General features: G+C 74.0%; 56 protein-coding genes and 1 tRNA gene (1 of these 57 running past the window's edge). 29 read left to right on the top strand and 28 right to left on the bottom strand.

Features of this window, described 5'->3' with window-relative positions:
* A protein-coding gene (locus ACH4SL_RS34245) for an IS5 family transposase (protein WP_398453346.1) occupies positions 1–706 on the bottom strand; the annotation gives its coding sequence in 2 pieces (ribosomal slippage) (positions 1–380 and positions 383–706; 810 coding nt in all) (it extends 106 nt beyond the left edge of the window).
* 379 nt (positions 707–1085) lie between these two features.
* On the opposite strand from ACH4SL_RS34245, the gene ACH4SL_RS34240 reads away from it, so the two are divergent.
* Both ACH4SL_RS34240 and ACH4SL_RS34235 read left to right on the top strand, forming a co-directional pair.
* Positions 1086–1514, top strand: a complete 429-nt coding sequence (locus tag ACH4SL_RS34240; RefSeq protein WP_398453343.1) for a hypothetical protein — start codon at positions 1086–1088, stop codon at positions 1512–1514.
* Positions 1445–1978 carry a CPCC family cysteine-rich protein gene (locus ACH4SL_RS34235; protein WP_398453340.1) on the top strand — a complete coding sequence of 178 codons (534 nt, stop codon included), beginning with the start codon at positions 1445–1447 and terminating at the stop codon, positions 1976–1978. Before ACH4SL_RS34240 ends, ACH4SL_RS34235 begins: the two co-directional genes overlap by 70 nt.
* Before the next feature lie 529 nt (positions 1979–2507).
* Here ACH4SL_RS34235 and ACH4SL_RS34230 read toward each other — a convergent pair.
* On the bottom strand, positions 2508–3473 hold the full coding sequence (locus ACH4SL_RS34230; protein ID WP_398453337.1) for a helix-turn-helix domain-containing protein: 966 nt from the start codon (positions 3471–3473) through the stop codon (positions 2508–2510).
* A gap of 114 nt (positions 3474–3587) precedes the next feature.
* Between ACH4SL_RS34230 and ACH4SL_RS34225 the strand changes: the two genes are divergently transcribed.
* Positions 3588–4616: a saccharopine dehydrogenase family protein gene (locus ACH4SL_RS34225; protein ID WP_398453334.1), complete on the top strand. Its 1029-nt coding sequence runs from the start codon at positions 3588–3590 to the stop codon at positions 4614–4616.
* A 130-nt stretch (positions 4617–4746) separates the two neighbouring features.
* Here ACH4SL_RS34225 and ACH4SL_RS34220 read toward each other — a convergent pair whose 3' ends face one another.
* From ACH4SL_RS34220 to ACH4SL_RS34210, 3 genes are all read right to left on the bottom strand, one after another.
* Positions 4747–5199: an ATP-binding protein gene (locus ACH4SL_RS34220; protein ID WP_398453331.1), complete on the bottom strand. Its 453-nt coding sequence runs from the start codon at positions 5197–5199 to the stop codon at positions 4747–4749.
* 5 nt (positions 5200–5204) lie between these two features.
* Positions 5205–5450, bottom strand: coding sequence for a hypothetical protein (locus tag ACH4SL_RS34215; protein WP_398453328.1), 246 nt, complete (start codon positions 5448–5450; stop codon positions 5205–5207).
* Between the two features lie 112 nt (positions 5451–5562).
* Positions 5563–6303, bottom strand: coding sequence for a GntR family transcriptional regulator (locus tag ACH4SL_RS34210; RefSeq protein ID WP_398453325.1), 741 nt, complete (start codon positions 6301–6303; stop codon positions 5563–5565).
* 81 nt (positions 6304–6384) lie between these two features.
* Between ACH4SL_RS34210 and ACH4SL_RS34205 the strand changes: the two genes are divergently transcribed.
* On the top strand, positions 6385–7494 hold the full coding sequence (locus ACH4SL_RS34205) for a DUF1152 domain-containing protein (RefSeq protein WP_398453322.1): 1110 nt from the start codon (positions 6385–6387) through the stop codon (positions 7492–7494).
* Here the strand turns inward: ACH4SL_RS34205 and ACH4SL_RS34200 are convergent.
* The gene (locus ACH4SL_RS34200) at positions 7463–7882 is read right to left on the bottom strand and encodes a VOC family protein (RefSeq protein ID WP_398453651.1); all 420 of its coding nucleotides are present in this window, start codon (positions 7880–7882) and stop codon (positions 7463–7465) included. The two genes, ACH4SL_RS34205 and ACH4SL_RS34200, sit on opposite strands and share 32 nt — an antisense overlap.
* 131 nt (positions 7883–8013) lie before the next feature.
* Positions 8014–8661, bottom strand: a complete 648-nt coding sequence (locus tag ACH4SL_RS34195) for a tetratricopeptide repeat protein (protein ID WP_398453319.1) — start codon at positions 8659–8661, stop codon at positions 8014–8016.
* Between the two features lie 187 nt (positions 8662–8848).
* On the opposite strand from ACH4SL_RS34195, the gene ACH4SL_RS34190 reads away from it, so the two are divergent.
* Both ACH4SL_RS34190 and ACH4SL_RS34185 read left to right on the top strand, forming a co-directional pair.
* Positions 8849–10132, top strand: coding sequence for a glycosyltransferase (locus ACH4SL_RS34190; RefSeq protein ID WP_398453316.1), 1284 nt, complete (start codon positions 8849–8851; stop codon positions 10130–10132).
* A 61-nt stretch (positions 10133–10193) separates the two neighbouring features.
* Positions 10194–10628 (top strand): hypothetical protein, encoded by a 435-nt coding sequence (locus ACH4SL_RS34185; RefSeq protein WP_398453313.1) that lies wholly within the window; start codon positions 10194–10196, stop codon positions 10626–10628.
* A gap of 84 nt (positions 10629–10712) precedes the next feature.
* Here the strand turns inward: ACH4SL_RS34185 and ACH4SL_RS34180 are convergent, their stop codons facing one another.
* Both ACH4SL_RS34180 and phoU read right to left on the bottom strand, forming a co-directional pair.
* Positions 10713–10883 (bottom strand): hypothetical protein, encoded by a 171-nt coding sequence (locus tag ACH4SL_RS34180; RefSeq protein WP_398453310.1) that lies wholly within the window; start codon positions 10881–10883, stop codon positions 10713–10715.
* Positions 10884–11038: 155 nt separating this feature from the next.
* Positions 11039–11719: a phosphate signaling complex protein PhoU gene (gene phoU, locus ACH4SL_RS34175; protein ID WP_398453307.1), complete on the bottom strand. Its 681-nt coding sequence runs from the start codon at positions 11717–11719 to the stop codon at positions 11039–11041.
* 240 nt (positions 11720–11959) lie between these two features.
* Here phoU and ACH4SL_RS34170 point away from each other — a divergent pair, with 240 nt between their 5' ends.
* Both ACH4SL_RS34170 and ACH4SL_RS34165 read left to right on the top strand, forming a co-directional pair.
* Positions 11960–13243, top strand: coding sequence for a sensor histidine kinase (locus ACH4SL_RS34170; protein WP_398453304.1), 1284 nt, complete (start codon positions 11960–11962; stop codon positions 13241–13243).
* Positions 13240–13920: a response regulator transcription factor gene (locus ACH4SL_RS34165; RefSeq protein WP_031525271.1), complete on the top strand. Its 681-nt coding sequence runs from the start codon at positions 13240–13242 to the stop codon at positions 13918–13920. Before ACH4SL_RS34170 ends, ACH4SL_RS34165 begins: the two co-directional genes overlap by 4 nt.
* Before the next feature lie 78 nt (positions 13921–13998).
* Here the strand turns inward: ACH4SL_RS34165 and ACH4SL_RS34160 are convergent, their stop codons facing one another.
* Positions 13999–14616 (bottom strand): DUF461 domain-containing protein, encoded by a 618-nt coding sequence (locus ACH4SL_RS34160; RefSeq protein WP_398453300.1) that lies wholly within the window; start codon positions 14614–14616, stop codon positions 13999–14001.
* Positions 14617–15243: 627 nt separating this feature from the next.
* Here ACH4SL_RS34160 and ACH4SL_RS34155 point away from each other — a divergent pair.
* The 7 genes from ACH4SL_RS34155 to ACH4SL_RS34125 all read left to right on the top strand — a co-directional run bounded on the left by ACH4SL_RS34155 (position 15244) and on the right by ACH4SL_RS34125 (position 22237).
* Positions 15244–15726, top strand: coding sequence for a CarD family transcriptional regulator (locus ACH4SL_RS34155; RefSeq protein ID WP_031525269.1), 483 nt, complete (start codon positions 15244–15246; stop codon positions 15724–15726).
* Positions 15727–16062: 336 nt separating this feature from the next.
* On the top strand, positions 16063–16791 hold the full coding sequence (gene ispD, locus ACH4SL_RS34150; protein WP_398453649.1) for a 2-C-methyl-D-erythritol 4-phosphate cytidylyltransferase: 729 nt from the start codon (positions 16063–16065) through the stop codon (positions 16789–16791).
* A complete protein-coding gene (gene ispF / locus ACH4SL_RS34145) occupies positions 16781–17308 on the top strand; it encodes a 2-C-methyl-D-erythritol 2,4-cyclodiphosphate synthase (RefSeq protein ID WP_398453297.1) in 528 nt (175 codons plus the stop codon). Before ispD ends, ispF begins: the two co-directional genes overlap by 11 nt.
* A gap of 267 nt (positions 17309–17575) precedes the next feature.
* On the top strand, positions 17576–17965 hold the full coding sequence (locus ACH4SL_RS34140) for a PPOX class F420-dependent oxidoreductase (protein ID WP_398453294.1): 390 nt from the start codon (positions 17576–17578) through the stop codon (positions 17963–17965).
* 60 nt (positions 17966–18025) lie between these two features.
* The gene (cysS, locus tag ACH4SL_RS34135; protein ID WP_398453291.1) at positions 18026–19417 is read left to right on the top strand and encodes a cysteine--tRNA ligase; all 1392 of its coding nucleotides are present in this window, start codon (positions 18026–18028) and stop codon (positions 19415–19417) included.
* A 103-nt stretch (positions 19418–19520) separates the two neighbouring features.
* Positions 19521–20477, top strand: a complete 957-nt coding sequence (rlmB, locus tag ACH4SL_RS34130) for a 23S rRNA (guanosine(2251)-2'-O)-methyltransferase RlmB (RefSeq protein WP_398453288.1) — start codon at positions 19521–19523, stop codon at positions 20475–20477.
* A 110-nt stretch (positions 20478–20587) separates the two neighbouring features.
* Positions 20588–22237 carry a DoxX family protein gene (locus ACH4SL_RS34125; protein ID WP_398453286.1) on the top strand — a complete coding sequence of 550 codons (1650 nt, stop codon included), beginning with the start codon at positions 20588–20590 and terminating at the stop codon, positions 22235–22237.
* Positions 22238–22324: 87 nt separating this feature from the next.
* Here ACH4SL_RS34125 and ACH4SL_RS34120 read toward each other — a convergent pair whose 3' ends face one another.
* The 6 genes from ACH4SL_RS34120 to ACH4SL_RS34095 form a co-directional block, all read right to left on the bottom strand.
* The gene (locus ACH4SL_RS34120) at positions 22325–23068 is read right to left on the bottom strand and encodes an NDP-sugar synthase (protein WP_398453283.1); all 744 of its coding nucleotides are present in this window, start codon (positions 23066–23068) and stop codon (positions 22325–22327) included.
* Between the two features lie 117 nt (positions 23069–23185).
* Positions 23186–23602: a hypothetical protein gene (locus ACH4SL_RS34115; protein ID WP_398453280.1), complete on the bottom strand. Its 417-nt coding sequence runs from the start codon at positions 23600–23602 to the stop codon at positions 23186–23188.
* A gap of 225 nt (positions 23603–23827) precedes the next feature.
* Complete coding sequence (locus ACH4SL_RS34110) at positions 23828–24952, bottom strand: ABC transporter ATP-binding protein (RefSeq protein ID WP_031525260.1); 1125 nt, start codon at positions 24950–24952, stop codon at positions 23828–23830.
* A gap of 232 nt (positions 24953–25184) precedes the next feature.
* Positions 25185–25258: transfer RNA gene (locus tag ACH4SL_RS34105), tRNA-Thr, on the bottom strand.
* An 81-nt stretch (positions 25259–25339) separates the two neighbouring features.
* Positions 25340–26512, bottom strand: a complete 1173-nt coding sequence (locus tag ACH4SL_RS34100) for an erythromycin esterase family protein (RefSeq protein ID WP_398453277.1) — start codon at positions 26510–26512, stop codon at positions 25340–25342.
* Positions 26509–27099 carry an NADPH-dependent FMN reductase gene (locus ACH4SL_RS34095; protein ID WP_398453274.1) on the bottom strand — a complete coding sequence of 197 codons (591 nt, stop codon included), beginning with the start codon at positions 27097–27099 and terminating at the stop codon, positions 26509–26511. Before ACH4SL_RS34095 ends, ACH4SL_RS34100 begins: the two co-directional genes overlap by 4 nt.
* Before the next feature lie 97 nt (positions 27100–27196).
* On the opposite strand from ACH4SL_RS34095, the gene ACH4SL_RS34090 reads away from it, so the two are divergent.
* Positions 27197–27868 carry a TetR/AcrR family transcriptional regulator gene (locus ACH4SL_RS34090; RefSeq protein ID WP_398453270.1) on the top strand — a complete coding sequence of 224 codons (672 nt, stop codon included), beginning with the start codon at positions 27197–27199 and terminating at the stop codon, positions 27866–27868.
* Positions 27869–28143: 275 nt separating this feature from the next.
* Positions 28144–28794 carry a YdcF family protein gene (locus ACH4SL_RS34085; protein WP_398453647.1) on the top strand — a complete coding sequence of 217 codons (651 nt, stop codon included), beginning with the start codon at positions 28144–28146 and terminating at the stop codon, positions 28792–28794.
* Between the two features lie 20 nt (positions 28795–28814).
* Here the strand turns inward: ACH4SL_RS34085 and ACH4SL_RS34080 are convergent, their stop codons facing one another.
* Together ACH4SL_RS34080 and ACH4SL_RS34075 are read right to left on the bottom strand one after the other, a co-directional pair.
* Entirely contained in the window at positions 28815–29918 is a 1104-nt protein-coding gene (locus ACH4SL_RS34080) for a YbhN family protein (RefSeq protein WP_398453267.1), read from the bottom strand.
* A gap of 29 nt (positions 29919–29947) precedes the next feature.
* Entirely contained in the window at positions 29948–31828 is a 1881-nt protein-coding gene (locus tag ACH4SL_RS34075; RefSeq protein ID WP_398453644.1) for an APC family permease, read from the bottom strand.
* 501 nt (positions 31829–32329) lie between these two features.
* On the opposite strand from ACH4SL_RS34075, the gene ACH4SL_RS34070 reads away from it, so the two are divergent.
* Positions 32330–32941: a hypothetical protein gene (locus tag ACH4SL_RS34070; RefSeq protein WP_398453264.1), complete on the top strand. Its 612-nt coding sequence runs from the start codon at positions 32330–32332 to the stop codon at positions 32939–32941.
* Positions 32942–32966: 25 nt separating this feature from the next.
* Entirely contained in the window at positions 32967–33323 is a 357-nt protein-coding gene (locus tag ACH4SL_RS34065; RefSeq protein ID WP_398453261.1) for a MerR family transcriptional regulator, read from the top strand.
* Positions 33324–33388: 65 nt separating this feature from the next.
* Here ACH4SL_RS34065 and ACH4SL_RS34060 read toward each other — a convergent pair whose 3' ends face one another.
* Positions 33389–35203 (bottom strand): FG-GAP repeat domain-containing protein, encoded by a 1815-nt coding sequence (locus tag ACH4SL_RS34060; protein ID WP_398453259.1) that lies wholly within the window; start codon positions 35201–35203, stop codon positions 33389–33391.
* A gap of 332 nt (positions 35204–35535) precedes the next feature.
* Here ACH4SL_RS34060 and ACH4SL_RS34055 point away from each other — a divergent pair, with 332 nt between their 5' ends.
* Positions 35536–38430, top strand: coding sequence for an AfsR/SARP family transcriptional regulator (locus ACH4SL_RS34055; protein WP_398453256.1), 2895 nt, complete (start codon positions 35536–35538; stop codon positions 38428–38430).
* Between the two features lie 258 nt (positions 38431–38688).
* Here ACH4SL_RS34055 and ACH4SL_RS34050 read toward each other — a convergent pair whose 3' ends face one another.
* The 3 genes from ACH4SL_RS34050 to ACH4SL_RS34040 form a co-directional block, all read right to left on the bottom strand.
* Positions 38689–39102 (bottom strand): PIN domain-containing protein, encoded by a 414-nt coding sequence (locus tag ACH4SL_RS34050; RefSeq protein WP_398453253.1) that lies wholly within the window; start codon positions 39100–39102, stop codon positions 38689–38691.
* A complete protein-coding gene (locus ACH4SL_RS34045) occupies positions 39099–39362 on the bottom strand; it encodes a CopG family transcriptional regulator (protein WP_398453250.1) in 264 nt (87 codons plus the stop codon). Before ACH4SL_RS34045 ends, ACH4SL_RS34050 begins: the two co-directional genes overlap by 4 nt.
* A 78-nt stretch (positions 39363–39440) precedes the next feature.
* On the bottom strand, positions 39441–40055 hold the full coding sequence (locus ACH4SL_RS34040; RefSeq protein WP_398453247.1) for a glyoxalase: 615 nt from the start codon (positions 40053–40055) through the stop codon (positions 39441–39443).
* Between the two features lie 193 nt (positions 40056–40248).
* Here ACH4SL_RS34040 and ACH4SL_RS34035 point away from each other — a divergent pair, with 193 nt between their 5' ends.
* Together ACH4SL_RS34035 and ACH4SL_RS34030 are read left to right on the top strand one after the other, a co-directional pair.
* On the top strand, positions 40249–40446 hold the full coding sequence (locus ACH4SL_RS34035; protein ID WP_398453245.1) for a hypothetical protein: 198 nt from the start codon (positions 40249–40251) through the stop codon (positions 40444–40446).
* 65 nt (positions 40447–40511) lie between these two features.
* The gene (locus ACH4SL_RS34030) at positions 40512–40922 is read left to right on the top strand and encodes a hypothetical protein (RefSeq protein WP_398453242.1); all 411 of its coding nucleotides are present in this window, start codon (positions 40512–40514) and stop codon (positions 40920–40922) included.
* 34 nt (positions 40923–40956) lie between these two features.
* Here ACH4SL_RS34030 and ACH4SL_RS34025 read toward each other — a convergent pair whose 3' ends face one another.
* Positions 40957–42543: a TROVE domain-containing protein gene (locus tag ACH4SL_RS34025; RefSeq protein WP_398453239.1), complete on the bottom strand. Its 1587-nt coding sequence runs from the start codon at positions 42541–42543 to the stop codon at positions 40957–40959.
* Between the two features lie 662 nt (positions 42544–43205).
* Here ACH4SL_RS34025 and ACH4SL_RS34020 point away from each other — a divergent pair.
* The 7 genes from ACH4SL_RS34020 to ACH4SL_RS33990 all read left to right on the top strand — a co-directional run bounded on the left by ACH4SL_RS34020 (position 43206) and on the right by ACH4SL_RS33990 (position 49822).
* Positions 43206–43658: a hypothetical protein gene (locus ACH4SL_RS34020; protein ID WP_398453236.1), complete on the top strand. Its 453-nt coding sequence runs from the start codon at positions 43206–43208 to the stop codon at positions 43656–43658.
* A gap of 72 nt (positions 43659–43730) precedes the next feature.
* On the top strand, positions 43731–44231 hold the full coding sequence (locus ACH4SL_RS34015; RefSeq protein WP_398453234.1) for a hypothetical protein: 501 nt from the start codon (positions 43731–43733) through the stop codon (positions 44229–44231).
* Between the two features lie 486 nt (positions 44232–44717).
* Entirely contained in the window at positions 44718–45140 is a 423-nt protein-coding gene (locus tag ACH4SL_RS34010) for a hypothetical protein (protein WP_398453231.1), read from the top strand.
* Between the two features lie 37 nt (positions 45141–45177).
* Positions 45178–45798 (top strand): twin-arginine translocation signal domain-containing protein, encoded by a 621-nt coding sequence (locus ACH4SL_RS34005; RefSeq protein WP_398453229.1) that lies wholly within the window; start codon positions 45178–45180, stop codon positions 45796–45798.
* Positions 45799–45811: 13 nt separating this feature from the next.
* The gene (locus ACH4SL_RS34000) at positions 45812–46717 is read left to right on the top strand and encodes a MauE/DoxX family redox-associated membrane protein (RefSeq protein WP_398453226.1); all 906 of its coding nucleotides are present in this window, start codon (positions 45812–45814) and stop codon (positions 46715–46717) included.
* Positions 46718–47239: 522 nt separating this feature from the next.
* Positions 47240–48478, top strand: coding sequence for a histidine decarboxylase (locus tag ACH4SL_RS33995; RefSeq protein ID WP_398453223.1), 1239 nt, complete (start codon positions 47240–47242; stop codon positions 48476–48478).
* 189 nt (positions 48479–48667) lie between these two features.
* Positions 48668–49822, top strand: a complete 1155-nt coding sequence (locus ACH4SL_RS33990; RefSeq protein ID WP_398453220.1) for a hypothetical protein — start codon at positions 48668–48670, stop codon at positions 49820–49822.
* Between the two features lie 6 nt (positions 49823–49828).
* Here the strand turns inward: ACH4SL_RS33990 and ACH4SL_RS33985 are convergent, their stop codons facing one another.
* The 5 genes from ACH4SL_RS33985 to ACH4SL_RS33965 all read right to left on the bottom strand — a co-directional run bounded on the left by ACH4SL_RS33985 (position 49829) and on the right by ACH4SL_RS33965 (position 54099).
* Complete coding sequence (locus tag ACH4SL_RS33985) at positions 49829–50926, bottom strand: LuxR C-terminal-related transcriptional regulator (RefSeq protein WP_398453218.1); 1098 nt, start codon at positions 50924–50926, stop codon at positions 49829–49831.
* A gap of 219 nt (positions 50927–51145) precedes the next feature.
* Positions 51146–51601: a tellurite resistance TerB family protein gene (locus ACH4SL_RS33980; RefSeq protein WP_398453215.1), complete on the bottom strand. Its 456-nt coding sequence runs from the start codon at positions 51599–51601 to the stop codon at positions 51146–51148.
* Between the two features lie 300 nt (positions 51602–51901).
* Positions 51902–52873, bottom strand: a complete 972-nt coding sequence (locus ACH4SL_RS33975) for an alcohol dehydrogenase catalytic domain-containing protein (RefSeq protein ID WP_398453213.1) — start codon at positions 52871–52873, stop codon at positions 51902–51904.
* A 110-nt stretch (positions 52874–52983) separates the two neighbouring features.
* Positions 52984–53160, bottom strand: a complete 177-nt coding sequence (locus ACH4SL_RS33970; protein WP_398453211.1) for a hypothetical protein — start codon at positions 53158–53160, stop codon at positions 52984–52986.
* A 69-nt stretch (positions 53161–53229) separates the two neighbouring features.
* Positions 53230–54099 carry a hypothetical protein gene (locus ACH4SL_RS33965; protein ID WP_398453209.1) on the bottom strand — a complete coding sequence of 290 codons (870 nt, stop codon included), beginning with the start codon at positions 54097–54099 and terminating at the stop codon, positions 53230–53232.
* Positions 54100–54311 lie beyond the last annotated feature (212 nt).

The raw sequence follows: 54311 nt of genomic DNA, 5'->3' as shown, positions 1-54311 counted from the left end.
AAGCCGTGGAGCCAGGCGAAGGTGCGCTCGACCACCCACCGGTAGACGCCCAGGCCGCTGCCGTGGGGTGTGCCGCGTCGGGCGATGACAGGCAGGATCCGGCGGGCCCGGACCTGATCGCGGTAGACGTCGTGGTCGTAGCCTCGGTCGGCGAAGACCGACTGGGGCTTTCGGCGGGGCCGTCCCGGCCGGCCGCGGACAGGCGGGACGGCCTCGAGCAGCGGCATGAGCTGGGTGACGTCGTTGCGGTTGCCGCCGGTGAGGATGACCGCGAGCGGGGTGCCGTGGCCGTCGGTGATCAGGTGATGCTTGGAGCCGGCCCGTCCTCGGTCGACTGGCGACGGTCCGGTCTGGAGCCCCCTTTTAGGGCCCTGACGTGGCTGGAGTCGACGACCGCTCTTGACCAGTCGAGGCGGGCGGCGGCATTCAGCTCGGCCAGTAGCACCTCGTGTAGCCGTTGCCAGACGCCGGCCTTGTTCCAGTCCCGCAGTCGTCGCCAGCACGTCATACCGGACCCGAAGCCGAGCTCCTGAGGCAGGTGTTCCCACTGAATGCCGGTTTGCAGCACGAACAGGATCCCGCACAGCGCCTGTCGGTCCGGGACCGGCTTGCGGCCCGGGTACCTGAACCGCCTCTCCCGCTTCGGCAGCAGCGGCTCGATCCGCTCCCACAGGTCATCCGACACGATCCACGGCGAAGCCCCCATGGCCCGGACAACGCCGAACCCACCGACCGGACACGGCCACCAGGACCGATCCACCTCATTGTGTTAGGCGTACTTAGACCTACTCATCTTGATATTGCATGACATCGGCGACGACTGCTGCGCTCTCGCCGGTGGGGCGCGGTCGGACCCATCGGTCACATGAGAGGCTCCGTTCGCTCATCGGGAGCAAGCCAGCACAAGTTGGGCTTGATTTCGCCCTACTACTCTCCGCACACGGATACTCACACTCGAACCTATGGGGAGAGAGCGCACCAACCAGGACCTTGTGTGCGATGAGTGCCGCGACCCAGGCCAACCGGCGTACGGGCGGGGGACCTTGCCGCTGGATGTCGTGCTGTGCGACCGGTGTTGGAACCGGTTGGCCAACGACCTGGCCGAGATCAACGAAGCCACCGCCCCGCCAAGGCCCGAGCCAGACCCGGACGATGTCAAGTGGATCGAGCCCGAGGGGTGCCCCAAGTGCGGCATGGAGGTACGCACGGTGCCCACCAACTACGACCGGTGGGTGAGCCTCTCCACGGCGCCCGCGCGGGCCAAGGAAGTACCGCGGCGCTACCGGTGGCGCATCGTGACGAAGCCCGCGCGGCACTCGACCTACCCCGTCGCCAGGATCGCGGTGCGGGTGAGCGGGCTCGAACCGATGCCGGACGACATGGTGATACCCGCGCACACCGTCGAGTGCCAGCACCCCGCAGCACGGGCCAAGGTCGAGGAGGCATGGCGGGCGGACCGGGCCCGGCAGACGTGGTTGCCGCCCTCGGTCGAGGAGTACGAGGACGACGAGTAGCCGGCGTGCCCCGCGTGCCCGCTGCGTGCCCGTCTGAGGGGCGAACAAGGGGGAACCACGGGGAAATCAGTGGGCCGGACACCCCGAAGGCCCTACACGGGGCCGTACGAGGCCACGGTGAGGGCACCACACTGGTCTTCCAAACTAGGTTGCTCGCTGGCCACAAGATGGGTCCGATCAGGCACCATGTGCAGGTGACCGTGCCATTCATCAACAATCATGGGGTTCCAGAGGACGGCTCGGAACGCTGCCCGTGCTGTCGTCACGTGACACTCACGCACCGTGGCGGATTCGAGATGTGCCGAATCTGCGGCTGGGAGGACGACGGACAGGACGACCATGATGCGGATGCCGTCGCTGGTGGCCCCAACGGATCGATGAGCCTCGCTGAGGCGCGCCGGCGCTTCCGAAGCCGCGAGGCCTGCGATGGCCGGTGCTCGTCGTTCGCGAAGGACGTGGCGTAGCCGTATAGCACTGAAGTACAGCAACCACCCGAACCATCGCCGACCGTCTGTGCCTACTCGCAACCGCGAAAGAGCCGGTCTGACCGCCGCCGACCGTTCCGGCTAGAGCTACGGATCAGTGTCCGCAGCCTCTATAGCGGTTCCGCCGTCATGGGCTGGCCTGGCCGATCGCTTCGACCGGGTGGCGGTGGCCGGTGAGGGTGCGGCGAGACACACGCGCGCCTGGTCAGTTGTCTGTCCCGCCGTCGTGGCGGGCTGTCCTCGGCTGAGGCCCAGGCCAGGCCGCGTTGGTGTGACGCTCCGCTGATCAACTCTGGGCCGTCTCTGGGCCGTCCGAGGGTGCTCGGGGGCGGCCGATGACGACCGACAACGACTGCCGGGGAACGGCTCGTAGGCGTCCTGATCAGGGACGACGCAGGTGGCCGCGTCAGCCGGCGAGAGCCAGGGCAAGAAGTAGCCCGTCCCCGCTGTACGCGTGCCCCCTCCCTCCGTGGGAGGGGGCGTTCGCGTGTCCGGCGCCCCGCGAGGATCACGTACGGGACGGTCGCGCGCCCTGCGCGCCCGCGTGGAAGGTGCGGCGGTAGGTGTCGGGGGGGACGCCCACCACGCGGTGGAAGTGGCGGCGCAGAGTGGCGGCCGAGCCTAGGCCGGTCGCGGCGGCGATCGTGTCGATGCCGCGGTCGGTGGTCTCCAGGAGCTCCTGCGCGCGGCGGATGCGCTGGATGAGGAGCCATTGCAGTGGCGTCGTGCCCGTCACGGAGCGGAAGTGGCGGCCGAGGTTGCGGGAGCTCATGCGGGCCTGGCGGGCGAGGTCTTCCACCGTCAGGGGGCGGTCGAGGCGCTGCACCGCCCAGGGCAGCAGCTCGGCGAGGGGGTGGCGGCCCGGGGCGGTGACCGGGGTGCTGACGAACTGGGCCTGGCCGCCCTCCCGGTGCGGGGGCACGACCAGCCGCCGGGCGACGGCGTTGGCGACGGACGAGCCGCGGTCGAGGCGGACGAGGTGGAGGCACAGGTCCATGGCGGCGGCCTTGCCGGCCGAGGTCAGCACCCGGCCGTTGTCGACGTAGAGCACGTCGGGGTCGACCTCCACCCGCGGGTACAGCGCGGCCAGTTCGCGGGTGTGGGCCCAGTGCGTGGTGGCGCGTGCGCCGTCCAGAAGTCCGGCCGCGGCGAGTACGAAGGCGCCCGTGCACAGCGAGGCCACCCGCGCGCCCGCCGCGTGCGCGGCCCGTACCGCGTCGACCAGTTGCGCGGGCGGGGTCACGTCCGGATCCGCCCAGCCGGGGACGATCACGGTGTGGGCGGCCGCGAGCCGGTCGAGCCCGTGGTCGGGCTCCAGCAGGAAGCGGCCGACCCGCACCGGGGCCGCACCGCAGGTCTCCAGGTCGTACCAGGGCCCGGGGACGGCGTCCGGCGCCGAGCCGAAGACCTCGGTGGCCATGGACAGTTCGAAGTGCAGCATTCCCTCGCTGACGGCGAGCGCGACCGTGGTCATGTCCGGAAGTGTACGCGTGATGTCGTTCCGGACACTCGTCGCCGTGCGTACCGCCCGCCAGGGTGGTCGTAAGGGGCGCCGCCGCGCGGTGGCGCGTACGGAACGGGAGAGCTGATGGAGACGCAGCGGAAGGTCGCGGTGTTCGGTGCCTACGGGCACACGGGACGCTTCGTGGTGGCGGAACTGGCCCGCCGGGGCTTCGCGCCCGTGCCCGCCGGGCGGGACGCGGCGCGCCTGGCGGAGCTGGCGGCCGGGCTCGGCCTCGGCGAGGTCCGCCCGGCGTCGGCGGACGACCCGGCGGCCCTGGACCGGGCGCTCGCCGGGACCGCCGCCGTGGTCAACTGCGCGGGCCCCTTCGCGGCGACCGCGGGCCCGGTGGTCGAGGCCGCGCTGCGCGCCGGGATCCCCTACGTGGACGTGGCGGCCGAGATCGAGGCCAACCACGACACCTTCGAGCGCTACGCGGACCCCGCGAAGGCCGCGGGTACGGCCGTCGTCCCCGCCATGGCCTTCTACGGCGGCCTCGGCGACCTGCTCGCCACCGTCGCGATGGGCGACTGGACGTCCGCCGACGAGGCCCATGTCGCCTACGGCCTGAGCGGCTGGCACCCCACGCCCGGCACCCGCGCCTCCGGCACCGTCTCGCACGAGCGGCGCGGCGGACGCCGGGTCCGCTTCAGCGGCGGGCGGCTCGCCTACCACGACGACCCGCTGCCGGCCGAGACGTGGGATTTCCCCGGCCCGCTCGGCCGCCGCGCGGTCGTCGCCGACTTCACCATGGCCGACTCCGTCACCATCCCGCGCCACCTGCTCGTCCCCGAGGTGCGCGGCTACATGACGGTCGAGGCGGTCGAGGAGCTGTCCTCCCCCGACACCCCGCCGCCCGCCCCGGCCGACGAGCACGGCCGCTCCGCGCAGACCTTCGTCGTGGACGTCGAACTGCGCCGCGGAACGGAACGCCGCCGGGCCACCGCGAGCGGCCGTGACATCTACGCGGTGAGCGCGCCCCTCGCGGTGGAGGCCGTGGCACGGATCCTCGACGGCCGTACGAAGACGGTCGGCGTCGCCTCCGCGGGCGAGATGTTCGACGCCGCCGACCTCCTGCGCGCGCTGGCCCCGCACGTGACGGTGGACCTGCCCTGACCCCGTAGCCACCTTCTCCGGAAGGTCCCCAGGGCCGCTCGGGTGACGCTCAACGACGTCGACCCGGCGACCTGCCCGGCGGCGCGACGGGGCGAGGCCCGTACAGCTCATGGGGTGAGTTGGCGATGGCTCACTTCGGCCAGGTGCCGGCCATGACGAAGGACACGACCGTCCCGCCGTGGTCGCCGGGCCCTGCGTGCCATGAGTCGGTGAGCATGTCCACCAGCCACAGGCCGCGGCCGTGTTCCGACTCCTCGGCGTGCGGTCGTTGTCCGACTTTCTCGGGGGCTCCCGGGTTGTGCACCTCGACGTGGAGGTCCGTTCCCTCACGGCGCCACAGCAGGTGGACGCGCATCCCCTCCTCGGCCTCACCGTGGACGATCGCGTTGGTGACCAGTTCCGAGATCACGAGTACGCAGTCATCCATCGAGCAGGTCGGTTTGTGCGGTTCCAGGAAGAAGCGGAACCACCGTCGTGCCCTGCTGACGGCTTCGGGTACGGGAAGGAGCGTCATCGTGCCGCATGGCTCGTCCGCGCATGACGCACTGAGGAGCCCGTCGTCCAGCTCATCCCACTCCGCCACGCGAGCTACTCCTTGTCCACGTCGGTTGCAGCTCGGGCGGTGGGGTCGTCAGGTGAGGCGCTGATTTCGTTTGCCGCGGCAATGCGCTGCCAGGCCGCGAAGACGTTCATCACCTCGTGTTCCGGGGCGTGGGTCAGGTCGAGCAGGAACCGCCGGACCATGACAGGGCTGGCGAGCGCGTCATGGATGCGGGCGATCGTCCACAGGCTGTGGGGGCCCGGCGTCGTCGGTGTGCAGGCGGAAGAGGGCATGGGCTTCCTCGCAGGGAGTGCTGACGTCTCCTCAAGTGGCATTGGCCACTTGGTGGATAGTGGCATTAGCCACTTGCGTTACGCAAGCGGTTCGCTACGGAAAGCGTCGCACTCACGTCAGCGGGTAACCCTGCTCGAAGGCCCAGCGGTCCGGCGGATATGTCGCCTCGGCGAACTCCAGCGGGTGATCCTGCAGGTCGTAGACGACGTGGTGCACGACCAGCACGGGGGATCCCTGCGGGAGTTCGAGGTCGGCGGCCTCTTCCTCGGTCGCGGTTCGGGCGCACATCCGGTCCTCGGCGTAGCTGCCCTGGCGTCCCGTCTCCCGCTCCACGTACAGCAGCGTTCCCTCCGTGATCCGTTCGGCGTCCAGCAGCTTCGGTGCCCGGCGGGTGACGTCCGCGGTGAACCACGAGGTGGACAGGGTGATCGGCCCGGAGTCGTTGTTCGTCACCCTTCGACGGCGAACGACCCTGTCGCCGGGGCGCAGTTGCAGCGCGTCGGCGACGTGGTCCGGAGCCTCCTGCCAGCCTGCCGAGGTGATGACGGCGTACTCCCCGGGGGTGTAGATCCGCCCGGTCTGGCGCGCTCGTCCGTACAGCTCGCGTGCCCGGCGATTGACGTCGAGGTTGCGAACGTACGTACCCGACCCCTGGCGCTTCTCGACGAGTCCCTGGGTGCGCAACGCCTCCAGCGAGCGTGCAGCGGTAGGCCGCGAGACGTCCCAGTCCGACGCGAGCTGCCGTTCCGAAGGCACCTCGTCGCCCGGACGCAGGTCGCCGCGCAGGATCTGGTCGCGGATGTAGTGCGCGATCTGGAGGTACTTGGGCTGGGCCTCCTGGATCTGCGGCATCGGCTCTCCTTCGGTGAGGTGTCCAAGCGTCAAGTGGCTATGGCCACCAGCCACTATAGGGTCAGGGCCTACGCTGGCCGCGTGACACGGGTGTTGGTGGCAGCCGGGGGCGGGGGCGACGCTGTTGCTGCCGCGGTCGTGGACGCGGCCTTGCGCGGGGAGCGGGAGCCCGCCGTCGTTCTTACGTATGCGTGGGAGCGGCTGATCGTCGATCCCGTGCCGGGGCCGCGGAAGGCCGGTGACTTCGCCGGACTGCGGCGGTTCACGGGGAGTGTGTACGCGGTCGGGCCCGGCTCGCGAGCCGTCGCACCCGCCGGGTCGACCTTGCCGCGGCTCGCCGCTGAGCTGCCGCACACCTTCGCACTGCTCGAACCGCACCACGGGGTGGACGGGATGGTGCGGCAGATCCGCGAGGTGGTGGGGGCCGTTTCGGCGGAGGGCGTGGATGTGGTCGACGTCGGAGGGGACATTCTCGCGCGGGGGGACGAGGTCGGGCTCAGGAGTCCGCTGGGGGACGCGCTCGTGCTGGCCGCATGCGCCCGCCTCGACGTGGACGTACGCCTGCTCGTCGCCGGGGCGGGGCTGGACGGGGAGATCCCGGCGGAGGATCTGCGTCATCGCCTGGGGGCGGCGGTTCATACGCTGACGGCCGCAGACGTCGAGCCGGTCGGGCACGTACTGGAGTGGCATCCTTCCGAGGCGACCGGCATGCTCGTGGCCGCCGCCCGGGGGGCGCGGGGGGTGTGCGAGGTACGGGACGCGGGGCTGCCGATTCCGCTCACGGACGACGGGGGCACCGTCTACGAGGCGGACCTCGGCGATGCCCTCCGGCGCAACGCGCTCGCCCGGCGGCTGCTGCACACGACCAGCCTGGACGAGGCCGAGCGGTGCAGCCGCGACGTGTGCGGCTTCTCGGAGATCGACTACGAGCGGCGCAAGGTGCTCCGGCTCGCCGAGCGGCCGCACCGGAGCCTCACCCCGGACGAGGTTCTGCCGCGGCTCGACCGCTTCGAGGCGGAAGCCCGCGCCCGCGGCGTCACGCACACCACCTTCCGGCGGCTCACCGAGGCGCTCGGCTACCGGGGCGCCCAGCGCGAGGCCCTGCGCGCGATGCTCGTCGCCGCTCGCCCCGGGCGGTACGCCGCCCCGCTGTGGCGGGTCAGCCGATCTCCTGGGCCAGGGCGACGATGATGCCGGACGGGCCGCGGAGGTTGCAGAGGCGGTAGGCGGTCTCGTACTGGGTGACCTCGCCGAGGAGTTCGGCGCCGTGCGGGCGCAGGCGGGCCAGGGTGGCGTCGAGGTCGTCGACGGCGAACATGACGCGGTGGACGCCCAGGGTGTGCGGGGCGGGCGGGGGCGTGGGGATCGGGGCGGGGGAGTGGAAGGCGGTGAGTTCGAGCTTGCCGTGGCCGTCGGGGGTGCGCATCATCGCGATGGTGGTGCGGACGCCGTCGAGGCCGAGCATCTGGTCCGGGCAGGGGCCCGAGAGCTCCGCCTCGCCCTCCAGCTCCATGCCGAGCGCGGTGAAGAAGGCGACGGCGGCGTCGAGGTCGTCGACGACGATGCCGATGTTGTCCATGCGCTGAATCGTCACGGGGTGCTCCTGTTCGTCGAGGTGTCCGTCGAGGTGTTCGTCGAGGCGGGCGGCGGTCCGGCCACCTACTCGTACCCCGGGGACGGAGCCGGCGCCGGGTTCTCGACACGAGGGACCTAGGAGCCGATGGCCGTACGGGCCTCCTCGACCCACCCCGACACCGCGTCGGCGCCACAGCTCGCCGCCACGGATGCGGCCTCGTCGAGGTGGCGGGACGCCGACGACAGGTCGCCGGACTCGGCCGCGAGGTGGGCGAGCGCCACGAGGCCCGCGGCCTCGCCCGGGGCGAAGCCGATCTCCCGGCGCAGGGTCACCGATTCGGTCAGGCGCTCGCGGGCCCGGTCGAGGCGGCCCGCTTCCTGGTCTGCGAAGCCGAGGTGGCGGATGGCGTAGGACATGGTCCTCCGGTCGCCGGCGGATTTCGCCAGCGCGTAGGACCGCTCGAAGTACGGCGTGCAGGTGGTGCCGTCGCCCTTGACCACCTGGTGCCAGCAGCCGGTCCAGAACAGCGCCTCCGCCTCGCCCGCTGCGTCCCCCAGCCGCCGGAACAGCTCGGCCGCGCGCTCGAAGAGCGCCGGCTCCCGGGGATCCTCCGTGTGGTCGTTCAGGAAGCGGATGTGCAGCACCTTGCCCCGCGCCAGGGCGAGCGGCGCCTCGACCGCGTCCAGTACGTCGTCGGACCGCCCCAGCGCGGACGTGTCCCCGCCGAACATCGCCGCCTCGAACAGCTCTCCCGCACGCGCGGTCCAGTCCTGCCCCTGCATACGTCGGCTCCTCCCCGTCGGACGATGGCAGCGCCGAGGCTATCCCCCCGCCGTACGGGGGACGGTGTGCGTGTCAGTTCCGGTGGGGGGCGGTGGGGGCTCCACCATCGTGGGGGTCGACTCGTCAGCTACGGATCGCGGGAGGGAACATGGCCCGTCGCAGGACCGGGAACCGTGGCGGCGGCCGGTGAGCCGCAAGGGCGGCCGGAGCACCCCGCGCGTCTCCGTCTTCACGCCCAGCCATCAGCCGCGTTACCTCGACGACTGCCTCGCCTCGCTGCGGCGGCAGACGTTCGCCGACTGGGAGTGGGTCGTGCTGCTCAACCAGGGCGCGCGGTGGCGGCCGGAGCGGGCGGACGAGCGGGTACGGGTGGAGGTCGCGGACGAGGTCAGGGGGGTCGGGGCGGCCAAGCGGCGGGCGTGCGCGGCGACGCGGGGGGAATTCCTGGTCGAGCTGGACCATGACGACGTGCTCGCGTCGGACTGCCTCGCGCGGATCGTCGAGGCCTTCGACGCCGACCCGGACGCCGTCCTCGTCTACAGCGACTGCGCCCAGATCCAGGCCGACGGCAGCGCCGACACCTCCCGCTTCGACGCCGCCCACGGCTGGGAGTACGAGGACGCCGAGGTCGACGGCCGCGCCGTGCTGAGCCTGCGCTCCCTCGCGCCCGTCCCGCACAACGTCTCGTACATCTGGTACGCGCCCAACCACGTACGGGCCTTCCGCTTCAACGCCTACGACAAGGTCGGCGGGTACGACGCGGAGCGGGACGTCCTCGACGACCAGGACCTGATGTGCCGGCTCTACCAGGCCGGGCCCTTCCGCCACATCCCGCGCTGCCTCTACCTCCAGCGGGTGCACGCGGACAACACCCAGAGCGACCCGGAGACGAACGCCCGCATCCAGCGCGAGACGGTCACCCTCTACGACCGCCACATCGAGGGCAACGCGCTCGCCTGGGCGGAGCGCGAAGGGCTGCTCGCCCTCGACCTCGGGGCCGCGCACGGCAAGCCCGCCGGGTATCGCGGGGTCGACCGGCGCCCGGGGGAGGGCGTGGACCTCACGGCCGTGCTGCCTGGGCCGCTCGACCTGGCGGACGGCTCGGTGGGGGTGATCCGCGCGGTGGACTTCCTGCCGCACGTGCCGGACAAGACCGGGCTGATCAACGAGATCCACCGGCTCCTCGCGCCGGGCGGCATGCTGCTGTCCCGCACCCCGAGCACGGACGGCCGCGGCGCCTTCCAGGACCCGGCGCACACGGCCTTCTACAACGAGAACTCCTTCTGGTACTACACGGACGACGCCTTCCGCCGCTACGTCCCGGGGATCACCGCCCGCTTCCAGACGTCCCGCCTGGTCACGTACCACCCGACGCCCTGGCACGAGGCGCACCGCATCCCGTACGTGGCCGCGAACCTCGTCGCCGTGAAGGAGGGCGCCCCCCGTTTCGGCGGCCCGCTCCGGGTCTGACGCCCCGCGGACGTGGCAGACTCGGCCGCGCCGGACACGCGCAGACCACCCCGGGGGGGACATGGCCGACTTCCGGGTACGCAAGCGCCGCACGCTCGCCGTCGTCGCCGCGCTCACCGGGGCGCTCGGCATCTACGGGCTGTACTACGTCTCGCCGTACGGCGCGCACGACCGTACGGCGGCCGGTTACGAGGACCGGATACGCGCGCAGGTGCGGGCGCTCGGGGACGTGGCGATCACCTCCGGGCGGCACGAGGTGGGCGGCAACCGGTGGGGGAACGGCGGTGAGTGCGGCTACGTCGTGACGCTGGAGGTCAGCACCGCGCTCCCGGCGGACGCGGTCGAGGACGGGCTGCGGGCCCGGCTGGGCGCGCAGGGTCTGGAACCCGTCGACGAGACGGTCACCCCCCTGGGCGGAAGCGGCGCGCGGCACCGGCTGCGGATCGTGGTCGGCATCCTCGGCGAGGGCGGCAGCCTCGACCTGCGCTGCGGCTGAGCGGCACGCAAGACGCACCGCGCCCCCGCGGCCGGGTCAGCGGCGGCGGGGGCGGCGATACGTCAAGGGCAGCGCGTCAGCGGCTCAGCAGGTGCAGCCGCTGCACTGGCAGGGGCCACCGGACTGGCAGCCGCAGCCGCAGCCCGAGCCGCAGCCGCACGCGGCGACCAGCGGGAGCGGGATACGCAGCGGGGCGGCGGCGGTGTCGGGGGCCGACGGGTCGCGTACGGGCGTGGGCGTGGGGGTCTCCGGCATCAGTGCACCCTCCTCGGGCTTGGCCTGCCCTCCAGTGAAACGGCGCCGCCCCGGGTTCATCAAGGGCGCACTAGTGCACCCCGCCCCCCGCCGCGCGCCCCGCACGCCCCCGGTCCGCGAACCCGCGAACCCGCGGACCCGCGGCCCCGTACGCGCTACGCCGACTCGACGTCCGTCGGGATCGGCGGCAGCGCGCCCACGTGCTCGCCCGTCACCAGGTAGACGACGCGCTTGGCCACCGACACCGCGTGGTCGGCGAAGCGCTCGTAGTAGCGGCCGACCAGGGTGACGTCCACGGCCGTCTCGATGCCGTGCTTCCAGCGGTCGTCCAGCAGGTGCTGGAAGAGGGTGCGGTGCAGTTCGTCCATGCGGTCGTCGTCGGCCTCCAGCTGGAGCGCGTCGTCGACGTCCTTGGTGATGATGACCTCGGCGGCCTTCGCCATCAGGCGCTGCGCGAGCTGGCCCATCTCCAGGATGGTGCTGTGCAGGTCCTGCGGCACCGCGGAGGCGGGGAAGCGCAGCCGGGCGAGCTTGGCGACGTGCCGCGCCAGGTCGCCGGAGCGCTCCAGGTCGGCGCTCATCCGCAGGCTGGTCACGACGATCCGCAGATCGGTCGCCACCGGCTGCTGGCGGGCCAGCAGGTTGATCGCCCGGGTCTCCAGCTCGCGCTGGAGGTCGTCGACCTTCTCGTCGGCACCGATGACGCTCTCGGCGACGTTGAGGTCGGCGTCGAGCAGCGCGGTGGTGGCCCGGCCTATCGCCGAGCCGACGAGCCGGGCCATCTCGACGAGGCCGTCGCCGATGGAGTCGAGTTCCTCGTGGTATGCGTCCCGCATCGCGTTCCTTCCAAGAGCTTCTTCATGAGCTTCCGTGAGCTGGTGAGCGGTCTGTACACACGGTGCACGGGCCGGCACAAGAGGCTTCTCCTCCACGCTCCACGCTCGTGGTCCACGGAATACCCGCCGCGCACCCGGAGTGAATCACCTCCTACGTGAAGGTGAACTCTTGGCAACGTGCGACCGAGAGCTATCTCTCAGGGTTGTCGAGCGCTTGCGCGGGCCACCTAACCTGGAGCCATGGACGTGAACGCGGCAGTCGCCGCAGCCAGCGCGATAGCCGGTCTGGCGACCGGTGTCATCGCCGTGCTCGCGTTCCGCTGGAGCGAGCGGGAACAGGCCCGCCCGACCCGTACCGCACTGCACACGGAAGCCGTGCTTCCGCCCGGCGTGGACACGGTGCTCTCCGTACTGCGGTCCTCCGCGGTCGTCCTGGACGAGGGCGACACGGTGGTCAAGGCCAGCTCGGCGGCATATGCCCTCGGACTGGTGCGCGGCGGCAGGCTCGCCGTCGACCAGATGCTGCAGATGGCCCGCGAGACGCGGCGGGACGGCGAGATACGCCAGGTGGAACTCGACCTTCCGCGCCGCGGCGCCGGACGCGGCGAAGGCCTCGCGGTGTCCGCCCGGGTGGCACCGCTGGGCTCGCGCCTGGTGCTGCTGCTCGTGGAGGACCTCACCGAGGCCCGGCGGATCGAAGCGGTCCGGCGGGATTTCGTCGCCAATGTCAGCCATGAGCTGAAGACCCCGGTCGGGGCGCTCTCGCTGCTGTCGGAGGCCGTCATGGACGCCTCGGACGACCCCGAGGCGGTGCTCCGCTTCGCCGGCCGAATGCAGGTCGAGGCGACCCGGCTCACCAGCCTGGTGCAGGAGATCATCGACCTCTCCCGGGTCCAGGACGACGACCTGCTGGACGACGCGGAGCCGGTCGCGGTCGACGACCTGGTCGCCGAGGCGATGGACCGCTGCCGCCACCAGGCCAACACCAAGCAGATCACCATGGCCACCGGGAACACCCCCGACCTCTTCATATGGGGCAACCGGGGCCAGCTCGCGGCGGCGCTCGGCAATCTCGTCGAGAACGCCGTCAACTACAGTCCGGCCCGCACCCGGGTCGGCATCGCCGGACGCCGTATCCCCGCCGGGGGAGGGGATCTCATCGAGATCTCCGTCACCGACCAGGGCATCGGCATCTCCGAGAAGGACCGCGAAAGGGTCTTCGAGCGCTTCTACCGGGTCGACCCGGCGCGCTCGCGGGCCACCGGCGGGACCGGGCTCGGCCTTTCCATCGTCAAGCACGTCGCCGCCACCCACGGCGGCGAGGTCACCGTGTGGAGCGTCGAAGGACAGGGCTCCACCTTCACACTGCGGCTTCCCGAGGCCGGGATCGCCCGCGACCGCGCGCTCCCGCCCGGCACCGATCCCGATGCCGAGGCGGACGCGGAGCCGGCCGACGAGCCGTCGGACGAACAGCTCTTCCAGACCCTCCCCGAACACATCCCCGCTCCGGAGGTCCTTCCGTGACCCGCGTACTCGTCGTCGAGGACGAAGAGTCCTTCAGCGACGCGCTGTCGTACATGCTCCGCAAGGAGGGTTTCGAGGTCGCCATATCCGCGACCGGGCCCGACGCGCTGGACGAGTTCGAACGCAACGGCGCCGACCTGGTCCTGCTCGACCTGATGCTGCCGGGGCTGCCCGGCACCGAGGTGTGCCGCCAGCTGCGGCTCAAGTCCAATGTCCCGGTGATCATGGTGACCGCCAAGGACAGCGAGATCGACAAGGTCGTCGGGCTGGAGATCGGCGCCGACGACTACGTGACCAAGCCCTTCTCGTCGCGGGAGCTGGTCGCCCGCATCCGCGCGGTGCTGCGCCGCCGCGGCGAGCCCGAGGAGATCTCCCCGGCCGCGCTGGAGGCGGGGCCGGTGCGGATGGACGTGGACCGGCACGTCGTGACGGTCGGCGGCGGCAAGGTGGACCTCCCGCTCAAGGAGTTCGACCTGCTGGAGATGCTGCTGCGCAACGCCGGCCGGGTGCTGACCCGTATGCAGCTCATCGACCGGGTGTGGGGCGCGGACTACGTCGGCGACACCAAGACCCTCGACGTCCACGTCAAGCGGTTGCGCGCCAAGATCGAGCCGGACCCGGGCGCCCCCCGCTACCTGGTGACGGTCCGCGGCCTCGGCTACAAGTTCGAGCCGTAGACCGCGGGCGGTACGGAGAACGTGTAAGGGGCTCGCGCCCATGGCGCGAGCCCCTTACACGTGGCAATAGGCGCGGCCTTACGAGGTCGCGGTCGCCGTGTCCGACGGGCTCGCGGTGTCCGTCGGGGTGGCGGTGCCGCCCGGCGTCTCCGTCGAGGTCGCGGTGTCGGTCGGGGTCGGGGCCTCGGTGGTCGGCAGCGAGCCCGGACCGTACGGCGCGAAGTAGCTCGCGGCCGGCAGGACCTGGATCTTCACGGGGACCTGGCCGGTGCCGCTGAAGGTGAACACCGCGTTCTGGAAGCTGCCGTTCTGCAGCTGCTCCTGGCCGCCGTTGACGACCCCGCTGGGGTTGCCCTTGCCGCCGACGAGCACGGTGCCGTGCGCGGGGACGGTGATGCTGCCCGCGCCGTCCGCGCCGGACAGCTGCGCCGACGGGCCGCTGACGATGTTCACGCTGTCCAGCGTCTGGGGGCTGTCGCCGTTGTTGAACAGCCGGGCGGTGACCGCGGCCGGGCCGTTCGGGTCGGTCAGGACGAAGGCGTTCTGCACCTGGATGTCGCCCTTGGACCCGGCCGGGTTGTCCGGCTTGACCTTCAGGGTCTCGGCCTGGTTCCCCGCGGCGCAGGCGGCGAGCGAAGCGGCTGAGAGGGCGACGACGGCGGCGGCGAGGGCGCCGCGTCGGAAGCTGCGGACCACGGCGGCGGCATCTCCTATGACTCGGACTGACGGCCCGGCCGGCTGTGGCGGGCAGCCGGCTTGGCAGGCTCGGACGATCTTCCAGCGGCCTAAGATTACCGAGCCCCGGTATCGGCCGCGCACCGGGTGTCCCCTCGGTGACAGTCCCTCACCCGAGCGGTCGTGTACGCGGGTCGCGGGGTGGCCGAAACCCGACGTCATCGGGTCCTCGTCCGGTACACGCGCGCAACGTGCCCGCAATGTATTCCGGCATTACCACGGTGTGATTACCGGGGGGCCGACGTGACGCGGCGGGCCGGGGGGATTTCCGTGATCGCTGGACAATTGGATCTTCAGTCGCGCCTTCCGTGCCGTGAACCCGAACGGAGTAGCGAAGATCCACTCGTCCGGGAGCGACAAATCCGGACGTATCGCCCGGTGTTCGGCGGTCGTCCCGGCTCCGGCGGCGGTGATTCCGGGTCCCCGCATACCCGCTCCGACCTGCGAATACCGGGTGTCCGTGGCACCCTCCAGCACGTTCCAGGGGCGCTTGTCAAGCCCCGAGATATGCCCTGACCTGCGAAAACGCCATTCAGATGAGGGCGTTCCCGTGTTACCCTGGATAGCCACGGAAGGGGTACCTGTCACATGACGTTCAAGGTTGGCGACACCGTGGTCTATCCCCATCACGGGGCCGCGCTGATCGAGGCTATCGAAATTCGCCAGATCAAAGGCGTGGACAAGACCTACTTGGTGCTCAAGGTCGCCCAGGGCGACTTGACGGTGCGCGTACCCGCGGACAATGCGGAGTTCGTCGGCGTGCGCGACGTTGTCGGTCAGGACGGGCTGGATCGGGTCTTCGAGGTGCTGCGCGCGCCGTACACCGAGGAGCCCACCAACTGGTCCCGTCGATACAAGGCAAATCTGGAGAAGCTCGCCTCCGGCGACGTCATCAAGGTCGCGGAAGTCGTCCGTGACCTGTGGCGGCGCGAGCGCGAGCGCGGCCTGTCGGCCGGCGAGAAGCGCATGCTCGCCAAGGCGCGGCAGATCCTGGTCAGCGAACTCGCTCTGGCCGAGAACACCAACGAGGACAAGGCCGAGGCCCTGCTCGACGAAGTCCTCGCGTCGTAAGACCGTCCCTTTCCGGACGCTCTCGTGTCACGTCCACTCCAGCGCCCACCCACGCTGCCGTGACGTACTGACTTACGCAGACGCACCCCGGGCACCCACCGGGGACACTGCCGCGGCACCCGGCCCAGCACCACGGCCGGGTGCTGCGGCATGCGCGGCCCGGCGCACGCGGCGGCTGAGCGGGTGAGCACAGCTGCCGCGGCGCGTACGCCGAACCCGGCGCCTGCGGTCCCGCAGGGCGATACGGTCATCCCCAGGACTTCACGGAAGGGGTCCTGGCGGGGAGCCCGCGCCCTGCAACCACCCGGGACATCGCCCCGGGCGCACCTCCAAGCGATACCCAACTCATACAAGGACACAAACCTGCGTACCGCAGCCGTCATTCCCGCCGCCGGACGTGGCGTCCGGCTCGGCCCCGGCGCGCCCAAGGCGCTGCGCACTCTCGGCGGGGTCCCCCTCCTGGTCCACGCGGTGCGCGCCATGGCGCGTGCCCGCGCCGTCTCCGTGATCGTCGTGGTCGCGCCGCCCGACGGCGCCGCCGAGGTCCGGGCGCTGCTCGACGCGAACGGGCTGCCCGAGTCCACCGACATAAGGGTCGTGCCCGGCGGCGCCGAACGGCAGGACTCCGTCCGCCTGGGCCTGGCCGCGCTGCCCGACGACGTCGACACGGTGCTCGTGCACGACGCCGCCCGCCCGCTGGTGCCCGTCGAGACGGTCGAGGCCGTCGTCGAGGCGGTACGGGGCGGGGCGCCCGCCGTGGTGCCGGGGCTGCCGCTCGCCGACACCGTCAAGAGCGTCGACCCGGACACCGGCGCCGTCACCGGCACGCCCGAGCGGGCGCTGCTGCGGGCCGTCCAGACCCCGCAGGGCTTCGACCGCGAGGTGCTGGCCAAGGCGCACTCCTCGGTGTCCGGCCCCGTCACGGACGACGCCGGCATGGTCGAGCAGCTCGGCATCCCCGTCCTCGTCGTGCCCGGGCACGAGGAGGCCTTCAAGGTCACCAGGCCGCTGGACCTCGTCCTGGCCGAGGCCGTACTCGCCCGCAGGAGGGCCAATGGCCACTGAGCCCCTCGCCGGGGAGGCGCTTCCCGGCCCGCCGCTGCCCCGGGTCGGTGTCGGAACGGACGTGCACGCCTTCGCGGCGGGCCGCGAGCTGTGGTGCGCGGGCCTGCACTGGGAGGGCGCGTCGTACGGGCTCGCCGGGCACTCCGACGGGGACGTGGCCGCGCACGCGGCGTGCGACGCGCTCTTCTCCGCCGCCGGGCTCGGCGACCTCGGGGCGCACTTCGGCACGGACCGGCCCGAGTGGGCCGGGGCGTCCGGGGTGACGCTCCTCGCGGAAGCCGCGCGGATCGTCCGCGCGGCCGGCTTCACGATCGGCAACGTCGCGATCCAGGTCATCGGCGTCCGCCCGAAGATCGGGACCCGCCGCGCCGAGGCGGAGGCGGCTCTCGCCGCGGCGGTCGGGGCGCCGGTTTCCGTGTCCGGCACGACGACGGACGGGCTCGGCCTCACCGGCCGCGGCGAGGGGCTCGCCGCCCTGGCCACAGCGATGGTCCTGCCGCCCACGGCGCCTGCTTAGCGCTGCCGCGCGGGGCGCGCCCGTAGGGGCGCGGGGAACTGCGCGCTCAGCCCTCCACCGGCCGGTGGTCCGGTACGGACCGTACTGCCCCTCCGGGTCGGTGACGACGTGACGGCACGTCGTGGCTGGTCGCGCAGTTCCCCGCGCCCCTGGTGGTGCCCGGCGCGGCAAGCGCGGCCCTCCCCCGTCCGCGGGGGCGGATGAATTCGGGGGGTGGCGGCGTTGCAGGAGCGACGCAGAACCGCCCCGGAAGAAAGGCAGCCAGCCATGGCTCAGCTCTCGGACAACGCTCGTGCGCTCTTCGACGCGAAGACCTATGCCACCGTCGCCACCGTCGAGCCCGACGGGACGCCGCAGCTGTCGGTCGTCTGGGTGGCGCGGGACGGGGACGACGTGCTGTTCTCCACCACCCGGGACCGGCGCAAGGCGCGCAACCTGGCGCGGAACGCGCGGGTCACCGTGCTCGCGACGCCGGAGGGCAACCCCTTCGCGTACGTCGAGATCCGCGGCACCGCGACCGTGACCGAGGACGGGGACCGCAGCTTCGTCGACTCCGTGAGCCGCAAGTACACCGGAGCCCCCTACAGCAACGACGGCCCGGACGCCGTGCGGGTGATCGTGCGGGTCAGCCCGGAGCGGGTCGTCGAGCGGTTCTGACGCCGCGGTGTCTTTCGCCCGGCGGTCCGCGAATGCCGCCGGGCCCCCTATTCTTGAGGCGTGACTATTCGCCTGTACGACACAAACGCGCGCCAGGTACGTGACTTCGTCCCGCTCATGCCGGGCTGTGTGTCTCTCTACCTGTGTGGCGCCACCGTGCAGGCGGCGCCGCACATCGGCCACATCAGGTCGGGGCTCGACTTCGACATCATGCAGCGGTGGTTCCGCTACCGCGGCTACGACGTGACCTTCGTCCGCAACGTCACCGACATCGACGACAAGATCATCCGCAAGTCCGCCGAGCAGGGCCGGCCGTGGTGGGCCATCGGGTACGAGAACGAGCGCGCCTTCACCAACGGCTACGACGTGCTGGGCTGCATGCCGCCCACGTACGAGCCGCGGGCGACCGGGCACATCCCCGAGATGATCGAGATGATGCGCGGCCTCATCGACAGCGGCCACGCCTACGTCTCCGACGGCAACGTGTACTTCGACGTGCGCTCCTTCCCCCGCTACCTGGAGCTGTCCAACCAGGAGCTGGACAACCTGCGGCAGCCGGAGAGCGAGGGCGAGACGGGCAAGCGCGACCACCGGGACTTCGCCATGTGGAAGGCCGCCAAGCCCGGCGAGCCGTCCTGGGAGACCCCGTGGGGCCGCGGGCGCCCCGGCTGGCACCTGGAGTGCTCGGCCATGGCGCACAAGTACCTCGGCGAGGTCTTCGACATCCACGGCGGCGGTATCGACCTGATCTTCCCGCACCACGAGAACGAGATCGCCCAGGCCAAGGCGTACGGCGACGAGTTCGCGCGCTACTGGGTGCACAACGCGTGGGTCACCATGAGCGGCGAGAAGATGAGCAAGTCGCTCGGCAATTCCGTGCTGGTCTCCGAGATGGTGCAGCGCTGGCGGCCGATCGTGCTGCGCTACTACCTGGGCACCCCGCATTACCGGTCGATGATCGAGTACAGCGAGGAGGCCCTGCGCGAGGCCGAGGCCGCTTTCGCGCGGATCGAGGGTTTCGTGCAGCGGGTGGTGGAGAAGGCCGGGCCGGTCGAGCCGGCCGGCGAGGTGCCGCCCGCCTTCGCCGAGGCGATGGACGACGACTTCGGGGTGCCGCAGGCGCTCGCCGTCGTGCACACCACCGTCCGGCAGGGCAACAGCGCGCTGACCGCCGACGACAAGGAGACGGCGGTCGCGCGGCTGGCCGAGGTCCGTGCGATGCTCGGAGTGCTGGGCCTGGATCCGCTGGACCCGCACTGGACGGGCGCCGACCGCGGGGAGGACCTGCACGGCGTCGTCGACTCGCTGGTCCGGCTGGTGCTGGAGCAGCGGCAGCAGGCGCGGTCCCGCAAGGACTACGCGACGGCCGACGCGATCCGCGACCAGCTGGTGCAGTCCGGTCTGGAGATCGAGGACACCCCGACCGGCTCGCGCTGGACGCTGCGCGGCTGACCGGAGACACAGGGGGGTGCGGGCGTTCCGGCCCCCGCACCCCCCGCCGCTTTCCGGGCCCGCGCCCACCGACGTGACGTAGACAGAAGAAGTGAGAGTCCCCATGGCCGGCAACAGCCAGCGCAGGAACCGCCGTACGAGCAACAAGAAGGGCGCGACGGTCGGCAGCGGCGGGCAGCGCCGCAAGGGCTTGGAGGGCCGGGGCCCCACCCCGCCCGCCGAGATGCGGCCGGGCCACAAGAAGAGCCGGGTCGCCGCCGCCCAGGCCCGTAAGAGCGCGGGCCGCCAGCAGCGTCCGGCGGGGCGCGGCGGCCGGTCGGCGTCCGAGCTGGTCGTGGGCCGCAACCCGGTCGTCGAGGCGCTGCGCGCGGACATCCCGGCCACGGCCGTCTACGTCCAGCAGTTCATCGACAACGACGACCGGGTGCGCGAGGCGCTGCAGCTGTCCACCGACCGCGGGGTGCCGCTCATGGAGGCGCCCAGGGCCGAGCTGGACCGGATGACGAACGGGCTGAACCACCAGGGCATCGCCCTGCAGATCCCGCCGTACGAGTACGCGCACCCCGAGGACCTGGTGGCCGACGCCGCCGACAACGGCGAGGACGCGCTGATCGTCGCCCTCGACGGGGTGACCGACCCGCGCAACCTGGGCGCCGTCGTCCGCTCGGTCGCCGCCTTCGGCGGGCACGGCGTCGTGGTGCCCGAGCGGCGGGCCGCCGGGATGACCGCGGGTGCCTGGAAGACCTCGGCCGGCACCGCCGCCCGCGTCCCCGTCGCCCGCGCGACCAACCTGACCCGCGCCCTGGAGGCGTACAAGAAGGCGGGCCTGACCGTCGTCGGCCTCGCCGCGGACGGCGACGTCGAGCTGTACGACCTGGAGGCGCTGGACGGGCCGGTCGTGATCGTCGCGGGCAGCGAGGGCAAGGGCCTGTCGCGGCTGGTCGGCGAGACGTGCGACCTGCTGGTGCGCATCCCGATGCCGGGCGGCGCGGCCGAGTCGCTGAACGCGGGCGTGGCCGCGGGCGTGGTGCTCTACGAGGCGGCCCGGCGCCGCTCCTGAGCCGCCCCGGGCAGGCGCGGGAGGGCATCATACGGGTCCGGTGCGATTGACGCGTCTCGGACATCGAGGGCCGTGTCCGGCAGTGTCCTAAAGGACCGTCACTCGGTTAGATGAGCGTGGACACCAGAACACCCCGCCCCTCCCCGGGCGGCGGGACGCCCGCATCCGACGAGCCCCCCTTCACCATGGCCCGGGTGCCGAGCGACCCCGCCCAGGTCATCGTCACGCACGCGAGCTTCCGTGTGCAGCTGGGAAGGACCTCGGCGCGCTCCCTCGCGCGAGCCACGCACGGCACGACCGCGCCGCGGGCCGCGCAGCCGCACACCGCGGGCCGCCGCAGGCTCGCCCCGGTGGTGTGGTCCGGCGGCTCCGAGCCCGGCGACGCGCTGTTCCAGGCGGTACGCGGCCCCGGGGCACCGGGCGGCGGGGCGGACGGTACCGCGGGCGCGGCCACGCAGGTACTGCCGCGGATCGGCGGGGCGACGGGGCAGCCGCCCGCCACGCCCACCGTCGTGGGCCCGCGCAACGGCGAGGCCCCCACCGCCCGCCTGCTCGGCGGTGTGCGCCCCGCCCGCGGCGCCTTCGACGATCCGCCGGTCGCCAGCTACGACCCCGGGTACGCCGACTACGACGACGATGACGACGACCTGCACGAGACCGCGCCCCGGCGGGAGCGGCCCGTGCCCAAGGGCGGCGACTTCGTCAAGCACGCCTGGTACCCCGGCCGCCGGATGAACCTCGGCATCGTGCTGCTGCCGCTGCGCGTCTTCCTCGGCTTCGTGTCGATCTACGCGGGCATGGGCAAGCTGTGCGACCGCGTCTACTTCGACGGCGGCAAGCGCGGCTCCATGGTCACCTGGCTCACCTCGCTGCACCCCTGGGGCGCCGCCGAGCCGCTGCGCGACGCCGCCCTCAACCACCCGGTGGGCGCGGGCCTTTCCATCGCCTTCCTCCAGGTCGTGGTGGGCGTGCTGACGGTCTTCGGGCTGTGGCAGCGGGTCGCCGCGGTCTTCGGCGCGGCCCTGTCCGTCGCGCTGCTGGTCACCGTGAGCTGGCGCACCGTCCCCGTCTACGACGCCCCCGACTTCATCTACCTCGCCGCGTGGAGCCCGCTGATCATCGCGGGCGCCCCCGTCTACTCCGTGGACGGCAAGCTCGCCGCCGACGCCTGGCGCAGGCTCGGCCCGCGCGTCGGCCTGTGGGGGCTGCGCCGCTACGTGCTGCGCCGCGGTGTGGTGCTGGGCACGCTCATCGCCGGGTGCTCGCTGCTGATCGGCTCCGTGCTGGGCGCGGCGGTCCGGGCCGGCACCGCGCCGGGCACGCACCCGTACGGGCCCGCCTCGCCGCCGGTCAACGAGCTGCCGGGGGAGCCGCTGCCCGAGGTCTCCGGGGCCGACGACGGGTCCGCGCCGGGGAGCCAGGCGCCCACGCGGCCGGCGGAGGAGCACAGGACGCCGCAGCCGTCGGCCTCCGCGCAGCCGCCGACCGACGGGACGGGGGAGGCTTCCACCGCCACGCACACGCCGGGGAGCGGCTCGCACACCCAGGGCGGCACGCGGACGTCGGGCGGTACGTCCGGCGGCTCGACCGGCGGTTCGTCCGGCGGCTCGGGCGGTACGTCGCAGGCCCCCGCGCCGCCGACCCACGCGGGCCCGCCCCCGGCGCCGCCCGCCCCGCGGCCCACGCAGGGCGGCGCGATCGGCGGGCTGCTGGGCGCGGCGCTGCTGGGCGCCCCGGCGGAGCCGACGCCGACGGCCTGACGTCGCGCACGTCCCCGAGGCTGCGCACGTCCCTGAGCCCGCGTGGTCCCGCAACGGGGCCCGCGGGCTCAGCTCATGGCGCCGGCCTCAGATCGCGGGCGCCGTGCTCAGCTCGCGGGCGGCCTCGCGGAGGTCCTTGGCGGTGTCGATGGCCCGCCAGTAGGCGCCCTGCGGGATCGGGTAGCCGGCCAGCCGCCGCTCGCGGGCCAGCCGCGGGAAGGTCGTGCGCTCGTGGTCGCCCAGGTCCGGCAGCATCGCGGTGAAGGACGGCGCGAAGACGTACACGCCCGCGTTGATCAGGAAGGGCGAGGGCGGCGCCTCGATGAAGTCCAGGACCTGCCCGAACTCGTTGGTCTCGACAGCGCCCCACGGGATGCGCGGCCGGGCGAGCGCGAGGGTCGCCACCGCGTCCCGCTCCTCGTGGAAGGCGGCCATGCCGCGCAGCGAGAAGCGGGTCCAGATGTCGCCGTTGGTGGCGTACCACGGCTCGTCGGCGCGCGGCAGCGACGCGGCCGCGTACTTCAGCCCGCCGCCGCGGCCCAGCGGCTCGCCCTCGACGACGGTCGTCACCTTCAGCGGCAGCGGCGCGCTCTCCAGCCACTCCTGGAGCACCTCCGCGAGGTGCCCGCACGACACGACGACGTCCGTGACCCCCTCCGCGGCCAGCCAGTCGAGCTGGTGGCCGATGATGGGCGTGCCCGTACCGGGGATCTCGACCATGGGCTTGGGCCGGTCGTCGGTGTAGGGCCGCAGCCGGGAACCCTGGCCGCCGGCCAGGATGACGGCCTGGGTGACCGGGACGGTCTCGTGCGCGGTGGTGTCGTGCGTCATGCAGCGCACCCTATGCGAACGCCCACGAGCGCGTACGCCCGGCAACCCCGCGGGGCTGCCGGGCGTACGCGCTCGTGGCGGTGCCCGTACCGGTCGGACCTGTTGTCGGAGGGGCCGTCAGCCCATGGCGGCGACGCCGGTCGCGAACGCGGTGTCGCACACCGGCCGCGACCACGCCTGCGCGCGCCGCACCGAGCCGTCGTACTTGGCGACGGCGGCGCGGCCCAGCGAGCGGGCGAGGGACACGCAATACCGTGCGAGGGACGGCTGCTGGGCCATGGCGACCTGAAGGTCGGTCAGCGCGGCCCCCGGGTCCTTGCGCTGGAGTTCGTCCAGCAGCCGGGCGCGCAGCACCTCCTGCGGCGCCTTGGCGGCTGCCTGGTCCCGCGACGTGGCGGAGGCGGCCAGCACCTTGCCGTCGGAGTCGGGGCCGGCCCACGAGACGCGGGTGACGGCGAGTGTTCCCGACAGCACGAGGACCACCGGGAGGACGAGCGCGAATGTCTTGCCGAGACGGCGAGCTACCTGGTTCACGGTTCGGATCGTAGCGACTGGTGATGATTCGGCGACATCGAGTCACCCTTGCGGGGGAGTGAATTCGCCGGGCGGCGCGTTCGAGTGTTGACGAACGGACCCGAACTGCCGCTTGTGCGGGCATCCGTCCGGTGCGCACACGCCAACGGCCGGGCGGTGCGTACGGATACGCACCGCCCGGCCGTCACAGGCGCGGAACTCCCCCTGGGAGGGGGCGTCGTGGGATCAGTCGCTCAGGCGCTCGCCGGAGGAGGTCGCGAAGACGTGGGTCTCGCCACCGCGCGGCACGACGTGCAGCACGGAGCCCTTCTCCGGGATCTCGCGGCCGCCGACGCGGATGACGACGTCCTTGTCCTCGTTGCCGACCTTCGCCGAGCCGTAGACGTAGCCGTCGGCGCCGAGCTCCTCGACGACGTTGACGGTGACGGCCAGGCCCGCCGGGGCGTCCTTGGACAGCGACTTGGCCTCGCTGTCGCCGCTGACGATGTCGAAGTGCTCGGGGCGGACACCGACGGTGACCGTGGTGTCGCCCTTGTCCGCCGCCGCCTGCACCGCGTCGCGCTCGACGTTGACCAGCGCGTTGCCGAAGCGCACGCCGCCGTCGACGATCGGGACCTCGATGAGGTTCATCGCCGGGGAGCCGATGAAGCCCGCGACGAAGAGGTTGGCCGGCTTGTCGTACATGTGGCGCGGGGTGTCGACCTGCTGCAGCAGACCGTCCTTGAGGACCGCGACGCGGTCGCCCATCGTCATGGCCTCGGTCTGGTCGTGGGTGACGTAGACCGTGGTGACGCCGAGGCGGCGCTGCAGGCTGGCGATCTGGGTACGGGTCTGGACACGGAGCTTGGCGTCGAGGTTCGACAGCGGCTCGTCCATGAGGAAGACCTGCGGCTCACGCACGATGGCGCGGCCCATCGCGACACGCTGGCGCTGACCGCCGGAGAGGGCCTTCGGCTTGCGGGCCAGGTAGTCGGTGAGGTCCAGGATCTTGGCGGCTTCCTCGACCCGCTTGCGGATCTCGGCCTTGTTGACGCCGGCGATCTTGAGCGCGAAGCCCATGTTGTCCGCGACGGTCATGTGCGGGTACAGCGCGTAGTTCTGGAACACCATCGCGATGTCGCGGTCCTTGGGCGGCAGGTGCGTGACATCACGCTCGCCGATCCGGATCGCGCCGGCGTTCACGTCCTCCAGCCCCGCGAGCATGCGGAGCGAGGTCGACTTGCCGCAGCCGGACGGGCCGACGAGGACCAGGAACTCGCCGTCCCCGACCTCGATGTCCAGGCCGTCGACGGCGGGCTTGTCGCCACCCGGGTAGATCCGGGTCGCCTTGTCGAACGTCACAGTAGCCATGGTTGTACGCAATCCCTTCACCGGCAGGAACGTGCCGGACGATCCGAGTAAAGGAAGCAGATCTCTCGGTGCCGCTTCAGTGGTCGAGCCCGGTGGTACGCGGACTCCCCGGTGACGCTACCTGCACGTTCCACCTTTTGTCACCAGGCCCCGGGCGCCTTTTTCGTCACCCGGACGCACGAAGGAGGTCCCGCCCGTACGGGGCGGAACCTCCGGTGGTTCTGTGACGGCGAGCCCCCGGTCGGATTCGAACCGACGACCCCCTGTTTACAAGACAGGTGCTCTGGCCGACTGAGCTACAAGGGCGGGCGGGCCTGGCGGCGCACACCCGTACTCTAGCGCCTCGGCTCCCGGCGGGGGCCGGGGATTACGCCCCCGGGGGCTTCCTCAGGGCAGGCGCCGCACCGGGCGGACGCGGCGCAGGTGGACCAGGACGTCGAAGGCGTCGGGGAGCGAGGCGACGGCCAGGTGCTCGGCCGCGTCGCGGGCCGGGGTGTAGACGCCGCTGACGACCCGGGCCGTCGCCGGGCCCTCCCACGTCCGGCGCTCGTGCGGCGCGCGCAGGTCGAGCCAGTGCGCGGGGCGGCCCGGGGCCTCGCCGGACAGCCGGGCGTCGAGGCGGCCGGGGGCGGGGGCGGGGACCTCGGCGACACCGAGGTCGCCGTGGTGGAAGCCGATCGCCACCGACACGTACCCGGCGCCGTACCGCTCCCGCAGGATGCTGCCGACGGTGGGCCCGGGCCCGCGTCCGGGGGCCGCGCCGAGAGTGACCGGGGCGGCGCAGGTGTGCGCGATGCCGTCCCAGTAGGCGGTGCGGCGCCCGGTGCGGCGCTGCCGGTCCGCGATCGCCCCGGCCCAGGCGGCGGCGTCGCCCGCGTAGCCGCCGCGCCCGGCGACGCTGCGCTCGTGGAAGCCGGCGATCAGCCGCATCCGGGCGGCGGCCTCCGCGCCGGGGAGGTCCGCGACGAGCGCGAGGGCGTCGCGGGCGTGCTCGGCGAAGGGGCGTCCCGGGTGCAGGCCGCGGGCGCGCTGCACGTGCTCGTCGATGTCGTGGGCGGTACGGATCGGCTCCAGGTGGGCGGCCACTTCGCCCAGCCGCTCCGGGGCGGTGCGGCGGACGTGGTCGAGCACGGCGTCGTAGTCGGCGGGCCCCGCCTGGAGCGGCTTGACGCCGAAGACGCGGACGGGGTCGGCGGGATGGGCCCGGTTGAAGTCGCGGATCCACTCCAGGGCGGCGGCCGTCTCCTCGGTGCGCCAGGGCCGCCAGGCGCCGTCCAGCGCGCTCGCGGCGGTGCCCGGTCCGCCGTTCGCGTACGCGTCGAGCCGCGCGCCGGCGGCCGCGTCGTCCTGGACGGCCAGCTCGCGGAAGCCGTGCTCGCCGACCAGCCGGCGGAAGAGCAGGTCGCGCAGGGTGGAGGTCTCGTGGGCGAAGCGGGTGGATTCGCCGAGCCCGGCGATCAGGGGCGCCCCGGAGGCGACGGCGGCGGCCAGCGCGTCCAGCTCCGCGGGGGAGAGGGTGTCCGCTGCCGTTTCCGTACGGGCGGGGTCGGCGGCGGTCACGCCGGGACCCCCGCGCGGAGCGGCTCCAGGGCGCGGGACCAGGCCAGGACGTCGTCCAGCAGCGCGCCGAGCGGGCCGTGCGCGTGCGGGTCGGGGGCGGGCCCCGCGGCGGGCCCGCCGGGGTCGGGGGCGGTGAAGTCGTCCCGCAGGGACAGCGTGACCTGGGAGCGGACGGTGGCGACGCGCAGTTCGGCCAGGACCAGCCGCAGGTGCTCGGCCGCCCGCGTACCGCCCTGCACGCCGTAGCTGACCACGCCGGCGGCCTTGTCGTTCCACTCGGCGTACAGGAAGTCCAGGGCGTTCTTGAGCGCGCCGGAGAGGGAGTGGTTGTACTCCGGGGCGACGAACACGAAGCCGTCGAGGCGGGCGATCGCCTCGGCCCAGCGCCGGGTGTGCGGGTGGGCGTACCGGCCGGCCATGGCGGGCAGTTCCTCGTCGAGCAGCGGCAGCCCGAAGTCGGCGAGGTCGACGATCTCGAAGTCCGCCCCGGGGTGGCGGCGGGCGGCCGCCGCGGCGACCCACTCGGCGACGGCGTGCCCCCGGCGGCCCGGGCGGGTGGTGCCGACGATGATGCCGATCCTGGTCATGGCGTGCTCCTCAGCGGAAGGACGGTGTTGCACCGATCGATGTAGACACTACACCGATCGGTGCAATCAATGCTGCGGGTGGAGTAGCCTCGGCGGCGTGACGGAGAAGAAGAGTTCGAGTGCGGCGGCGGGCGAATCTGTGGCCTCCAGGAGGAAGCCGGTCGGGCAGCCGGACAAGCGGCGGGCGATCGTCGCGGGCGCGCTGACGCTGTTCGCCCGCGACGGCTACACCCGGGCGAGCCTGGACGCGATCGCCGCGGAGGCGGGCGTGTCCAACCGCACCATCTACAACCACTTCACGGACAAGGCCGAGCTCTTCCAGACGGTCATCCAGGAGAGCACCCGGCGCGCCGCCGACACGATGATCGACTTCATCGACCGCCACCTCGGCAAGGTCGTCGACCTCGAACAGGACCTCACCGACTTCGGCCTGGCCTGGCTCGGCGTGCTCTCCTCCGACCTCGCCCCGCACTTCGCCCTCGTCCGCCAGGTCGGCGCGGAGGCCGAGCACATCCCCCCCGCCGCCCTGAAGCTCTGGCGCGAGACCGGCCCCCTCCGCACCCGCCACGCCCTCGCCGACCGCCTCGGCGCCCTCCCCACCCTGGAGATCGCCGACCCCCTCCGCGCCGCCGGCCACCTCATGCTGCTCGTCTCCGCCGACAACTTCACCGACCGCGCGGACCTGTCCGACCCCGCCGCCTGCCACGCGATGGTCACCGCGGGAGTCCGCACCTTCCTCCACGGCTACGCCCCGCGACCCACGACCTGAGCCCCCGCGCGCGGGGGCGCGCCGTATCAGGGCCGCCGCGGCCACCGGTGGCCGAGTTGCTCGGCGGCGGCGCTTTCCGCTCATCGCCCGATTGTCCGAACTGCGGGTACGGGACGAGCGTGACTCGCAGTCCCAGGGATGCGGTTGACTACGTCACGTCGAGAGGAACGCGGCATGGCGCCCAAGTGGCGGGAACTCGCCGACCGGCTCGCCGAGCGGATCAGGAACGGTGAATGCGACGTGCCGGACTCGTCCGCTCCGGAGGCTTCCCGGGCATGATCCCGACGTCGGTCCGGGCGGACGCCCAACGCCTGTGGGACTTCCAGCGGATGGGGCACGAGCCGCGGCCGTGTTCGGTCGTGATCGGGCTGGGCAGCCACGATCTGGGGGTGGCGGACACCGCCGCCGACCTCTACCACTGCGGCCTGGCGCCGCTCGTGGTCTTCACCGGCGCCACCAGCCCGACCACGGCGGAGCGGATGCCGCGCGGGGAGGCCGAGCACTACCGGCGGCGCGCGGTGGAGCGCGGGGTGCCGGAGGGGGTCGTCCTCGTGGAGCCGCGTGCTCGCAACACCGGGGAGAACATCCGCTTCTCGCGGGAGCTGCTGGCCGAGCGCGGGGTCGCCGTCTCCTCGGCGCTGCTGGTGAGCAAGCCGTACGAGGAGCGGCGCGGCTACGCGACAGCGCGGAAGGTCTGGCCGGACGTCGCGTGGGTGTGCGCCTCCGCCCCGCTGACCCTCGCCGCGTACGCCGAGTCGATCGGCGACCCGTCCCTCGTCCTGAACATGCTGGTCGGCGCGCACCAGCGGCTCACGACGTACCCCCGCCTGGGCTTCACGATCCCGCAGGACGTGCCCGACGACGTCACGCACGCGTACGAGCGCCTGGTGGCCGCCGGCTTCACGAGCCGCCTCGCCCGGGGCTGACGGAGGAGTGCCGGCCGCGGTCAGGGGGCGTCGTGGTGTCGTGCGGGTGTTCGGGTGGTGTGGTGGCGGGCGGCGATGGTGAGGCTGAGCCAGCTTGTCCAGCCGATCGGCTGGAGGGCCCAGTAGCTCAGGATCCGGTAGAGGAGGGCCAGTGCGATGGCCTGGTCGGTGCGGAGTCCGTAGAAGACCAGGAGGGCGGTGAGGCTGGTCTCCACGATGCCGAGGCCGCCGGGGGTGAGCCGGAGTGCGCCCGACATCTGGGTGAGCGTGTAGGCGACGAGCACGCCGCGCCACGGCACGGCGATACCCAGCCCCCATGCGCAGGCGACGAGGCAGGACGCGTCGAGTACCCAGTTGCCCAGGGCCAGGAGGAACGGCGCCAGCCACGGGCGTACCCCGGGCCGGGCCGCGCGGACCTCCCGGACGAGGTGGCGCAGTTCGTCCTCGAAGGCCCACATCCGCCGGGAGCGGACCCCGGCGCGCCGCCAGATCCGCCAGGCCCGCCGCCGTACGAGGGCGAAGTGCGGCAGGACGGCCGCCGCGGCGGCGAGTAGCAGCAGGACGGCGGCCAGCCCGAGCACGGCCGTCCGCAGCCCGGCGGGACCCGCCGTGCCGTCGGCCAGGACACCGGCCACCAGGAGCAGGAACAGGCCGGCGGCCGACATGAGGCCGGCGATCGCGAGGGCCGACCCGGCGAGTGCCGCGGATGTCCCGCGGCGGCGCAACTGCCCGTACAGCCAGGCGGTGGCGAAGGCCGCGCCGCCGGGGAGCGCCCCGGCGACGGCGTTGGCCGCCACGACGACGGCGCCCGTCACGGCGAGCCCCAGCCGGGCTCCGCCCCACCGCAGCAGCTGCCACTGGAGCCCCGTCAGGCAGGTGAGGGAGAGCGCTTCACAGAGGGCGGCCAGTGCCAGCGGCGCCGGGCGGACCACGGCGATCTCGCGCGCGGCCAGGACGAGGTCGTGGCGTCTTCCCACGGCCAGCGCCACGGCGGCAGCCACCAGTACGGCCGAGACCAGCCACCGCACCGGATGCCGGACCCGCGGCGGACGCCGGACCCGCGTGGTCGCGCGGTCCGGCCCCGCGTCGCCCGTTTCCTCCGGTTCGCCCCTTTGGTTCGCCACGGGGGACACGGTACGGCCGGGCCGCCGTCCTACACGTGGTACGGGACGTCCGTGACGACGATCTTCGGCAGCAGGCGCAGGGCACGCCGGAGCCGGCTCGCGGTGCGGTCGTGCAGCAGGCGGTAGCGGCGGCGGCGCGTCACGATCTCCGGGACGACGATCGTGAGGGTGAGCTGCGGCTGCTGCGCGTGCAGCGCCTCGATGTAGTGGACCAGCGGGGCCACCGTCGCCCGGTAGGGGGTGACGAGCACCTCCAGCGGCAGGTGGTCGCCCCAGCGGTCCCAGTAGCCGCGGAAGCGGTCGGCCTCGGCCTCGCCGGGGCTGAGGTGGAGGGCGAGGGCGGGCTGGCGCAGGGACGCGGCGTACGCGAGCGCCCGCATCCCGGCCAGGTCCAGCGTGGAGATCGGCACGATGGCCAGGTTGCGGATCTCCTCGGGGCTCTCCTCGTCCTCCCGGACCGACGCGTGCGGGGGCGCCATCGGGCGGACCGGTGCGGCGGAGGGCGCCGCGGGCGGGACCCCCTCCGCCGCGGGCGAGGGCTCCGCAGGCGGCGCCCCGCCGGGGGACGCGGGGATCTCGATCGCGTGCGGGTGCAGCCGGAGCGCGGCCCGCACCTCCTCGTAGTGGTGGTGGATGCGCGTCGTCACCAGCAGGAACAGGCCCACCGCGAGGATGCTCACCCAGGCGCCCGAGGTGAACTTGGTGATCCCCGCGGTGACGAGGACGAGCGCGGACAGCACGCAGCCGGTCGCGTTGAAGAACAGGCTCTTGCGCCAGTGCCGGTCGCGCAGCCGCCACCAGTGGCGGACCATCCCCGCCTGGGACAGCGTGAAGGCGAGGAACACCCCGACCGCGTAGAGCGGGATGAGGGACGCGGTGTCGCCGCGGAAGGCGATGAAGACGACCGCGGCGGCCACCGACAGCACGGCGATGCCGTTGCTGAAGGCGAGCCGGTCGCCCAGCCGCAGGAACAGCCGCGGCGCGTGCCCGTCGCGGGCCAGCAGGAAGAGCACCCGCGGGAAGTCGTTGTAGGCGGTGTTGGCCGCCAGCAGCAGGACCGCGGCGGTGGCGGCCTGCGTGACGACGTACATCGGTCCCGAGCCGAAGCCGCGGTGGGCGAGCTGGGACAGCACGGTCTCGCCGGAGCGGGGCACGACCCCGTCGAGGCGGGCGACGGCCGTCACTCCGGCGAACAGCGTGATCAGCAGGCAGATCATCCACGTCAGTGTGGTGCGGGCGTTTCGCCACTCGGTCGGCCGGAAGGCCGGGACCGCGTTGGAGATCGCCTCGATGCCGGTCATGGCGGTGGAGCCGGAGGCGAAGGCGCGCATGACCAGCAGCGCGCCGACGCCCTCGGCGGCGTGGAGCGGCGGGGCGGCTGCGGTGTGGAATCCGCGGTCCGCGGCGTCGGCCAGCCCCTTCGCCACCAGCGCCAGCATCGCGAGGACGAAGGCGTACGTCGGGGCGGCGAACAGCGCGCCGGCCTGCCGCAGCCCGCGCAGATTGCCCAGCAGCAGCGCGGCGATGACGCCCGCGCCGATCGGCACGGTGTACGGGGAGAGCGACGGGACCGCCGACGTGATGGCCGCCACGCCCGACGCGATGGACACCGCGACGGTGAGGACGTAGTCCGTCATCAGCCCCGCCGCGGCCACCAGCCCCGGGATCCGGCCGAGGTTGTCGCCCGCCACGATGTACGAGCCGCCGCCGTGCGGGTACGCGCGGATCGTCTGGCGGTACGAGATCCCGACCGCGAGCATCAGGAACGCGATGGCCGCGGCGACGGGCGTGGTGAAGTCCAGCCCGGCGGTCCCGGCCAGCACGAGCACGGCGAGCATGGCCTCGGGGCCGTACGCCACCGAGGACAGGGCGTCGGCGGAGAGCACCGGCAGCGCCACCAGCTTGCGCATGCGCTCGCGCGCGACCGCGGTGCTCTTCAGCGGCGCCCCGACCACCGCGTGCCGGACGCTGTCCGAGAAGCGGGCCGCGCCGGAGGCGGGCTCCGTCGCGGCCGGGGCCGTCATGGTGCCCAGCGGCGCCACCCGGACCATGCGGCCGAAGCGGTCGGGGCCGATGTCCTCGGCCGGCGGGAAGCCGCCGAGGTCCGGATCGACCGGCAGCGCGTCCCGTCGCGCGCCCGCCCGCGCCCAGGCCTTTCCGACCTCGGCCAGGACCCGGAGCTGGTCCTCGTCGAGACCGGGCAGCGCCTCCGCCGGACCGGGCGCGCCGCCCCCCGCGCCCGGGGCGGCGCCGCCACCTCCTCCGGTGCCCTCACCGCGTGCAGCTCTCACCTGACTCAGTGTCACTTACGGGCGGGCGCCCGTCCGGTTCCCGCGCGGGGCCCGGCGCTCCCGGCGGACGGGCGGCGTGCGGGCGGGGAGGATGGGGGGACACCGGACGGAGGGGGCGGCATGGGTGAGGTCGAGGTGCGGGGGGCGCGGGCTTGGGTGGGGGTTTGGCGGGACGTGGTGGGCGGGTATCTGCGGCGGCCGCTCGCCGGGGAGGCGGGGACCGCGCTGGGGCATTCGGCTGAGCTGCGGGCCGTCGTCTATCTGATGGTGGGGGCGGAGGTGCTCGTCGAGGGGCTCATGGACGTGTCGCTGGTGCCGCCGGCGTGGCGGCTGGTGCACCTGGTGTGGCTCGCCCTGCTGGTCGACGCCGCCTTCGCCTTCGGCGCGGTGACGCGCCGCCACCCCCATCTCGTGGGCCCGACCACCCTGCGGGTCCGTGCGGGGCTGCTCGACGAGTTCGCCGTTCCCCTGGCGCTCGTGCGGGGCGTCCGCCGTGAGCGGCTGTCGGTGAAGGGGCGCGGGGTGCGGGCCGTCCCCGACCGCCAGGACGCGGTGGCGTGCAACGTGAGCGGCACGACGGAGATCGTCGTGGACCTCCACGAGCCGCTGGCCCTCCGCCTCGCGGACGGCGGGACCCTCGTCGCCCGCCACCTCCACCTCGCCGCCGATCACCCCGCCGCGGCCCACCGCACCCTGCGCGCGGCGCTGGTCAGCGGGCCGGGTACGGGCTGAGCATCGCGCCCGCGTAGCCCTCGACATGAGGATCGGCGAGCTCTCCCGCGAGACGGGTGTGGCCGTCCGTCTGCTGCGCTACTACGAGGAGCAGGGCCTGCTCGCCTCGCACCGCAGCGGCGGCGGGCACCGGCACTACGGGCCCGAGGCGCCCGCCGCCGTGGCCCGGGTCCGCACGCTGCTCGCCGCCGGGCTGCCCACCCGCGTCATCCGCGACCTCATGCCGTGCTTCGCGGGGGACGGCGCGGAGGTCCAGGCGTGCGTCCTGGACCACCTCCGCGACCAGCTCGCCGCCATGGACTCCCGCATCGCCGACCTCACCCGGGCCCGCGCCGCGCTCGGCGGCATCCTCGACGCCTCGACGCGCGCGCTCGCGGGCTGACGACCGCGGGACGTGCGAGGGCGCCCGCACCGGCCGGTGCGGGCGCCCTCGCCGGGCGGGACGGGTCAGAAGAGCTTCTTGTACGTGTCCCAGCCCGGGCCCACCGTCACACGGGCCTTGAAGCCGCCGTTGCCGTCGGCGCTGTAGCGGTAGGCGTAGCCCGCGCCGTCGACCGCGAGGAGGTCGGCGCGGCCGTCGCCGTCCATGTCGCCGGGGGAGGCGAGCTGCTTGAAGCTGCCCCAGCCGGTGCTGACCTTGACGCGGGCGGCGAAGGGCGCGGTCGCGCTGCCGGTGCCGCGGTAGAGCCACAGCGTGCCGTCGGCGGTGCGGCCGACGATGTCCGCGCGGCCGTCACCGGTGAAGTCGCCCGCGCCGACGAGGGCGTTGTAGGTACCCCAGCCGCTGCCGACCAGGACGCGGGCGCCCAGGTGGGTGTTGCTGCCGTCGCCGCGGAAGAGGTAGAGCTTGCCGTCGCCGGCGCGCGCGAGGATGTCGCTGTTGCCGTCGCCGCTCAGGTCGCCGGGGCCGATGATCAGGTTGTAGCCGCTCCACCCGGTGGAGATGGGCCCGCCGTCGGCCATCTGGTTGTAGAGGGTGTTGCCGTAGCGCTCCAGCAGGTCCGGCGCGCCGTCCCTGGCGAGCGCGTTGGAGTACGTCAGGTCGAACTGCCCGGCGTAGCTGCCGACGGGGACGGCTCGGAAGCGCGGGGTGAAGACGCCGGTGTTGGTCACGCCGTACTCGAAGAGCGTGCCGTCCGGGGTCTCGCCGAGCAGGTCCTTCTTGCCCCAGTAGGGGACGCTGCCGGAGTTGGCGAACTCGTCCACCGTCCAGCCCGTGCCGGACTGCTCGCGCGGCAGGAAGCCGCCGTTGCCGTCCGGGTAGTACTGCCACAGGGTGCCGTCGAGGGTCCGGCCGAGCAGTGAGGCCCGGCCGGTCTCGTCGGTGCCGACGCCGATGATCTGGTTGTAGCCGTTCCAGCCCTTGCCTACGAGCGTCCGGCCGGCGAAGGGCGCCGAGGAGGCGCCGGTGCCGCGGTAGAGGAAGAGCGAGCCGTCGGTGGTCCGGGCGACCAGGTCGCTGATGCCGTCGCCGTCCACGTCGCCGGGGCTGGTGAGCTGGTCGTAGACGCCCCAGCCCGAGCCGATGAGGACGCGGGCCAGGAAGGGCTCGCCGCTGGTCCAGGAGCCGGTGCCCTGGTAGAGCCAGAGCTTGCCGTCGTGGTCGCGGGCAACGATGTCGGCCTTGCCGTCGCCGGTGAGGTCGTCGGTCGCGACGACCTTGTTGTACGTCCCCCAGCCGTTGCCGCTCCACGACGGGCTGGTCGGGAAGTTCCCCGGCGTGAACAGCTCCAGCTGCCCGGTGACCGTCGTCGCGAGGACGTCGGGCCCGCCCGTGCCCATCAGGTCGCCCGGCGTCAGCAGGTCGAGGAACATCTCCGGCGCGGGGCTGAGCTTGGTGAAGTCCGACTGGACGTTGTAGAGGTCGCCCGCCGGGTTGCGGAAGAGCAGGCCGGAGAGGCCGGAGCCGTCGACGTCGTACCGCACCGGCGGCGCGGTGGGGTCCGGGTCGGGAGCCGTCGCTGTCGGCGTGGGCGTGGGCGTCTCGGTGGGCGTCGCGGGCGCCGTCTCGGTCGGTGTCGGCGTCGGCGTCTCGGCGGGAGTCGCGTCGGAGCGCGCGGACTTCCGGTTCGGCGCCGGGTGCCGGGTCAGCTTCGGCAGCGGCTGCGCGGTGGCGGCCCGCGGCGTGAGGCGCTGCGCGCCCGGCTCGGCGGCCTGGGCGCTCGTCCCCAGCGCGAAGGCGCCGAGGGAAAGGAGGCCGGCAGTGCACACCGCGACGAGACGGCGGCGTTTTCTGGACCCTGCCAGTTGTGTTGCGGACATGAGAAATCCCCCCTGGGATGTCGAACGACAAATCCCCGAACCGGTACGGAATCTTCCACACGTCCGGTTCCGGTGAGCGGAGTGTATTCCGGTGGATGGGCCCTGGCCTGCGTGTTTCCGCCTACGCGGGGGCGGTGAAAGCTTCGACCTGCCGGAATTCCACAAGCCTTTCCGACTGTTCATCCGCCGTTCGCGCACCTGCCGCCCGGAAGCTTTCCGTCCGCCGCGGCACGAAAGGGCGCCGGCACGGTGCCGGGCACGGGGCGCCCGCGCCTGTGCCGAGGCCGCGCGGGGAGCGGTGCGCCTAGAATGTCCGCAGGTAAGGGGGCGCGATGCCGACGTTCGGGCTGCTGGGGCCGCTGCTGGTGCACGACGGGACGCAGGAGCGGGCGGTCGGCGGCCACAAGGTCCGCGTCCTGCTCGCCGCACTCCTGCTGGCGGCCAACCGGACGGTGTCGAAGGACGCGCTCAAGGAGGCGCTGTGGGGCGCCCGCCCGCCGGCCACCGCCGACGCCTCCCTCTTCAACCATCTGACGCGGCTGCGGCGGCAGTTGGCCTTCCTCGGCGACGAGCCGCAGCGCATCACCGCGGTGCCGCACGGCTACCGGCTGCACGTCGCCGACGGCGAGTTCGACGTCGAGGTCTTCCAGGGGCAGGTGGACGCCGCCCGCGCCGCGCATCTGCGGCAGGACTGGGCCGAGGCGGCGGAGCGCAGCGCCGCCGCGCTCGCCCTGTGGCGCGGCGGGCCGCTCGCCGACCTTCCCGAATTCGCCGACGCGGAACCGCAGTTGCCGGTGGTGCGGCAACTGGCCGAGGCACGGCTGCAGGCGCTGGAGTGGGGCTTCGACGCCCAGCTCGCGCTGGGCCGCCGCCCCGAACTCATCGGCCGCCTCACGGCACTTGCCGCCGAGCACCCGCTCCGCGAGGCCTTCCACCGGCAGTTGATGCTGGCGCTGCACGGCGCGCACCGGCAGGCCGAGGCGCTGGAGGTGTACGCGCGGCTGCGGGCCACGCTCGCCGAGGAGTTGGGCGTCGACCCGTCGGCGGCGGTACGGGCCGCGTACCAGGAGGTGCTGGCCCAGGAGGTGCCGACCGCGGACGCCCCCGCGGACGCGACGGTAGCCGTACCCGCGCAGGCTCCCGCGGAGCCGCCTACCCCCGCCTTCCGGCCGCTGCACCAACTCCCCGCCGACGCGGGCCTGTTCACCGGACGGGACGCCGAGGTCGCCCGGCTCACCGCGCTGCTGAGACCCGGCGCCGCCCCCGGCGGGGAGGCCCCCGGCCGGGCACCGCGCCCGGTCGTCGTCTCGGGGATGGGCGGCGTCGGCAAGACCGCGCTCACCGTCCACGTCGCGCACCTGCTGCACGCGGACTACCCCGACGGGCAGCTCTACGCCGACCTGCGCGGATTCGGCCCCGGCGGCCGCCGCGACCCGCGCGACCTGCTCGTCCGCTTCCTGTCCGACCTCGGGGTGCGCGACGAGTCGCTGCCCGGCGACATGGACGACTGCGCCGCGCTCTTCCGTACCGTCCTGGCCCACCGCCGGATGCTGCTGGTGCTGGACAACGCGCGGGACGCCGCGCAGGTCGTGCCGCTGCTGCCGGGCAGCGGCGGCTGCGCGGTCGTCGTCACCAGCCGGCACACCCTGACCGACCTGCCGGCCGCGGTGCTGCTGCCGCTGGCGCCGCTCACGTCCGCCGACCAGGAGGTGCTGCTGGCCGCGCTGTGCGGGAGCGAGCGCGTCCTGGAGGAGCCGGAGGCCGCAGCCGAGATCCTGGCGCGGTGCGGCGGGCTGCCGCTCGCGCTGAGCGTCGTCGGCGGCCGGCTCGCCTCCCGGCCCGGCTGGCCGCTGTCGCTGCTCGCCCGCCGGCTGTCGTCCGGCACCGGCCGGCTGCCCGAACTGACCGTCGGCAGCCTGGACGTCGAGGCCACGATCGGCATGAGCTACGTCGCGATGCGCGACAGCGACCTGCCGCCCGAGCGGGCCGTCGCCCGCGCCTTCCGCCTGCTGGGCGTCTGGCCCGAGTACGAGGTGACCCCGCACTCGGCCGCCGCGCTGCTCGACCTGCCGGTCCGCGACACCGCCCGGCTGCTGGACCGGCTCACCGACGTCCACCTCCTGCAGAGCCCGGCGCCCGAGCGGTACGGCATGCACGACCTGCTCGGCGAGTACGCGGCCGAGCGCCTGCGCGCGGAGGAGCCCGCCGAGCCGCGCGCGCGGGCCGAACTGCGGCTGCTGGCCTGGTACGTGGCGGCGGTCGAGAGCGCGTCGGCGATAACCGTCGGCGAGACCCAGCCGCCCCCGCCGCTGCCCGGCCCGCCCACCGCACCACCGCCGCCTTTCGCCGACGCGCACGAGGCGCTCGCCTGGTACGTCCGCGAACTCCCCGCGATCCAGCACGCGATCGCCCGGGCCGGCGCCCTCGGCCGCTCCGACATCGCCTGGCGGCTGGCGGTGGGCCTGTTCGGCTACGGCGACACGTACTGGTGGACGGGCATCTGGGACGCGGCGCTGCGCAGCGCGCTGGACATCGCCGTCGCGCAGGACGACACGGTGGGGCGGGCCTGGCTCTACCGGCGGATCGCCGTCGCGCACGGCATGGCCTACCGCAACGAGGAGTGCCTGGAGAATCTCGGCGTCGCCCTCGAACTCTTCGAGCGGGCCGGGGACATCACCGCCCAGGCGTCCATCCTCGGCAACCTCTCGGCACTGCACGTCCAGGCCGGCCGGCCCGAGCCAGGGCTGGCGTACGCGCTGCGCTCCCAGGAGCTCTACCGGGAAGTGGACGTGCCCGGCAGCGAGTCGCTGGTCCTGGGCCGGATCGCCGACGCGCTCCAGCTCGCCGGCGACTACGCCGGGGCCGTCGAACACCAGCGCCGCCGCCTGGGGTTGCTGCGCGCGCTGGGCCGGCCGACCGCGCTGGCCACCTTGCTGACGAACTACGGCGCCGCGCTCCAGCACCTCGGCGAGCGGGCCGAGGCCTTCGCCGCGCTCGACGAAGCCCTCGCCATCCGGCGGCAGTTGAGCGACTACGGCGGCGAGGCCGACTGCCTGGCCGCGACCGCCCGCGTCCACCACCACTTCGGCGAGTGGGAGGCCGCCCGCGAGTGCTGGCAGGCCTGCCTCGACCTGGCCCGCTTCCACCTGCTGCCGCAGCGCGAGCAGGAGTGCGTGGCAGGCCTGGCCGCGCTGGAGGACGCCTGTGCGGCGGGCGGCCTCCGCTGAAGGCCCCCCGCCGCACCTGCACACCACCCCGCGAGGCCCGTCTCGCGGGGGAGTGACCACGGATCGAACGACCCGCAGACCTGTACCCCGGCGGCCGCGCCGCCCGGCGCTTCCCCGGTGCGGACGGCCCCGAGCCTGCCCCGTGACCAGGCCCCGTCCCGTCCGCACCGGCGGTGTGTGGACGTGACGAGGCTAGGAAACGGCGGCAACAAACCGCCAACGGTTCACCAACGGCCCGCCCCGCGCGCGATGTGGGGATCAGATCCTGACGACCGTCGCGCCCGCACCGCACAGCGCGGTCAGGTCCTCGGGGTCGGACGTGAGGACGGTGACGGGTGCGGGTGCCGCGAGGGCGGTCGCGCTCAGCATGGCGTCGATGGCGTACTTGTGGCCGTGCAGGCCGGCGTCCGCCAGGAGCGCGGCCGCGTGGCGGGCGGTCGCTTCCGTGACGGGCTCCACGACCAGGCGCGACAGTGTCCACTGCAACGCGGGCCGGTTGATGCGCGGGTGGACCACTTCCACCAGGGTGGCCGCGGACGTGATCACGCGCAGGTCGTCGGCGCGCGCGAGGGCGAGCCAGGCGGTCACCGTACGGTCCCGCAGTACGGCCTTCGCGAGCCCTTCGCTGTCGAGCACCAGGGTGCCGCCCGGGGCGGCGGGGGCATGTGTCACGCCGCGTTCTTCCCGCCGCCGGTCTGCTGCGCGCGCGCCCGGTGGAGCTGGTCGCGCAGGGCCTGCACCTCCTCGTCGGTGACAGGGCCGTGCTCCGCCTCGGCGACCTGGATGAGCTCGTTGAGGTTGTCCCGCTCGATCTGCCGGGCGACGGCGGCGGCGACGTAGGCGGACAGACCGGACGGGCCGCCGCGGGCCCGGGCGGCTTCGGCGATGTCGCTCGGCATCGTGATCGAGTACTTGCGGGTGGGCTCACTCATGCCCTTTATGCTACCGCGGATGCTACCTCGGTGGGTGCCCGCTGCCGGTCCCGGGCCGCAGACGCGGCAAGCCGGGGGTCAGGACGCCGGCTGCCAGGCGAAGCCGTCCGGGTCGGTGAAGGCGGACGTGCCGGAGGCGGCGATCGCCAGGCCGTGGGGGCCTTCGCCCTCCTCCGGTACGCCGGCGTCCTTCGCCAGGGCGCGGCGGCCGTACAGGGCGAGCTTGATGCTGCCGGGGGCCGCGAACTCGACGTACTTGCGGCCGAAGCTCTTGCCGACCGTGAGGCCCTGCTCCACGTAGAAGCGCTTGGTCGCGAGGACGTCGGTGGCGCCGAGCAGCAGGACGACCTCGTCGACCTTCCGGCTGTCGGGCGCGGTGTCCTTCTTCGCCGACGTCGCGATCTTCCACAGCGCCCCGTCCGGCGCCTTCACCACCCCGCCGTACCCCCACAGCGACTTCGTCACCGGCTTGACCTCCGACGCCCCCGCGTCGACCGCCGACCCGACCAGGCCCCGCACGATCGACGGCTGCGCCACCACGAGCGACAGCGTGTACCCGCGAAAGCCGCTCCCGGCCTCCGCGTCCGCGGCCCGTACCCGCACCAGGTCCCCGAGGCCGAAGGCCCGCTCGTAGAACCGCTCGGCGGCCGCCGGGTCCGCGGCGTCGAGAATGACAGCTTCGATGGAGTTCATACGTCGACCGTAACCACGCCCCCACCTGCGCGCTTCTCGAAACCTGACCGGTCGTGGGCGCTTCCCCCGGGTAGCGGACATGTCACAGGAATGTCCTGATCGCGCGGCCCCGCGAACGCCCGCGGCGGCGTCCGCGTCCGTGGGAGGGAGTGCCTGCCCGCCGGGGCGGGCCCGCCGATGTCACGGAGAAGCCATGCGCAGCTGGAGAATGCCGGTCGTCGTCGCCCTGGTCGCCGTGGTGGCCGGGGGAACGGTCGCCGGATGCCACAGCAGTACGAGCCACGGCACGCACAAGTCGAAGAAGTCGCGGTCGCGGTCGATGTCGTACGACGCGCCCGGCACGGGCCGGACCTCCGACGCGATCACCGCCGGACTCCTCACGCGCGCCTGAAACCCGGGGGGTTGTGAGTACGCGCACTCATGCGGGGCGCGGCCGCCCGCGGTTGGGTGGAGGGCATGGACAACCCTCCTGGCCCGTACGCCGATCCGGACGAGGCCGGGCCCTGGTCCGGCCTCCCGGAGCCGCGCCGCCGCGAGCCGGGCCCCTACGGCCCGGCCCCCCTGCTCTCGACCCTCGTCACCCTCCCCCTCGCAGCCGCCGCCTGGCTCTACGGCGCGGTGTCCGCGATGAGCGGTGACCCGCTGGACGGCCCCGAGGCCGACGCCTTCGACCGCAGCTTCACCCACGGCTTCCACCTGCTCCAGACGCTCGTCGGGGCGGCGGCCGCAGTCCTCCTCGTGAGCTGGGTGCTCCCGCCCCGCCCGGCCCTGCGCACCGCCCGCACGCTCCTCGCGCTGGCCGCCCCGGCTCTCGTCGTCGCGGGCTTCCTCGTCTTCCGCACCACGGTGAACTGGCCGCACCGGTAGGGGCGGTGCGCGGCACCGCCCCTACCGGCGGGGGCTACTCCCAGGGCCAGGCCGTGCTGCGGCCGCGGGTCAGGAGGTCGACCATCGTGAAGAGCTTGTCGCTGAAGCCGCCGATCTCGTAGCGGTGCGGGGTGCTGGTGTCGAGGACGGCGGGGGCGTAACCGGCGGAGTTGACGCCGAAGAACGGCGTCTGGGGCGGGACGGCGTGCGAGACGCTCAGGCCGCCGCTGCTGCCGGGGTAGCGGAAGGCCTGCATGTCGGAGAAGAGGACGACCCGGTCGTGGCCGCGGTAGGCCGCCTTGAGGGCGGCCACCGTCTCCGTGCCGTGCCCGACCTCGCCGACCCGCGCGCAGAACGCCTCGGCCTGCCGCAGCACCGAACCGCCCTTCGCCAGCGGGTGGGTGAACACCCCCGACGCGAAGCCCACGAGATCGACGTCGCAGCCGCGGGCCGCGAGCGCGACCGCGAACAGCGCGCCGACGTCGACGTGCCGCACCGTGCTCCTGGCCGAGACCGGGGCCTGCATCGACGCGGACGTGTCGACGAGCACCAGCGTCCGGCCCGGCAGCGCCGGGATGTTGGCCGTGGCGGCGGTCAGCGCCCGCTCCAGGGCCTGGCCCCAGCGCAGCGACGGCGCCGCCCGGTAGGCGGACAGGAAGCGGAACGGGAACTGCCGCGACCGGCGCACCTGCTCCGGATCGGACAGCCGCGCCGCGACCGCCGCAGCGACGTCGTCGCCGACGCCCGCCTCGTCGAAGTTGCGCAGGTTGCGGGTCAGCGCCATGAGGCCCATGTGCGGGACGATCGCCGACCACGCGGCCGCGTCCATCGGGCCGAGGCTCGACAGCTGCTCCCACGTCATCCCGGCCGCGCCGAGCCGCGCCGGGTCCGCGAGGAACCACGCGCGCCGCTCCGCCTCCGGCATCCCGGCCGCCGCCCGGTAGGCGGCCAGCACCGGCAGCCGGCCGGTCACCCGCACCTCGGGCCGCTTCCAGCGCCGGTCGGCGAGGTAGTCGAAGAGGTCCGCCTGCCACGGGCCCGCGGGGGCGGGCTTGGCCAGCGCGACGACGTCCGCCATCCGCCACGCGGAGCCGGCGCCGTCGTACTTCAGCGCCGCGCGCTCGGTGTAGAGGCGGGCCACCGCGTCGGCGACACCGCGCTGCACACCGCCGGGCAGCGTCACCTTGCCCGTGCGCGCCTTCCAGTACGCCACGAACTCCGCGGGCTCGTCGGCCCGCAGCATCGCGTCGGCGACCATCTTGCGTACCGGCACGGTCGGTTCGCGGCGCAGACCCCCGGCGCGGCGGGCGAGCGCGGACTCCGCGGCCATCACGATCGCCGCGGAGCGCATGTTCATCTCGCCGCGCAGATACGGCACGAAGCGCGCCACCCAGTCCGGGTCGGCCTTCGTCGCGGCGTGCACCAGGTCGCGGAAGCGGGTGTCGCGGTCGTCGCCGGACTCGTAGAAGGAGGCCTCGCCGACCATGTTCACCGCGGCGAAGAGGAACAGCTCGCTCTTCACGCTGCGCCGGAAAGCGGCGCCGCCCTCGAATGTCGTCGTGGCACCGGTGGTGCCGAGGGGAGTGGTGGGTGCGGAACGGGTGCGGGCGAACTTCGCCATTTCGGTTGCCTTTTCGGAATCGCACGGACCGACGGCACGCGGAATGAGGGGAATTCACGCCGAGGTGGCGTGAGATCCGTAATCCGCGGATCCGGTGGACCGGCTGGACGGAAGATTCCGGACCGTCGGCGGAGGACGACCTGCAAGGCGCCGCGAGTACCCGTCGCAAGAGCTACGTAGGTGCTCTGCCGCTGAGCTACGGAGCCATGGCAGCTCCGGCGGGATTCGAACCCGCGACCTCCCCATTAGCAGTGGAAGTAGGCCCTCACTGCGCTTCGCGGCGCCTGTGCAGTTGTCGTACCGTCGCCGTGCGCGGATGCGCCGGCCCGGCCGCGAGGCGACCGGATCGGGGCGTCGGCCGGAGTCAGGAAGCAGGCGAGTGCCCGTCGTACGAGCTACCGAGCTACGGAGCCCGGAAGGCTCCGCTGGGACTCGAACCCTGTTGCTTGTTGCCAGAAGTAAGCCCGAACTGCGCTTCGCCTGCCACCTGAATCCGGTCGTCGACCCCGAAGGGTGCTGCGAGTACCCGTGAACCGGAGGCTTTTGGTATCCGATGGTTTCGAAGGAGCCCCCGGCCGCGCTTCGCGGCAGTCCTCACTGTAGGGCGGAGCGACCGCACCTCTCCACGGCTTTTCCGCGGGGCGACTTGGCATACTGCCCGCATGACGGCAATGGCGGAGGGGGACGGGGGAGCGGCCCGCGCGGCGCGCACCCCGGGAGGTACGGCGTGGCGCGCGGCGGTCCTGCTCGTCCTCGCGGTGGCGCTCATCGCGGGCGGTTCGGCGGGCGGCGCGGAACTCGTCGGCTACGACGCCCGGTTGGGCATGGCGGCCGCCTTCCCGGCGGCCGTCCTCGTCGCCGTCCCGACCCTGCTGTGGCTGCGTGCGCGGCAGGGGCACATCGCCGCCCCGCTGCTGGGCACGGTGCTCGCGGTGCTGTCGGGCGCCAATCTGCTGCACGACCACCGCTCGGTGTACGCCGGCCACGCGCTGCACCTGCTCCGCTCCGGCTCGGCGGTCTACGAGGAGTCGCTCTTCGCGGCCGGCGCGGTGGTCGCGCTGCTCGCGGTGGCGGTCGCGGCGGTCGACGGCCACCGCCACCCGCGGGGCGACTGAGCCCCACCGCGGGGCGGCCGGTGAGTACGCGGGCTCATGCGGACGGCGCCACACGGGAGTTGGGTGGCCGGTATGAGCCAGTACCCGCCCGCGGAGCCCAATCCGCGGCCCCCGTACCTGTATCCGTATCCGCCGACGCCCGTGGGACGGTTGCTCGGCCGGACCACCGGGCCCTTCCTGGACGGCGGCGCACGGCCGCCGCGACCGCCGGAGCCGCCCGGACCGCGGCATCCCGACGCGCGCCTGCGGCACCCGTGGCGCGGGCCCTGGTGCGTGACGCTCGGCGTCCTCCTGACGGCCTTCCTCGCGCTCGCGGTGTCGAGCCTGTCCACCGCCACCTTCTGCACGGAGTGCGACCCGGTCGCCACCGCTGCCCTGCACCGGGCCCAGGCGCTGTCCGGGCACTGGCTGCTCGGCGGGCTCGCCGGCTCGGGCGTGCTGCTGCTCGCGTTCTGGCTGGTCCCGCCGCGCGAGCGCCACCGCACCCGCCGGGCGCTGCTGGGCTTCGCGGCGGGCGCCGTCATGCTGGTCGGCGCCGCGATGTGCGTGTCGGTCGTGCAGCCGTACGCCTGAGGGCCCCGGGAACCCCGCGAACCGTACGGCGAACGGGAGCGCTCGGGCTCTTCCGTACGCGCGTAGAATCCCGCATCATTGCGGTGTTCCACCTTGCACTGCCGGCACATCAGTCGCATCCGGCCCAGCCCGGGGCCAGGTCCGCACGAGGCACGAGACCGCTTCGCCCGCAAGCGCGCACCGCCAGGCACACGCACGGAACCCGCACCGCACCCGTACGGGAGCGCATCCGTACGGAACCCCGCCCGTACGCGGGCACCGCACACGGCAGCATCCGCTCCACCGCACCCCTCCGCCGTACTCCCGGCACGTCACCGCAACGGCGCGGGCACGTAGCCCCCTTCCGATCTTGTCATGGGCATGCATATTCGGCCTCGCGTACCCACCCGCCCCCGTGCCGCCGCCGCGATGCGCGCGCACCTCCGTTCATCTGATTGTCATGTGCAGGTCATATTTGACCTGCGCCACCTCCGAAGGGAACGCGACATGGCCTGCGGATCGACCTCCCTCTGGGCCGGCGAAGCCACCTGGTTCTGCTGCGGCAACGCCTGGGGCTCCTGCGGCAGCGCCGGCACCGGCGCGTGCGGCACCTGCCAGTCCAGCAAGCACATGGCGGCCTGGCCCAACCTCTCGGCCGCCTGCTACGACATCACCCGCCCCGACCTGTGCGGCGAGGGCATCCCGCGGCGCACCTGCGGCGCGACCATGAACGTCAAGCACCAGTGCTCCGGCGCCACCGTGTGCGTGACGCTCGCCGACTGCGGCCCGCGCACCAAGAGCTTCTGCGGCGAGGCCACCTGCTGCAACGGCGCCTGCCGCACCAACCGGGTCATCGACCTGACGCCGTCCGCCTTCACCGCGATCGGCAGCCTCAGCTCCGGCAAGCTCCCGGTCTACATCTACGAGTGACCCCGCCGCCCCCCAACTCGCCCTCAGGAAGGACGACATGAGCCACAGCCACGACAACGGCGGGCGCCACCTGGACCGCCGGCGCTTCCTGACCACGGCCGCGATCGGCGGCGCCACCATCGTCGGCGCCTCCGCGCTCGGCGGCCTCGACGCCGAGGCGGCCTTCGCCGAGCCGATGCCCTCGCTCGACGCCGCGATCCCGGCGGCCTTCGCCGAGGGCCGCGTCGTCGCCGTCAACCGCAACGTCCTGGACGTCGCCGGCTCGCACGGCGAGCGCCACCTCGTCCAGCTCACCAACGCCACCAGCATCTGGAAGCTGCGCACCACCACCGCCGAGGCCATCGAGCCCGGCGACGGCCTCTACGCGCGCGGCGCCACCATGCCCGACGGCACCATCGCCGCCGACGCGGTGTGGGTCAACATCGTCAACGTCTACGTCACCATCCGCGGCATCGCCAAGGACCGGCTGCACCTCAGCCACGGCGGCAACGAGGTCGTCGGCCACATCGTGCCCGACACCACGACCGCCTCCTACCTCGGCGGCGCCCTCACCGCGGACCTGTCCCGTACCCGGATCGGCCAGGAGGCGCAGGTGCTCGGCGCCTGGCGGCCCGCGGACGGCCACATCGACATGGCCCGCGTCTCGCTCGGCCACTGACGGGGGGCGCGCCATGATTCCGCTGGTCTCCAACCTCGCGCCGCTGGTGTGCGCGGTGCTGCTCGTCGCGACGGGCGCCGGCAAGGCGTTCGGCCGGCAGACCGCCCAACTGGCCGCGAACACCGTGCTGGTGCGGGTGCTGAACGACGGGCGCCGCGCCACGCTCGCGCTGCGCGCCGTCGGGGTGGTCGAACTCGCCCTGGCCGCCGCGCTGTTCGCGGTACCCGACACGGTGGCGCCCGGCGCCGCGACCGCCGCGCTCGGGGCCGGCTTCACCGGCTACCTGGCCTACGCCCGGGCCACCGCGCCGGAGTCGTCGTGCGGGTGCAGCGCCCGCGCGGAGGGCCCGATCGGGGTGCGCGCCTTCACCCGGGCCGGGCTGGTGGTGGCCGGCGGGGCCGTGGCCGCGACCGCCGACGCCCCGTGGTGGTCGCAGGTCTCCGACCGCCCGGCCGCATCCGCGGGCGTCCTCGCGCTGGCCGCCGCGGTCCTGGCGGTGCTCGTCGCCGACCTCGACCGGACGCTGCGGGTGCCGCTGCGGCGCGCCCGGCTGCGGCTGTTCGGCCACCCGCTGCCGCCGGCCGGCGGGGCGGGCGACCGGGTGCCGGTCGCCGCGAGCGTCGAGCTGCTGGAGAACTCGCTGGCCTGGCAGGCGGCCATGCCGATCGTCCGCTCCGGGCTGCTCGACCACTGGGACGACGAGGGCTGGCGGGTGCTGCACTACACGGGCGCCTACCGCGACGCGCGCGGTTCGCACCCGGCGAGTGTGCTCTTCGCGCTGGACCTCACGCTCACCGTGGACTCCGCGCCGCACCCGGCGGTGCGGGTCTCGGTGATCGACGACGTGACCGGCGAGGTGGTCCCGTCCGCCGTGCCCACCCCCGACCCGCTGCGGTCACCGCTCCCCCTGGCCACCTGACCGGCCCGACCCGCGCCCCCGCCCGGCAGCCGCCCGGGCGGGGGCGCGGCGCGTCCGGCCCGGCGAACCGGGATTTTTCGCCGCGGGGCCGAATCGGCGCACTTGCGCCGCCGGGTACGGCGGGTCTGTCCACATTGGTACGTGTCCCATTTTGGACAACGGATCGGCAGGAAGGGCCAATTACCAGCTCACAGGCTTGCCGAGCGCTGACAGGGGAACAAAATGCCTGATCGGGAGGTGTGGATGGGTAGGCCAGCGTTCGTGGCGGAAGAGGTGCCGCGTCGGGTACGAATTCTCCCGTTGGTACGCACCGCTCCAACTCCCGCGGAAACAGCACCACTTGTAGGACCCCGCACCACTCCGCCGCCGGTTTCGGTCCCCGTTGCCGCGGCCGGGGTGCGCCGAAGGCCGCCGGTCCGCGCTGTCCGGTCCGGGAGGGAGCCTTCGGCGAGTCGTGTGGGGGGCCGACGCGTCCTGCCGGCCCTTCACCACGTCACGCGCTGCCGTCTCCTGGAGGTCGTCATGGCGTACGAGCCGCCCGCCGATCCGTCCGCGTCCGCGCCGCCGCCGCGCGACCGGGTCGGTGTCACCGGCGCGGACCCCGTGGGCACCCGCCGCCGCCTCACCGACCTCACCGCCGCCCTGCGCGCCACCGCCGACCGCGCCGCCGCCGCGGGTCCGGACGACCCGGCGGTGGACTTCCCCGCCTCCGCCGAGGGCGGCGACTACGCGGCGCTGCTGGCCGCCCTCGCCGACCTGGACGAGCCGCAGGGCCCCGGCCCCGGCCCCGGCGCGGACGGGGCCGTCGCGACCGTGCTGGGCCTGGAGCGGGCCGTCGTCGACTTCTGCACCGACCTCGCGCTCGGCGACCCCCGCCGCGTCCACGGCCACGTCACCGGCGGCGCCGCCGAGGGCGTCCTCGGCGGGCTGCGGGCGGCGCGGCGCGCCCTGCCCGGTGCGCCGCTGTACGTCACCGCCGCCGCGCACCACGCCGCCGCCGACCACGCCCGCCGCCTCGGGCTGGACGTCGTCGAGGTCCGGCAGGGCGAGGACGGCGCAATGGACACCGCGGCGCTCGCACAGCTCACCGCGGCCCGCCCCGGCGGCGCGATCGTGCTGGCCACCACCCACACCGCGGGCGGCGCCGGGGGCGACGACCTGACCGCGATACGGGCCGCCGCCACGCCCGCGGGGCCCGTCCATGTGCACGTCGAGGCCGGGCCCGCGGGCCTGACCGCGCCCTTCGGCAGCCGCGGCCTCGCCTGGGACCTGCGCGACGGCGCCGACAGCCTCTCCTTCACCGCGCACCGGCTGCTGGGCCTGCCCGTCCCCAGCGGGGTGCTGCTCACCGCGGGCGCCGCGGCGCCCGCCCGCGGCAACGGCGGCCGCACCCCCAACCCGCTGGCCACCGCGCTGCTGTGGGCCGCCCTGCGCGACCGCGGGTACGACGGGGTGCGCGCGCTCGTCCGGAGCTGCTACGAGACCGCCGACTACGCCGCCGGGCACATCACCGCGACCGGCTACCACGCGGTGCCCACCGGGCACGGCCTCACCGTCCGCTTCCCCCGCCCCGCCGCCGACGTGTGCGCCCGCTGGCGGCTCACCACCTCGGGCCCGTACGCCTGCCTGACCGCCCTGCCGCCCGTCACCCCCGCCCGGGTCGACGCCCTGTGCCGCGACCTCTTCGCCGCCGGGCCCCTCCCGACCGTCCCCCTCCCGCGCCCGGCCTCCGAGCCCCGCACCGCCCGGGCGGCCCGATGACCGCGCCGACCCGCCCCGCCGCGCACACCCTCAGACCGGCGCCCGGCCCGGGCAGAGCCGGGCGCCGCCGCACCCGCACGCTTGGCGACGTGCGGGTGCGGGCCCACTTGCCGCGGCCCCCGCGGACCCGCCGTCCCGCCCGCACCGTCCCCGCGACCGGTGCGGCCCCCTCCCCCCGGGACGGCTGACATGCCCACCTCCTACCCGTACGAGCCCCCGACGCCGGACGCGCACGCCTCCGGCGCTTCGCCATGGGTGCACGGGGGCCGGACCGCCGCCGGATACGGCGGGGAGCCCGCGGCGGGCGCCGCGCCGCGGGCGTACGGGACCCGGTCCGCCGCCGGGTGCGGCGACCGGGAGCAGGAGCCGGAGCCCGGCCCGTACGGCGGGCGGGAGCCGGGGAGCGGCGCCCCGCCGTGGGCGTACGGGACCTGGGCCGCCGCCGGGTACGGCGACCAGGACGCGGAGCCCGAGCCGTACGGCGGGCGGGAGCCGGGGAGCGGCGCCTCGCCGTGGGCGTACGGGACCTGGGCCGCGGCCGGGTACGGCGACCAGGACGCGGAGCCCGAGCCGTACGGCGGGCGGGAGCCCGGGGCCACGGGCGGGACGGGAGCGGAGTGGCTGGTGCCCGTCAGGGTGCCGGTCATCCCCGTCGCCACCACGCCCTGGACGGGGGACTGGTTCGGCGCCGGGCCCGCCGACGCCGCGCCCGTCACACCGGTCAGCGTGGCCGTCCTGCCGGGCGGCACCGTCCACACGTGGGGCACCGTCATGTCGCAGGCGCGCGGCCTCGCCGACGACACGCACCCGGCGTGGTCCGCGGCGGCCTGGCAGGCCCGCGAGACCGGCCGGGCCACGCACGTCGCCGTCGGTCACCCCGACGGGAGGGTCGAGCGGCTGCTCGTCGAGGCGGACGGCACCGCCCATCCGGCGCCGCGGCCCGTCCCGCAGGTGCCCGCGCGCCGCCCGCCCGACCCCTGCTGGGGCGACCCCGCGCACATGCCGCACGACCTGTGCGCCCTCGCGCCCGGCGCGGACACCGACCCCGCCGCGGCCCTCGGCCGGGCCGCCGGGGACGCCGCCCGCGACGGCGACTGGCCCGCGGCCACCCACTACGCCACCGTCGCCGCCGCCCGGCTGCACGCGCAGGGCGCCGCGGCCGGCGCCGACAAGGCCGCCCGTCTCGCCGTCACCGCGTGGCTGCGCACCGCCGACACCGCCGACACCGCGGCGCTCGGCTTCTCCCTCGTCCACCTGCTCATCTCGACGCTGCCCGGCCTCCAGGGCCCGATCGCCGCTCTGCTGCGCCGCCTCGCCGACCACCTCCCGGCGGCGCCCCGCTAGGGGGTGTCACACGCCGGTGAAGAGCCCCGCGAACTCCTCGTCGCGCGCGAGCTTCAGGCCCGCCTCGAAGCGGCTCGCGGCGTTCAGCCGCTCCATGAGCTTGGCGATGGCGCGCTGCACCGTACGGCGGTGGACGCCCAGCTTGCGGGCGATCTGGTCGTCGCTGAGCCCCGACGCCATGAGCCGGATGATGACCCGCTCCTGCGCGGTGACCGCGTCCGCGTCCTCCGCGGCGCCGCCCGCCGAGGGCGTCAGCGGCCGGCCGCGCAGCCAGAAGTCCTCGTACACCGCGCGGAAGGCCCGCATCAGGGCGGCGCCGCGGACCACGATCAGGGTGTCCGAGGGGTGTTCGGGGTCCGCGGCCATCAGGGCCGCGTTCGCGTCGAAGGTCAGCAGGTCGAAGGGCGCGTGGTCGATGAGCCGCAACTCCACGCCCGCGTCGGCCAGATCGTGCAGCCAGCGGGCGTACTTCGGCGACGCCAGGCACGACATCGGGTAGATCGCCCGGCTCTTGATGCCGCGCTCCATGAGCGAGCGGTCCTGCGCGAGCGAATCCTCCAGGACCTCGATCGCCGGCATCGGCCCCGGGTGCATCGAGTCGATCCGCTCCCGCGCCGCGTCCGACAGGTCCAGCCGGATGCGCTGCTTGCGCCGCGGCTCGGAGACGAACTCCACGGCCACCTCGCGCGTTTCGCGTGTCTCGCGCTGAACGGCGGGCCGGTAGACGGCGGTCAGCGCCTCCGTGACGCGCTGCAGCCGTACCCCGTTGCGCAACTGCTCGGTGGCGTTGGCCTGGTAGCGGTCCATGGCCCGCGCGAGCGCGGCGTCCGGGTCGACGGCCTCCGCGACCCCGTCGCGTATCTGCACCAGCCCCAGATCCGCCAACCGCCGCCAGCCGCGCCCGCCCTGGGTCTCGTCCAGCTCCGCGGCCGCGAACAGCTCGTCGGCGGACGGCGTGGCGCCGCCCGTCACCCTGCTGCGCGCCCGCAGCGCCTCGTAGAGCGCCAGCGCCGCTTCCTCGTCGCGCGGGGTGCCGATCGCACCGCCCGGACCGCCTGCCGCGGTCCCCGGCGGGCAGCCTTCCCCGCTTGGTCCCGGAAGCATTCGTCCACCCCCACCTTCCCGGGCGACCCGGCGCCCACCCGGCTACGGGGGCAGCCGTGCCCCCGGGCTTCCCCGTACGTCCCGCGTATCCACGCCGGTCGCCTCCGCCGCGGGGCGGTTTCCGACGGTCCGGCTCCACTTTCGGATCATAGTGTGCCGGATCCCGTCCGAGGACGGCTCGGGCACCGCCTCACAGGCGGTGCCCCCCGCCGCCCGGCGTCAGAGGTCGAACTCCTGCGGGTTGAGCCCCACGGCGAAGCACGCCTCGCGCACCACGGACTTCTCCGTCGCGTCGAAATCGCCGTCGGCGCCGCCGATGACGATGCCGATCTGGATCACCGCGCGGGCCTCCGTCGGCTTCTTCTGCACCTTCCCGATCTCCTGGAGGATGCCGACCTTGCCGAAGGCGAAGTCGGCGGTCAGCTTGCCCAGGTAGTCGTCGAACCGCCGCTGGAGGTCCTGCGCCGGGAAGTTCTGCAGCACCTCGTTGGTGCCGATGAGGGCGGCGACGCGCTGCCGCTCGGACGGGTCGACGGACCCGTCCGCGGCCGCCACGAGCGCGCACATCGCCATGCTGGCGTCGCGGAAGGCGCCGCTCTTGAGGTCGTTCTTCTTGGCGTTGAGCTGCGCCTGCATGTTCGTCGCGGACTCTTTGAAGCGGTCCCACAGGGCCATCGGGGGGTCTCTCCTCGTACGGGCGGTTCGTTACCCCCGGAGAACTCCGCGAGCCCGCGACGTAGTTCCCGACCACGTCGCGGGGGGTCACGGATGCGCCGTGGGGCGCCCCCAGGCTGCGCTTGCCGCGCGGGGCGAGCGTTTTTAGGGGCGCGGGGAACTGCGCGACCAGCCACGGCGTGCCGTTACGTCGTCACCGGCCCGAAGGGGCAGTACGGTCCGTACCGGACCACCGGCCGGTGGGTGGTTGCTCGCGCAGTTCCCCGCGCCCCTAAAGTCCCCGGCGCGGCAGCGCGAGGCTCAAGGGGTCAGGACGACCTTGCCGGTCGTCGCCCTCGCGGCGAGGGCCGCGTGGGCGGCGCCTGCGTCCTGGAGGGCGAAGGGGTGGACGCCCGGGATCAGCGTGCCCTGCGCGGCAGCGGAGAGGGCCGCGGACTCCAGGGCGCGCAGGCCCTCCGGCGTGCCGGTGAGCTTCGCGAGGGCGGGCCCGGCGAGGGTGCGGGTCTCGACGCCCGGGACGGGCTCCGCGGGGCCGCCGGAGGCCCAGCCGTAGACGAGGTGGCGCCCGCCGGGGCCGAGCAGGGTCAGCGCGGCGGCGGCCGCGTCGCCGCCGACACCGTCGAGGACGACCGTCGCCGCATGCCCGCCGCCGAGCGCCGCGGCCACCTCGTCCGTCCAGCCGGGCTGCCGGTAGTCGACGGCGGCGGCGCCCAGCGCGCGGACCCGCGCGACCTTGTCGGGCCCGCCCGCGGCGCCCACGACCCGCGCCCCGAGCGACAGCGCGTGCTGCACGAGCAGCGTGCCGATCCCGCCCGCCGCGGCGAGCACGACGGCGGTGTCATCCGGCGTGAGCTCCGCGAGCCGCAGGATGCCCAGCGTGGTGCGGCCGGTGCCGATCATCGCGACGGCCGCCCGCAGGTCCAGCGTGTCCGGCACCGCGTGCAGCCGCGCCTCGGGCACGACGGCCAGCTCCGCGTAGCCGCCGGGCGCGGTGCCGAGGTGGGCGACGACGCGCTGCCCGAGCCATGCCGGGTCGGCGCCCGGACCGACCCGGTCGACCGTCCCGGCGACCTCCCGGCCCGGCACGGTCGGCAGCTCCGGCAGCGGGATCGGCCCCGACGTGCGGCCCGCCCGCAGCCACGTGTCGACCAGGTGCACCCCCGCCGCCGCGACCGCCACCCGCACCTCCCCCGCCCCCGGCTCGGGATCCGGCACCTCCTCGTACCGCAGCTCCTCGGGCCCCCCGAATGCGTGCAGTCGTACGGCAAACACGTCCTCGCCCTCCGCTCCCGGCGCCCGCTGCGGCGCCTGCCCCCAGCCAACCCCGCGCGCCGGGCGCGGCCAATCGGCCATTCGCCCTAGGACGGGAGGCCCTGCGCCCGTCAGGCGTCGGGGTTCACGGAGTGGCCGTCGCGGGCGGCGAGGTCCAGGCGGATCCGGCCGTCCGTGTCGGCGGCGACCGCGTCGGCGAGTTTGTGCCAGTCGGCGGTGGAAAGGTGGGAGGAATCCAGGGCGTGGCGGCGGCCGCCCCGCGCGGGCAGCACGTACAGGGAGACCACCGGGTCCCGGTGGTCGTGGTCGAAGACCAGGTCCGCGATGTCGCGCCAGGGCAGTTCGAGGTGGCCGCGTCAGCTCCCGCCGACCGACTGCTCGACGGTCAGGCCCGCCGGATCCGCGGTCACCCGCACCTGCGGCGAGGACACGGTCAGCCGGTAGGGCCGGTGCCGCTCCTTGCCCCGCCGGGTCGCCGCCTCGTAGATCCGGTCCGCGGGCGTCGTCCCCCGGGCGGGCCCGCCGCCCCCGCCGCCCGTACGGGGCGGGGGTACGCGGTACGGGGGCGGCCCGCCGGGGGAGCCGCGGCGTACCCGCACCGGCACGCTCACCAGCAGCGCGAGCGGCAGCAGGATGCCGGGCAGCAGGGCCCACAGCAGCTCGGGCAGCGGCTCACGGCCCAGTGGGGCGAGGCGCTGCGCGTCCGTACGCCAGCTCCCGACGTCGTACGCGGCGCCGTCCACGATCAGGACGTCCACCCGTACGCCGGCCGGGTCCGGGCCCGAGGCGAACCGGTCCAGGCCCTCCAGCGTGTAGTAGCGGCCGTACCGCTCCCACCCGGCGGACCCGAAGTGCAGCGGCATCGTCTTCCACCACCCGCCGCGCGGCTGCACGGTGGTCGCGCCGCCCCAGCGCTTCGGCAGGTCCGCGAGGCCCGGTGTCCCGTAGCGCGAGACGTACCCGCGCGATCCGTGCTCGTGCGCGGCGACCGCGCCGAGGATGCCTGCGGGCAGGGCGAGTGCGGCTGCCGCCGCGAGGGTCCAGCCATACCAGCGGATGTGCGTGCGCAGGCCGAGGCTCAGCATCAGCCCGCACGCGAGCAACGTGATCGGGGCGGCCGCCCCGATCATGAGCAGCACCCCCGCGGGCCCCCACGCCTCGGGGCCCAGCAGGGCCCCGCCCCCCACCACGAGTAACCCGCCTGCGGCGTAAGCCAGTCTGCGCATGTCGGTGACCTCCCCGGTGGCCCCGGATGCTAGTCCCTCCGGGGGCTGGGGTTTCCGCGCCGGGCGAGCGTTTTTAGGGGCGCGGGGAACTGCGCGAGCAACCATCGGCCACGTGCACGTCGTCACCGGCCCGAAGGGGCAGTTCGGTTCGTACCGGACCACCGGCCGGTGGGGGCTGAGCGCGCAGTTCCCCGCGCCCCTGGTGGTTGCCC

The organism is Streptomyces sp. NPDC021020 (genome assembly GCF_044333285.1).
Taxonomy (GTDB): domain Bacteria; phylum Actinomycetota; class Actinomycetes; order Streptomycetales; family Streptomycetaceae; genus Actinacidiphila.
This window is presented reverse-complemented; position numbering and strand designations above follow the sequence as displayed.

Excerpts from the sequence above, each read along its gene's own strand:
- ACH4SL_RS34230 (WP_398453337.1), bottom strand. The coding sequence starts at position 3,473 with ATGACCACGGTCGCGCTCGCCGTCAGCGAGGGAATGCTGCACTTCGAA.
- ACH4SL_RS34235 (WP_398453340.1), top strand. The coding sequence starts at position 1,445 with ATGGCGGGCGGACCGGGCCCGGCAGACGTGGTTGCCGCCCTCGGTCGA.
- rlmB (WP_398453288.1), top strand. The coding sequence starts at position 19,521 with ATGGCCGGCAACAGCCAGCGCAGGAACCGCCGTACGAGCAACAAGAAG.
- ACH4SL_RS34030 (WP_398453242.1), top strand. The coding sequence starts at position 40,512 with ATGGACAACCCTCCTGGCCCGTACGCCGATCCGGACGAGGCCGGGCCC.
- ACH4SL_RS33965 (WP_398453209.1), bottom strand. The coding sequence starts at position 54,099 with ATGCGCAGACTGGCTTACGCCGCAGGCGGGTTACTCGTGGTGGGGGGC.
- ACH4SL_RS34045 (WP_398453250.1), bottom strand. The coding sequence starts at position 39,362 with ATGAGTGAGCCCACCCGCAAGTACTCGATCACGATGCCGAGCGACATC.
- phoU (WP_398453307.1), bottom strand. The coding sequence starts at position 11,719 with ATGCGGGACGCATACCACGAGGAACTCGACTCCATCGGCGACGGCCTC.
- ACH4SL_RS34055 (WP_398453256.1), top strand. The coding sequence starts at position 35,536 with ATGCCGACGTTCGGGCTGCTGGGGCCGCTGCTGGTGCACGACGGGACG.
- ACH4SL_RS34155 (WP_031525269.1), top strand. The coding sequence starts at position 15,244 with ATGACGTTCAAGGTTGGCGACACCGTGGTCTATCCCCATCACGGGGCC.
- ACH4SL_RS34210 (WP_398453325.1), bottom strand. The coding sequence starts at position 6,303 with ATGCCGCAGATCCAGGAGGCCCAGCCCAAGTACCTCCAGATCGCGCAC.
- ACH4SL_RS34170 (WP_398453304.1), top strand. The coding sequence starts at position 11,960 with ATGGACGTGAACGCGGCAGTCGCCGCAGCCAGCGCGATAGCCGGTCTG.
- ACH4SL_RS34125 (WP_398453286.1), top strand. The coding sequence starts at position 20,588 with ATGAGCGTGGACACCAGAACACCCCGCCCCTCCCCGGGCGGCGGGACG.
- ACH4SL_RS34070 (WP_398453264.1), top strand. The coding sequence starts at position 32,330 with ATGGGTGAGGTCGAGGTGCGGGGGGCGCGGGCTTGGGTGGGGGTTTGG.
- ACH4SL_RS34000 (WP_398453226.1), top strand. The coding sequence starts at position 45,812 with ATGATTCCGCTGGTCTCCAACCTCGCGCCGCTGGTGTGCGCGGTGCTG.
- ACH4SL_RS34060 (WP_398453259.1), bottom strand. The coding sequence starts at position 35,203 with ATGTCCGCAACACAACTGGCAGGGTCCAGAAAACGCCGCCGTCTCGTC.
- ACH4SL_RS34200 (WP_398453651.1), bottom strand. The coding sequence starts at position 7,882 with ATGGACAACATCGGCATCGTCGTCGACGACCTCGACGCCGCCGTCGCC.
- ACH4SL_RS34020 (WP_398453236.1), top strand. The coding sequence starts at position 43,206 with ATGACGGCAATGGCGGAGGGGGACGGGGGAGCGGCCCGCGCGGCGCGC.
- ACH4SL_RS34215 (WP_398453328.1), bottom strand. The coding sequence starts at position 5,450 with ATGCCCTCTTCCGCCTGCACACCGACGACGCCGGGCCCCCACAGCCTG.
- ACH4SL_RS33995 (WP_398453223.1), top strand. The coding sequence starts at position 47,240 with ATGGCGTACGAGCCGCCCGCCGATCCGTCCGCGTCCGCGCCGCCGCCG.
- ispF (WP_398453297.1), top strand. The coding sequence starts at position 16,781 with ATGGCCACTGAGCCCCTCGCCGGGGAGGCGCTTCCCGGCCCGCCGCTG.
- ACH4SL_RS34140 (WP_398453294.1), top strand. The coding sequence starts at position 17,576 with ATGGCTCAGCTCTCGGACAACGCTCGTGCGCTCTTCGACGCGAAGACC.
- ACH4SL_RS34015 (WP_398453234.1), top strand. The coding sequence starts at position 43,731 with ATGAGCCAGTACCCGCCCGCGGAGCCCAATCCGCGGCCCCCGTACCTG.
- ACH4SL_RS34065 (WP_398453261.1), top strand. The coding sequence starts at position 32,967 with ATGAGGATCGGCGAGCTCTCCCGCGAGACGGGTGTGGCCGTCCGTCTG.
- ACH4SL_RS34195 (WP_398453319.1), bottom strand. The coding sequence starts at position 8,661 with ATGCAGGGGCAGGACTGGACCGCGCGTGCGGGAGAGCTGTTCGAGGCG.
- ACH4SL_RS34035 (WP_398453245.1), top strand. The coding sequence starts at position 40,249 with ATGCGCAGCTGGAGAATGCCGGTCGTCGTCGCCCTGGTCGCCGTGGTG.
- ACH4SL_RS33985 (WP_398453218.1), bottom strand. The coding sequence starts at position 50,926 with ATGCTTCCGGGACCAAGCGGGGAAGGCTGCCCGCCGGGGACCGCGGCA.
- ACH4SL_RS34120 (WP_398453283.1), bottom strand. The coding sequence starts at position 23,068 with ATGACGCACGACACCACCGCGCACGAGACCGTCCCGGTCACCCAGGCC.
- ACH4SL_RS34185 (WP_398453313.1), top strand. The coding sequence starts at position 10,194 with ATGGCCGACTTCCGGGTACGCAAGCGCCGCACGCTCGCCGTCGTCGCC.
- ACH4SL_RS34095 (WP_398453274.1), bottom strand. The coding sequence starts at position 27,099 with ATGACCAGGATCGGCATCATCGTCGGCACCACCCGCCCGGGCCGCCGG.
- ACH4SL_RS34025 (WP_398453239.1), bottom strand. The coding sequence starts at position 42,543 with ATGGCGAAGTTCGCCCGCACCCGTTCCGCACCCACCACTCCCCTCGGC.
- ACH4SL_RS34005 (WP_398453229.1), top strand. The coding sequence starts at position 45,178 with ATGAGCCACAGCCACGACAACGGCGGGCGCCACCTGGACCGCCGGCGC.
- ACH4SL_RS34075 (WP_398453644.1), bottom strand. The coding sequence starts at position 31,828 with ATGCGCAAGCTGGTGGCGCTGCCGGTGCTCTCCGCCGACGCCCTGTCC.
- ACH4SL_RS34225 (WP_398453334.1), top strand. The coding sequence starts at position 3,588 with ATGGAGACGCAGCGGAAGGTCGCGGTGTTCGGTGCCTACGGGCACACG.
- ACH4SL_RS34040 (WP_398453247.1), bottom strand. The coding sequence starts at position 40,055 with ATGAACTCCATCGAAGCTGTCATTCTCGACGCCGCGGACCCGGCGGCC.
- ACH4SL_RS34085 (WP_398453647.1), top strand. The coding sequence starts at position 28,144 with ATGATCCCGACGTCGGTCCGGGCGGACGCCCAACGCCTGTGGGACTTC.
- ACH4SL_RS33990 (WP_398453220.1), top strand. The coding sequence starts at position 48,668 with ATGCCCACCTCCTACCCGTACGAGCCCCCGACGCCGGACGCGCACGCC.
- ACH4SL_RS33980 (WP_398453215.1), bottom strand. The coding sequence starts at position 51,601 with ATGGCCCTGTGGGACCGCTTCAAAGAGTCCGCGACGAACATGCAGGCG.
- ACH4SL_RS34110 (WP_031525260.1), bottom strand. The coding sequence starts at position 24,952 with ATGGCTACTGTGACGTTCGACAAGGCGACCCGGATCTACCCGGGTGGC.
- ACH4SL_RS34010 (WP_398453231.1), top strand. The coding sequence starts at position 44,718 with ATGGCCTGCGGATCGACCTCCCTCTGGGCCGGCGAAGCCACCTGGTTC.
- ACH4SL_RS34180 (WP_398453310.1), bottom strand. The coding sequence starts at position 10,883 with ATGCCGGAGACCCCCACGCCCACGCCCGTACGCGACCCGTCGGCCCCC.